Origin of the sequence: Streptomyces yangpuensis, assembly GCF_001005295.1 — a bacterium.
GTDB classification, from domain to species: domain Bacteria; phylum Actinomycetota; class Actinomycetes; order Streptomycetales; family Streptomycetaceae; genus Streptomyces; species Streptomyces yangpuensis.
Window position 1 is genome coordinate 1,333,442 of the sequence record NZ_LBMK01000002.1, and the last position, 57,671, is coordinate 1,391,112.

Consider the following 57,671-nt stretch of genomic DNA (forward strand, 5'->3'; position numbering starts at 1 on the left):
CAACGTGGTGGAGCGCCGGTCGGGCGTCCCCTTCCCGTTGTTCTCCCCGGCCCTGCTGCCCGCCGCCCTGCGCTGGGCCCGGCACGCCGACGTCGTCCACGTCCACGACTGCCTCTACGCCTCCTCCTGGGCGGCCGGACTCGCCGCGGCCGTCACCCGCACCCCCACCGTGGTGACCCAGCACGTCGGCATGGTGGCGCACCCCTCGGCCCTCGTCCGCGCCGTCCAGCGGGCCGTCTACGCCGTCGCGGGCCGGCCCCAGCTCCGCCGCGCCCGCCGGGTGCTCACCGTCAACGCCGACGTCGCCGCGTTCGTCCAACGGCTCGGCGCCCGCGCCGAGGCCTGCCACCACCTCGCCAACGGCGTGGACACCGGCCTGTTCCGGCCGGCCGCCGACGCCGCGGAGCGCGCCGCGGCCCGGGCGCGGCTCGGCCTGCCGGCCGGACGCACCCTCGTGCTCTTCGCGGGCCGGCTCGTCCCCAAGAAGGGGTACGACCTCCTCCTCGACGCCCACGCCGGCGACGCCGCATACGACCTCGTCCTCGCCGGTGACGGGGACGCCGCGGCCCTCGCCGGACGCTCCGGTGTCCACCACCTCGGCTCCCTGTCCGCCGAGGACCTCGCCGACGCCTACCGCGCGTGCGACGTGTTCGCCCTGCCCTCCACCGCCGAGGGCTTCCCGCTGACCGTCCAGGAGGCCATGGCCTCGGGCCTGCCGGTCGTCACGACCGACGACCCCGGATACGCCCCGTACGGCCTGGACCGCGAGGTCGCCCTGCTCGTGCCCCGCAGCGTCCCCGCGCTGCGCGCCGCGCTCGACGGCCTGGTCGCGGACCCCGCCGGGCGGGCGGCGACGGGATCCGCCGCCCGCGCGTTCGCCGAGGCGTCCTTCGGCTGGGACCGGCACGTGACCGAGCTGCTCGGGCACTACGGGGACGCCGGCCGTGGGTAAGCACGCCCGGCCCGCGGACCAGATGTTCCGGAGTTCGTTCTTCCTGCTGGCGTCCACGGTCACGACCGCCGGGCTGAGCTTCCTCTTCTGGGTGGTCGTGGCCCGCTTCTACCCGCCCGAGCAGGTCGGGCTGGCCACCTCGCTGATCTCCGCGACCTCGCTGCTCTCCTACCTCAGCATGCTCGGCCTCAACAGCACCCTGATCCGCTTCCCCGCCGAGGGCAGGGCCCGCAACGGCCAGATCACCCAGTCCACCGCCCTGGTGCTGCTGGTCTCCTGCGCCGCCGCCGGGATCTACCTGCTGGGGCTGCCCTGGTACGGGCACAAGCTGCTGTTCGTCCGCGACCACGCGCACCTCGCCGCCCTCTTCGTCCTGTCCTGCGCCTGCGCCTCGCTGAACCTCCTGGCCAAGTCGGTCTTCATCAGCGCCCGCATGGCGCAGTACAACGTGCTGTCCGACGGGATCCTCCAAGGCCTCGCCAAACTCGCCGCGCCCGTCGCCCTGGTCGGGTTCGGCGCGGCCGGAATCCTCGGCTCGGCGGGCATCGGCTACGCGGTGGCCGGCGCCGCGGCCCTGCTGCTGCTCCGGCGCCGCCTCGGCTTCCGCTTCGACTTCCGCTCCCGGGGCACCCGGCTGCGCGAGCAACTGCGCTTCTCCGTCGCCAGCTACGTCTCCAGCCTGATCAACCTGGCGCCCGTCCTGGTCACTCCGCTCATCGTGCTCCAGAAGCTGGGCGCCGCCGAAGCCGGCTACTACTTCGTCGCCTTCCAGATCGCCGCCCTCCTGAACTCCGTCTCCACCGCCGTCGGCGAGGCCGTCTTCGCCGAGGTCTCCTCCGACCCGTCCCGGTTCGGTGAACTCCTGCGCCGCTCCGCGAAGATCATCGCCACGGTGCAGGTCCCCGCCGTCACCGTCGTCGCGGCCGGCAGCGGGCTGCTCCTGCTGCTGTTCGGCGGCGGCTACACCGCCGCCGCGAGCGGACTGCTCAGGGTGCTCGCCCTCGCCGCCCTCGCCGTGGCCCTCAACACCTGGGCGTGCTTCGGGCTGAAGCTGGCCCGGCGGATGAAGCAGCTCATCGCCGCCAACACCGTCCTCGCGTGCACCACCATCGGCCTGGCCGTGTGGTGGGCGCCGCACGGGCTGGTCTGGGTCGGCTGCGCCTGGGGCATCGGCAACCTGGCCGCCGGCCTGTTCGCCACCGTCGCCCTGCTGCGCGGCCGGCCCTCCGCCCCCCGCCCGCCGGAGCCGGACCTCGACCCCGGACCGGGCTGGTCCCCCGTCGACACCCTCCAACTGCGCGCCGTGCGCCTGCCCGGGCCGACGGCCCCGGATCCGCCGTCCTCCGCCGCGCCGTCCGCCGCCACACCTGCCGAGAGGTACCGCCCGTGAAGATCGTGGTGATCAACGCCTACGTCCGGGAGAACGCCGGCGACGCCGCGCTGCTCTCCGTCTGCCTGCGACAGGTCCGCGAGGCGTTCCCCGGCGCCGACGTCCGCGTCGCCGGCATGGAGGACCCCGCCGTCCACCCCGCATTCGAGGACGCCCCGAACCTCGGCTCGATCCGCCGCCACGTCGCCGACGGCACCGCTTCGCGTTCCCGCCGGATCCTGCGGAAGGTGTACGTCGGCGCGGTCTCCGCCGGCCTCCTGCTGCTGCCCCGGTCCGCGGCCGCGCTCCTGCGCGGGGTCCTGCCCGCCGAGGCCCGGCGCGAGGCGGACGCCCTGGCCGGCGCCGACCTGGTGGTATCCACCGGAGGCGGATACGTCCTGGCCCGCCCCGGGCTCGACGGCCACCAGAACGTCTTCTTCGTCCTGTTGCCGGTGCTGCTCGCCCAGCGTGCCGGCGTGCCCGTCGTCTTCGCCCCGCAGTCCTACGGGCCGTTCCCCTCCTCCCTCCAGCGGCGCCTGGTCGCCCGCGCCCTGGGCCGGTCCCCGCTCGTCCTGGCCCGCGAGGACGTCAGCGTGGCCCAGCTGCGCGGCTGCGGCCTGCCCGAGGAGGCCGTCACCCGGGGCGTCGACTCGGGCTTCGCGTTCGACCCGCCGCCGTCCTCCGACTGGCGGGCCCGGCTCGGCATCACCCCGCAGCAGCGGCTGGTCGGGGTCACGGCCAGGCGCTGGCTGGCCCCGGCCGCCCAGGACGCGTACGAACGGGCCCTGGCCGCCACGATCGACGCCGTCCAGGCCACCGGAGCGCGTGTCGTGCTGATCCCGCAGGTCAGCACCGACTACCTGAGCGACGACGACCGCATCGTGGAACGCCGGATCGCCGCCCACTGCACCGCGGCGCCCCTGCTGATCGAGGACCGGGTGGACTACCGCGATCTCAAGGGCGTCTACCGCGAGTGCGCCCTGCTGATCGGCACCCGCTTCCATTCGGTGATCTTCTCCCTGACCAGCGGAGTGCCCTGCGTGGCCATCGAGTACGAGCACAAGACCCGCGGCATCATGGCCGACCTCGGCCTCGGGGCCCACGTGCTGGCCATCGAGGACGTCACCCACCCCCGGCTCTGGGCACTGGTCGCACCGCTGCTCCAGGACGACTCCGGCTACCGCGAGCAGCTGCGACGCCGCCTGGCCGGCTACATCGCCGAGGCCGAAGGCTTCCCCGGCCTGCTGCGGGCCGCGCTGTGAACCCCCGCACGGTGGCCGTCGTCACCCCCTACTACCCGCCACACCTCGGGGGCGTCGAGCAGTACGCGGCCCGGGTCGCCCGGGCCGTGCACGAAGCGCCCGGTCTCGACGCCGTCGTCATCACCAGCGGACCCGGGCTGCGCACCCGTACGAGCCTGGAGGACGGCGTGCGGGTGGTCCGGCTCGGCTCCTGGTTCCGGCTCTCCAACACCCCCTTGAGCCCCCTGTGGCCGCTCCAGCTGCGGTACTGGCTGCGCCGTACGGGCGCCGACGTGGTCCACGCCCACGCCCCCGTGCCGGGGCTCGGCGACATCGCCGTGGCCGTGGCGGGCCGCCGCCCGGCCGTGCTCACCTACCACGCCGGCTCGATGCTCAAGGGCGGCCCCGGCACCGGCGCCGCGGACCGCCTCATCGGCCTCTACGAACGCCGGGTCCTGCCCCGGGTGTTCGGCCGGGCCCGCGCCCTCGTCGCCGTGTCCCCCGTCTCCCTGGCCGCCGGGCGGCCCGGAGCCCTGGAGATCAGCCCCGGCGTCGACACCGGCCGTTTCACGCCGGGCCCGCCGCCCTCCACCCGCCCGCCGACGCTCCTCTACGTCGGCCGCATCGACCGGTCCTCCGCCTGGAAGGGGGTCGACGTCCTCGTCCGCTCCCTGGACGAGGTACCCGGTGCCCGGCTGCGCCTGGTCGGCGGCGGCGACGCGGTCGCGGACCAGCTCGCCCTGGCCGCGTCCCTCGGCCTCGCGGACCGGGTCACCGCCTCCGGTGAACTGACCGGGCCCGACCTGGTCCGGGCGGTCCGCGAGGCGGCGGTGCTGGTCCTGCCCTCCGTCACCGAGGCGGAGTCGTTCGGCATGGTGCTCGTCGAGGCGATGGCCTGCGGCACCCCGGTGGTGGGCTCGCGGGTCGGCGGCATCCCGTACGTCGTCGAGGACGGGCGGACCGGTCTGCTGGTGCCGCCCGGCGACCCCGGCGCCCTGGCGGGCGCCTGCCGGCGGATCCTTCAGGACGGTGCGCTGGCGGACCGGCTGGGCGAGGCGGGGCTGCGTGCCGCACGCGAGCGGTTCGCCTGGGACGGCCTCCTGGCCCGGTACACGGACCTGTTCCGCTCGCTGTGACCGGCGTGCCGCACCCGGCGCGGCACGCCGCTACCGGGGCTGCTTCTTCGCGTACTCCTCGATGGCGGCCCGGAGCGCGGCGAAGGCGGGCTTCGCGGAACCGTCGTAGCGGCGCAGCCCGTAGTACTTGGAATGGCTCTTGTCGTTGCCGGTGGCCGTGTCCTGATGGGCGAACCAGAAGGCGGCGGCCACGTACTTGTCCTTGGCGGCGGTCGGCACGGTGTCGGTGGCGATCCGCGCCTGGAACTCCTCGCTGACGTGCGTGATGTTCTCCGCCCGGGACTTCTCGTCGGCGGCCGGGTTGCCGGGACCGTTGGTCGGCGCGCCCGTCTCCGTCAGCCACACCGGCATGCCGGGCGTCCCGTGCCGCTCGGCGACACCGACCAGGTTCTCCCCGGCGCTGCTGATCTCCGTGAAGACCTTGCCGTCGTGCGGCAGCTGGGGCCAGGCGTAGGGGTGGTAGCTGAGCGCGTCCACCACCTTGTTCCCGCCGAGCCGGCAGACCTGTTCCAGGAAGTCCAGATGGGAGACGTACTTGATGGACTCCCAGGTGCCGACGGCGGCCAGGCCGCCCATGAGCACGTACGCCGTCGGGTCGGCTTCGCGCAGCGCGGCGGCGGTGGAGCCGAGCAGGGTGGTGTACGCCTTCGCGTCGGGCTTGGGGTACCAGAACTGGGGGAGGTTGGGCTCGTTCCAGATCTCCCACGTGTGCACGCCCTGGGGCGCGTAGCGCAGGGCGGCGAGCTTCGCGAACGCGGCGAACTTCCTGGGGTCGGCCGGCGGGCACGTGGGACGGTGCCCCGTGCAGGACTCGGCCCGCGCCCATGCCGGGGTGTAGGCGACCGTGGCGAGGATGTCGAGGTTGCGTTCGCGGGCCGCCTTCACGATCCGGTCGAAGCGCTGCCACTGGTAGGTGCGCGGGCTGTCCGGCTGGATGTTGTTCCAGGACAGGTCCACCCGGATCCAGGTGGTGCCCAGCCCGACCGCGTCGTTGAGGGCGGCGGCCAGGCCGTCGTCCGACTTCCACGTGAGGGTGTCGCCGTAGGAGACGCCGAGTCGCAGATCGTGCTTCTTGGGCGGCTCGGGCGGCCGCTGGAACCCGCCGGCGGGCCGCGCGCCGGCATCCGACGCAGGACCTGTCGACGACGCCGCCGCCACGACCGTCGCGGCGGTCGCCAGGACGAAGGAGACGAAGGCGACGACGAGCCGCTGCCGTGTACTCGAATGCCCCACCATGAGGCCACCCTAAGGCAAGGCTGCGGCGGCTCCTCATCCCGCCCCGAGTCCTCCGCGCGCGTTCCGCAACGGCCCGCCGCCGCACACCGAGCAGTCCCGTCGGCGGCCACGGGGACCACGGCTGCGGTCCGCAACGGCCGCTCGGCCGTTTCCGGGCGGGCGCGCGGGTGGGTGGTGATCCGCCGTTGATCGGCCGTAGAGCCCGGGCGGGGACCATCGGCGGCAAGGGGAGCACGGCTCGACGGTCACCACCGCTCGCAGCCGTCCCCGGCGGGCCGCAGGGTCTCCGGGCCCCTCGGTCCCCGGTACTTGGCCAACCCACGGAAGGTGGACTAGTCATGCACGGTGTTACCTCGCCGCAGTCGACGACGGGCTTCGGAGAGCTGCTCAGGGTCCGGCGCGAACGCGTCGGCCTGACCCAGCAGGTGCTCGCCGATCACGCGACCCTGAGCGTCCGCGCGATCCGGGACATGGAGAGCGGGCGGGTGCAGCGCCCCCGGCAGGAGACGGTCCGTCTGCTGGCCGACGCCCTGCGCCTGGAGGGGCGGCACCGGTCGAGCTTCGAGGCGGCGGCCCGCCGGCAGGCGCTCGGCGACGAGCCGCGCGACGAACCGACCGCCCCGCCCGTCGCCCGCGGTGCCATCGTCGGCCGGGAGCTGGAGGTCGAGGTGCTGACCGACGCGCTCGCCGTGCACGGCGACCGGCTGGTCACCGTCGCCGGCCTCGGCGGGGTCGGCAAGACCCGGCTGGTCCTGGAGGTCGCGAGACGGCTGCACCTCGCCTCGCGGTGGTCGGTGCACTGGATCGACTGCGGCCGGCAGTCGGTCGCCGGACTGGCCCGGACGATCGGGGACCGGCCCACCCTGCTGGTACTGGACGGGGCCGACGCCGGTGTGGACACCGCCCTGCTGGACGAGCTGTTCCACCGCTGCCCCGGCCTGCGGGTGCTGATCACCGCCCGGATGCCGCAGCCGCTGTCCGGCGGGCAGGTGATCCCGCTCGCCCCGCTGCCCACCCCCGGGCCTGAACTCGACCACGACCCGGTGGCCTTGGCCGAGGTGGGCGCGGTACGGCTGCTGCTCTCGCACCTGCGCCGGCTCCGGCCCGGGTTCCGGCTGGAGCCCGAGGAGGCGCCGGCCGTGGCCTCGATCTGCCGCCAGCTCGACGGGCTGCCCGGGGCGTTGGAGCTCGTGGCGGGCTGGTCGACGGTGCTCTCCCCGCGCCAGCTGGTGGCGCGGCTGACGGACGGCCCGTTCCATCTGGCGCCGCCCCCGGCCGGGTTCGGCGGGCGGGCGGACGTCGGGGCGGCCCTCGGGGCCGCGCTGGACCGGCTGACGCTCGGCCGGCGGGACCTGCTGGAGCGGCTCGCGGCCGTACCGGGGGACTGGTCGGGGGAGGACGCCGTCGCGCTGAGCGGCCGGCCGCCGCAGGAATGCCTCGCGGCGGTGCACGAACTGCTGGCCAGCGGACTGATCCGCAGCGTCCCGGCCCGCGACGGCGTCCGGTTCACCGTGCTGAACCTCTGCCGGCGGCTGTGCGGGACCGGCGCGTACGCGGAGCTGGCGGCGGCCGGCTGAGGACCGTCCGGAGGCCGCGCCCCACGGAGCCGTCTCCACGACCCGCTCCACCGCTCCACCACTGCACCGTTCCGCCGCTCCGGCCTGCGCCGATACTGCCCGCATCCTGCCGGGTGAGCTGCCGGTCCGGTGCCCGGAACCTCCCTAGCGTTCTGTCCACGGCCGGGCGAGCCCGCCCCCGGACACCGGAGTCCCCGCCCCTGGCCGGGGCTCCCCACCACCTACCGACACAGAGGGTTTGCGCCGTGGAGCAGCATGCCGTGGAGCAGCACGGAAAGGCCGAGCCGACCGGTCTGGACGTCATCGTGACGACCATGGCCTCGGACTCGCACACCTGGAACCTGGTCTTCCTCCAGCTGCTGCTGGAAGAACTCGGGCACCGGGTCACCAACCTGGGCGCGTGCGTGCCCGACGAGCTGCTGGTCGCCGAGTGCTGCCGGATCGAGCCCGACCTCATCGTCCTGAGCAGTGTCAACGGGCACGGCTTCCACGACGGGCTGCGGGTGGTCGAGGCGCTGCGCGCCTGCCCCGAACTGGCCGGCACCCCCACCGTGATCGGCGGGAAGCTCGGGATCTCCGGCTCCGGCACTCCGGCCCGGCAGCGGGCGCTGCTGACGGCGGGCTTCGACGGGGTCTTCGAGGAGGGCGGCTCGGTGCTGGACTTCCAGTCCTTCGTCGGTTCGCTGCCCGCCGGATCCGGGTCGCGCGCCCTGACCGCCGGTTCGGGGGTGCTGCTGTGACCGGTGGCCCCGCGGGCGCCGCGCCGCCCGCTCCCACGATCCTCCCAGGCGGGCTTCCGGCCGGGCTCCCGGGTGCCGGCGCCGTGCCTGCTTCCGGTTTCGGCGCCTTCGTCGCCCGGGCCCGCGCGGCCGGCGTCCTGGTGGTCCAGCCCCGGATGGGCATGGCCGATCCGCTGCGGATGCGCGACGGCCTGCGGGCCACCCGGGACGCGGACGCCGTCACCGTCGGCACCGTCACGCTCGACAGCTACACCCGCACCGGCGACCTCGACGCCGCCCGGCGCGCGCTCGCCGAGGGCGTCGGCCTCAACGGGTACCCGATCGCCACCCATTGCGCCGACACCACCCGTACGGTCCTGCAGGGCGTGATGGACGCCCGCTTCCCGGTGCAGGTCCGGCACGGTTCGGCGATGCCCGAGCACATCGTCCGCGCACTGCTGGCGGTCGGCCTGGACGCCACCGAGGGCGGCCCGGTCTCGTACTGCCTGCCGTACAGCCGTACCCCGCTGCGCGAGGCGGTCACCGCCTGGCGGCGGAGCTGCGAACTGCTCGCCTCGATGCGGGAGTACGGATCCGAGCCGCATCTGGAGACCTTCGGCGGCTGCCTGATGGGGCAGCTGTGTCCGCCGAGCCTGCTGATCGCGGTGAGCGTGCTGGAGGCGCTGTTCTTCCGGCAGCACGGGCTGACCTCCGTCTCGCTCAGCTACGCCCAGCAGGCCGATCCGCGCCAGGACGAGGAGGCACTCACCGTCCTCGCCCGGCTGGCCGGTGAACTGCTGCCCGACGTCGACCACCACGTCGTGCTCTACGCCTACATGGGTGTCTTCCCGCGCTCGCCCGGCGGGGCCCGGCTGCTGCTGGAGGACGCGGCCCGGCTGGCGGTACGGGCCGGCGCCGCACGGCTGATCGTCAAGACCACCGCCGAGGCGCACCGGATACCGACCGTGGGGGAGAACGTCCGGGCGCTGGAGACGGCCGCCGCGGCCGCGGCCGACGAGCGGGCCCGTCCGGCGCTGAGCGCCGTGCCGAGGGCCTGCGGGCCCGGCACCGCTGCCACGGCCGCTGCCACGGCCGCTGCCACGGCCGCTGCCACGGCCGCCACCACGGCCGCCGCCACGGCCGTGGCCGTCGTGCCCGACACCGGTATCGAGGCGGAGGCGCGGGCGCTGATCGGCGCCGTGCTGGAGCTGGACACGGACGTCGGCCGGGCGCTGGTCAGGGCCTTCGCCGCCGGCTATCTGGACGTTCCCTACTGCCTGCACCCCGACAACGCCGGCCGTGCCCGGACCTCGCTGGCGCCCGACGGCCGCCTGCTCTGGTCGAGCGTCGGCTCGATGCCGATCGCCGGCCTCGCGGCCGACGGCCCGCGTCCGCCGATCCTCGGCTCGGCCGGGCTGATCTCGGCGCTGTCCCACGTGCAGCGGACCTACGACGACCGCGCCGCCGACCCGTCCGCGCCCACCGCGACCGCCGAGGTCACCGCGGCCGCCTGCCCGCCACGCCCGCACCTACCTCAATGCCGGACGGACCCGCCACGCCCGCCCGAACCGCCACGCACACCCGTTCCGCCCCGCACGACGTCCACGCCACGACGAGAGTTGGGACCGACCACACCATGACCACCGACGGGCACACGGCCCCCGCCGCACCGATCCCGGACCCTGGACGCCATCTGACCACCCCGACCACCCGCAGCGCGCTCCGGATCCAGCATCAGCTCCTCTTCGCCGCCCGTGAGTTCCTGCGCGGACGGGGCTTCACCGAGCTGCTCCCGCCCGTCATCGGGCCGGTCACCGACCCCGGCTCGCGCGGCTCCAAGCAGGTCGACGTCGACTTCTACGGTCACCGCTACAAGCTGATGACGAGCGCCATCCTCTACAAGCAGGCTTCGCTGCTGGCCTTCGACAAGATCTTCTGCATCGCGCCCAACGTCCGGCTGGAGCCGCTGGAGACCGCCGGCACCAGCCGCCACCTGGCCGAGTTCCACCAGCTCGACGTGGAGGTCGCGGGAGCGAGCAGGGACGACGTCGTGCAGCTCGTCGAGGAGCTCGTGGTGCACATGGTCGACAGTGCGGTCCGGGAACTGCCCAAGGAGTTCGCCGAACTCGGCCGGGACACCGGCGCGTTCACCGAGCTGCTGAAGGGATCCTTCGGCCGGATGCGGCACGCCGAGGCCGTCACCGAGCTCCGGCGGCTCGGCCACCCGCAGAGCCCCGACGCCGAACTCGACTGGGACGGCGAGGCGCTGCTCTCCGCCCAGCGGGACCGGCCGTTCTTCGTCACCGACTACCCCAAGGGTTCGCGCGGCTTCTACGACCGGGAGTGCCCCGAACAGCCGGGCCTGTTGCGCAACTTCGACCTGATCGCCGCCGAGGGCTACGGCGAACTGTGCAGCGGCAGCCAGCGCACCAACGACTACGCGGAGATCGTCACCCGGATGCGGGAGACCGGCGAGAACCCGCAGAAGTACCGCTGGTACCTCGACCTGGTCCGCGAGGGCGTGCCCGGCAGCGCGGGCTTCGGCATCGGCGTCGAGCGGCTGACCCGCTACGTCGCCGGGCTGGACGGGGTCTGGCAGGCCAGCGCGTTCCCGAAGCTGGCCGGGGTGGTGTCGCCGTGAGCGACCTCACCGCCCCCGGCTTCCCCGAGGAGGAGGTCCGGCGGCGCGCCCGGGCCGGCGCGGCGGCGGCCTTCCCGCCGCCCGGCGAGTACGGCCGGGTCCTGTTCGGCGCGGGGGACGGCGCGGAGCAGGGCGGCGGCCCGCGGCCGTACGGTGGACGCGACCCGCTCGACGCGCTGCGGATCACCCCGCCGGTCCTGATGCCGCAGCGGCTCGCCCGGCTCATCGACCTCGGCCGCGAGCCCGGCCACCGGGACGTGGACCTGACGACCGCCCTGGGCGGCTTCACCTCCGCCCTGCCGGTGTACGTGTCGGCGCTCGGCTCCACCCGGGCGGCCGGCGGCGACCTCGGCCTTGCGCTCAGCAGGCAGGCGGGCGCGCTCGGCCTGCCCATGGTGATCGGCGAGAACGTCGTCCCCGTCAACGGCTACGGCAGACAGGGCGAGGCGGCGGACCGGGCCCTCCTCGGCCGCCTCCGCGCCTATGCGGAGGAGCTGCCGGACGGGCGGGGCGGGGTCGCGGTCCAGCAGTCCACCGAGGATGCCGACGCCGAGGTGTGGAACCTCGTGTACAGCGACCCGGCGGCCCTGCCGCTCCTCGCCTCCGGGCGGCTGGCCTTCGAGCTGAAGCTCGGACAGGGGGCCAAACCCGGCCTCGGCGGCATGACCGTCCTGGACGCCGAGGCGGCCGCCCGGGTCGGTGACCGCTACGGGCTCGACGACGTGTTCGGCGACGGCCGGGTGCTGCGCTCCAGCACCCCCGGCACCTTCACGGCGGAGATCCTGCGCCAGCAGATCCGGCTGATGCGCAACAACTTCCCCCGGGCCCGGGTCTGGGTGAAGCTCCACCCGGGCCGGGACGTCGCCGAGGCCGCCCGGGTGGCGGCCGAGGCGGGCGCGGACGCCGTCACCGTGGACGGCGCCGAGGGCGGCACCGGATGGGCGCCGGAGGCGTTCCCGGCCCAGGTCGGCCTGCCGCTCGCGGAGTGCCTGCGCCGGATCGCCGCCGCCGGGCCACCGCCGTGCCTGCTGGTCTCCGGACGGATGTGGGAGGGCGGCCGGGCGGTGAAGAGTCTGGCGCTCGGCGCCCGCGCGGTGGGCCTGGGCCGGGCGGCGCTGCTCGCGACGGCCGAGGACCCGCAGGCCGGACTGATCCGCTTCGCGGAATGCCTCGCGCTCGAACTGCGCATGCTGATCAGCGCACTCGGGAAATACACGCCGGAGGCGCTGGACCGAGACGACGTATGGTCCCCGGATTTTCCCGGTATTCCCGCCGCCGGATAATCGAGAAGGATTTTCCCGTAGCCCGCCGAGGCGCCCCCGAGCGCCTCGGCGGGCCGTCCTGTCTGCGCATTCGATGCCTGACGACCCTGTTGGTGAGCGGCAGTTGAAACTGCCGATGGCCTTCCGGGCAATCTGCCGATCGGCCCGGAAACGCGGCCCTATCGTCGAGATCACTGCCCGCAGCGTCGTTAATTCATCGGGGTTGGATGATGGAATCTCGCGGTTTTCCCTTCATATCCGTCGCACGCCGGTTCCCGGACCGTCCGGCCCTGAGGCTCGGCGCCCGGACCGTCACCTACCGGGAACTGGACGAACTGAGCGGCGCCCTCGCCACCCGCATCGCCGCCCGGATCGCCCCCGGCGCGACGGTGGCCGTCACCGGCCGGGACCGGCTCGACCATGTGGTCGGCCTGCTCGCCGCACTCCGGGCCGGCGCGACGTACCTCCCCCTGGACCGGGAGGCGCCCGAGGAGCGCAACCGCTGGATCCGCAACGACGCGGGTGCCGCCCTCGCCTGCAGCGACGGTGAACTGACCGGGCCCGAAGGCCCGGCCGGAGCCGCGGGCGATCCCGGCACCGGGCGGGACGGCGGACCGGGCTCCGCCGCGGGCTACCTCATCTACACCTCCGGCACCACCGGCCACCCCAAGGGGGTGCACGTCCCGCTCGCCGCGCTGACCGCCCACGTGGCAGCCGCCGTCGAATGCTTCGGCCTCACCGAGGACGACGTGGTGCTGCACTTCGCCCGCCCCACCGTGGACGTTGCCGTCGAACAGGTGCTCACCGCCCTCTCGGCCGGCGCCTGCCTCGTCGTACCGGAGCAGCAGCTCCTGGCCCCCGCCGCCCTGCTGGAGCTGCTGGACACCGAAGCCGTCACCGTGGCCAATCTCGCGGCCGGCTACTTCCAGGAGGTGGTGGCCGCCCTGCGCGAGGACGTCCGGCCTCCGCGCGCCCTGCGCCTGATGATCTCCGGTAGCGACCGCCTCCACCCGGACGCCGCGGCCCGCTGGCGGACCGCCACCGGGGTACCGCTGCTCAACGCCTACGGGCCGACCGAGACCGTCGTCACCGCCACCGTCCACGAGCCGGCCGGTCCGGACGCCGACGAGGCCCACACCGTTCCCATCGGCCGGCCGCTCCCCGGACGCCGTGCGTACGTGCTGGACGACCGGCTGCGGCCGGTGGCACCCGGCACGTCCGGCGAGCTGTACCTCGGCGGGCCCGTGCTGGCCTCCGGCTACCACGGCCGCCCGGGCCCGACCGCGGGCCGGTTCGTCGCGGACCCCTTCGCGCCCGAGCCGGGCGCCCGGATGTACCGCACCGGTGACCTCGTCCGGCGCTCCGGCGCCTACGCCCCGCTGGAGTTCGTCGGCCGTACGGACCACCAGGTGAAGATCCGCGGCTACCGCGTCGAGCCCGGCGAGATCGAGCAGGCCCTGGCCGGCCACCCGGACGTCGCCGCGGCCGTCGTGGTGGCGCACGAGGGCCGGCTCGCCGCGTACGTGACCGGCTCAGGCGCCGCCGTGGACGCCCCCGACCCCGCCGGGCTCCGCGCCCACCTGGCCGAGCGGCTCCCCGAGCACATGGTCCCCGCGACCGTCACCCCGCTCGATGCCTTCCCGCTGACCGCCGGCGGCAAGGTGGACCGGGCGGCGCTGCCCGAGCCCCAGGCAGAGCCCGCCGCGCCGGCTGCCGGCCGCCGCCCGCCCCGTACCCCCGCCGAACAGCTCATCGCCGCCGTCTGGTCCGACGTGCTCGGGGTGCCCGAGGTCGGCGCCGACGACAACTTCTTCCACCTGGGCGGGGACTCCCTCACCGCCGTACGCGTGGTCGGCCGCGTCTTCGACGTGTTCGGCATGATCTCCCCGTACACCATCTTCGACGCGCCGACCCTCGGCGAGTTCGCCGCCGCGGTCACCGCCGCCTCCGACGACGGCGAGCGCCCGGCCCTGGAGCGGACCGGCGCCGACGAGGCGCCGCTCGCGAACTTCCAGCGCGGCCTGTGGTTCCTGGACCAGTGGAACCCGGGCTCGCCCACCTACATCGTGCCCTGGGTGTTCCGCTTCGCCGGGCCGGTCGACGCCGAGCTGCTCCGGCAGGCCCTGACCGGCGTGACCGACCGGCACGAGGCCCTGCGCACCACCTTCGAGCTGGGCGAGGACGGGCCCCGGCAGGTGGTCCACCCCTCGGTCGAGCTGCCGTTCACCGTCGTGGAGACCACCACCGCCGCGGTCGACGGCCTGCTCGCCGAGGCCGCACTGGTGCCCTTCGACCTGGAGACCGGCCCGCTCGTCCGCGCCCACCTCTACCGCACGGGTGAGACGTCCACCCTGCTGCTGCTCTGCCACCACATCGTCTGGGACGAGGGCTCGCTCCCCGTCCTGGAGGCCGAACTGGCCGCCCTGTACGACTCCCTGGCCACCGGCCGGCCCCCCGGCCTCCCCGAACTCGCCGTCCAGTACACCGACTACAGCACCTGGCAGAGCCGGGACGACACCGCCGCGCGGCAACTCGGCCACTGGCGCGAGCACCTGCGCGATGCCCCCACCGAGCCTCTCCTCCCCACCGACCGGCCCCGCCCCGAACTCCAGTCGTTCCGCGGCGCGTTCCACCGCTTCGCGATGCCCCGGCCGGTCGCCGAGGCGGTCCGGGCACTGGCCCGCAGCGAGGACGCGACCCCGTTCATGGTGCTGCTCGCCGGTCTCGCCCTCACCCTCCACCGGCGCACCGGCCGGCGCGATCTGGTGCTCGGCTCTCCGGTGAGCGTCCGCGGCCGGGCCGAACTCGACGCGCTGATCGGCTACTTCGTCAACCTGCTGCCCCTGCGCGTCCGGCTCGACGAGGGCATGGACTTCCGCGACCTCGTCCGGCACGTCCGCGAGGTGGCGATCGACGGCTACCGCCACCAGGAGGCACCGTTCGACGCCATCGCCGGGGCCGTCATGGAGGAGCGTCCCGACGACCGGACCGAGGACCGCAACCCGCTCTGCCAGGTCCTCCTGGAACTGCACCCGCTGGACGACCGCCCGCTGACCATCGGCGGCACCCGGGTCACCCGCGAGCTGCACTCCAACCCGGTCTCCCGCTTCGACCTGTCGATCTCCGTCGACGACCGGGGTACCGACTTCACCGGCCGCTTCGAGTACGACTCCGACCTGTTCGACGCCGCCACCATGGCCGAACTGTGCGAGGCCTGGCTCGGCACCCTCGCCACCGCCGTCGAGGCCCCCGTGCACACGCTCTTCGAGGACCGCGCCGCCCGCGACCCGCATGCCCCCGCCCTGCTCTGCGGCGAGGCACGCCTCGACTACGGCACCCTGAACGAGCGCGCCAACCGCCTCGCCCACCACCTCGGGGCCTCGGGCATCGGCCGCGGCGACACCGTCGCCGTCCTGGTCGAACGCGGACCGGACCTGGTGGTCGCGCTGCTCGCCGCACTGAAGGCCGGGGCCGCCTACACCCTGCTCGACCCGGACTTCCCGGCCGAGCGGCTGGCCGGCGCGGTCGCCGACTGCGGCGCCGCCCTGCTGGTCACCCACCGCCGCGCGAGCCCGCCGTTCCCCGTCGCCGGCCACCTCGACCTGGACGCCGCGGCCGCCGCCGTCGCGTCCCGCCCCGGCCACGACCCGGGCCTGCCCGTCACCGGCACGGACCTCGCCTGCGTGATGTTCACCTCCGGCTCCACCGGCCGTCCCAAGGGCGTCGCCGTCCCGCACCGCGCCCTCACCACCACCTACCTCGGCCAGGAATACGCCCGCTTCGGCCCCGACGAGGTGTGGCTGCAGTGCTCCCCGGTCTCCTGGGACGCCTTCGCCCTGGAGCTGTACGGCGCGCTCGCCTTCGGCGGGGTGTGCGTGCTCCAGCCCGGACAGCGGCCCGACCCGCAGGCCGTCGCCGAACTCACCCGTCGTCACGGCGTCACCCAGCTTCAGCTCTCCGCCAGCCTGTTCAACTTCCTGCTGGAGGAGTTCCCGGAGACGTACGACGGCCTCAAGGTGGCCTTCACCGCCGGGGAGCGGGCATCCGTCACCCACGTCGGGAAGGCCCTCGACCAGTACCCGGACCTGGTCGTCGCCAACGGCTACGGCCCGGTCGAGTCCCTCGGGCTCACCACCTGCCACCGCGCGACGCCGCAGGACGCCGCAGGAGCCTCCATCCCGATCGGCCACCCGCTGCACGGCAAGGCCGTCCACGTCCTCGACGAGCGGCTGCGGCCCGTCCCCGACGGCACCACCGGCGAGCTGTACGCGGCCGGTGGCGGGCTCGCCCTCGGCTACGTCGGCCGGCCCGGGCTGACCGCCGAGCGGTTCGTCGCGTCCCCGTTCGGGGCGCCCGGCGAACGCCTCTACCGCACCGGCGACCTCGGCCACCGGACGGAAGAGGGGGTGCTGGAGATCACCGGCCGGATCGACGACCAGGTGAAGATCCGCGGCTTCCGTATCGAGCCCGGCGAGATCGAGGACGCGCTCACCCGCCACCCGTCGGTGGGGGAGGCGGCCGTCACCGTGCACGAGCCGGCCCCCGGCGACCGTCGAATCGCCGCGTACGTCACCGCCGTCGCCGCTGCGGGCGCTGCGGGCGGTGCGCAGGCGCCCGACCCGGACGCGCTGCTCGACCACCTGGCGGGGCTGCTGCCCGACCACATGGTGCCGGCCACGCTCGACGTGCTGGACGCGCTGCCGCTCAACCAGAACGGCAAGGTCGACCGCCGGGCCCTGCCCGCCCCGGCCGAACGCCGAGACGCCGCCCCGGCCGCCCATGCCGACCCGCTGAGCCGGGACCAGCGGCTGGTTGCCGACGCCGTGCGCGAGGTACTGAAACTGGCCGACGACCTCGGCCCGGACGCCGACTTCTTCCGGATCGGCGGCAACTCGCTGGCCGCCGTACGGGTCGCCATGCGGCTCTCCCAGCAGACCGGCACCCGGGTCCCGCCGCAGGCGGTCTTCCGCGGCCGGACCGTCGCCGCCATCGCCGAACGGCTGTCCGCGCGATGACACCGCACCCGGCCCGCCGGCCCGTCCGCCGCCTCGTCAGCCGGCCTGGGATCCGGCCCGTCCGCCGCGCCGTCAGCCGACCCGTCGACCCGCCCGCCAGCCCGCCTTTCCGACCGCCCGTCCGACCGAAGGGAACGAGGCCGTGAGCCCGTCCGCCGACCAGCCCGCCGCGCCGCCGCCCCACCCGCCCAACACCCCCGATTCCCTGCCCCTTCCGGCACCCGCCGAAGAGGCCGCCCCCGCACCCGTGGGCGAGGCCGGCCCCGTACCCGCCGGGGAGGCCCCGGCCGGGGCCGTCGGTGCGTTGCGTACCGCCCCGGTCACCGGGCTCCAGCGCGGACTCTGGTTCCTCGACCGGTGGAACCCGCAGGCCGCCACCTACACCACGCCCTGGACGTACGACGTCACCGGCACGCTCGACCTCGCACTGCTCCAGCGGGCCCTGGACGGCGTCACCGCCCGGCACGAGGCGCTGCGCACCACCTTCGCCCTGCACCCCGACGGCCCCCGCCAGCACGTCCACCCCGCGCTCGCCGTGCCCCTCGCCGTCACCGACCTTCGCGCGCTGCCCGAGGAACAACGGGCCGACCGGGCCGGGGAACTGATCGCCGAGCGGGCCGTCGAGCCGTTCGACCTGGCCACCGGGCCCCTGCTGCGCGCAGAGGCGTTCCGGCTCGCCGACGACCGCACCACGCTCCTGTTCGTGGTCCACCACATCGTCTGGGACGGCTGGTCGGCCGAGCTCTTCGACCACGAACTCGCCGAACTGTACTCCGCGTTCACAGAGCACCGGCCGCCCGTGCTGCCGGCGCTCACCACCCAGTACGCCGACTGGGCCGAGGAGGAACAGCACACCTCCTACGAGGAGCACCTCGCCCACTGGAAGCAGACCCTCGACGGCGCCCCCACCCTCCTGGAGCTGCCCGGCGACCGGCCCCGGCCCGCCGAGTGCAGCCGGTGCGGCGCCACCGAGCCGTTCGACCTCGCCCCCGGCGCCGCCGCCCGGGTCCGGGCGCTCGCCGAGCAGGAGGGCGTCACTCCGTACACCGTCCAACTCGCAGCCTTCGCGATCCTGATGGGCCGCTGGACCGGGCGTGACGACCTGCTCGTCGGCACCCCCGTCACCACCCGCAACCGACCCGAACTCGCCGATCTCCTCGGGTACTTCGTCAACCTGCTGCCGCTGCGCGTCCGGCTCGCCCTCGACGCCACCTTCCGCGGACTGCTCGCCGACCTCCAGGACGGCGCCTTCGACGCCTTCGGCTACCTCGACGTCCCCTTCGACCAGCTGGTCGACCTGGCCGGCGCCACCCGTACCCCGCAGCACCCGCCCCTGGTCCAGGTGGTGTTCGGTGCCCACACCGAGGACCCCGTGCCCCTGGCGCTCGGCTCCGGGGTCACCGCTCGCCGCACCGTCCGCTCCAACGGCACAGCCAAGTTCGACCTCACCTGGTCCGTCTTCGAGGACACCGCCGACGGGAACCTGCGCGGCGAAGCCGAGTACAGCACCGACCTGTTCGACGCCGGCACCGTACGCCGCCTCGCCGCCGACTACGCGGGCCTTCTGGACGCCGCCCTCGCCGACCCGGATGCCACCGTGCTCCGGCTCACCTCCGCCGGGCAGCCGCACCGCCCCGCGCGGCTCGAACCGGGCCACTGCCTGCACCACCTCTTCGAGCGCGCCGCCGACGCCTACGGGGACCGGCCCGCCGTGAGTGACCCGTACGGCACCCTCGACTACGCCGAACTCGACCGCCGCGCCAACCGGCTGGCCCACACCCTGCTGGCCCGCGGGGTCCGCCCCGGCGACCGCGTCGGACTGCTGCTGGAGCGCACCGCCGCCGTCCCCGCCGCGATCCTGGCCGTCCTCAAGACGGGCGCCGCCTACGTACCGGTCGACCTGGCGGCCCCGGCCGACCGGGCGGCCCTGGTCTTCGGCGACACCGCCGTCACCCTCGTCCTCACCGACCGGCCCGACCGCGCCCCCGACGGCCCGTGGCAGACCCTCGACCTCGCCGCGGACGCCGAGGAGATCGCCGCCGCCCCTGCCGTCCGGCCCCCCGCCGCCGGCCGCCCCGGCGACATCGCCTACCTCATCTTCACCTCCGGCTCCACCGGCCGCCCCAAGGGCGTCGCCGTCGCCCACGAGCACGTCAGCCGGCTCCTCGACTCCGGCCGCGGCCCCTTCGGCTTCGGCCCGGACACCGTCTGGACGCTCTTCCACAGCTACGCCTTCGACTGGACGGTGTGGGAGCTGTGGGGCGCCCTGCTGCACGGCGGCCGCCTGGTCGTCGTACCGCACCTCACCAGCCGTTCGCCCGACGAGTTCGCCGCCCTCCTCGACGAGGAACGCGTCACCCATCTCTGCCTCACGCCCTCCGCGCTGCGCCAGCTCGAACCGGCGCTGCGCCGCCGCCCGCGAGCCCTGCCCGCCCTGCGGTGGATCATGCTCGGCGGCGAGGCGCTCGACCCCGGAGTGGTCCAGCGCTGGCACGACCTCGACCCGCTGCCGCCCGCCCGGCTCTGCAACCTCTACGGCATCACCGAGACCACCGTGCATGTCACGACGCACGACATAGCCGCGGGCGGCGCGGGCGGCGGGGGCTTCGAACGCAGCTTCGTCGGCGAACCGATGCCGCACCTCACCGCGCTCGTCCTGGACGACTGGCTGCGCCCCAGCCTCCCCGGGGTACCCGGCGAGCTGTACATCGGCGGCGGCAGCCTCGCGCACGGCTACTGGGGCCGCCCCGGCCTGACCGCCGGCCGCTTCGTGGCGGACCCGTACGGCCCGCCCGGCGCCCGGCTCTACCGGACCGGGGACGTCGCCAGGCGACTGCCGGACGGCGGGCTGGAGTACGTCGGCCGGGCGGACTTCCAGGTGAAGCTGCGCGGCTTCCGGATCGAACTCGGCGAGATCGAGAACGCCGTCGCCGCGCACCCCGAGGTGGACGCCTGCGTCGTCACCGTGCACGACGACCGGCTCGCCGCGTACGTCACCGGCCGCTCCCCGGCCGAGCCCGCGGACCTGCGGGCCTTCCTGGGCCGCTCGCTGCCCGAGTACATGATCCCGGCGAGCGTCACCGTCCTGGACGCGCTGCCGCTCACCGTCAACGGCAAGGTCGACCGGGCGGCGCTGCCCGACCCCGACCGGACCGTGCCCGGGGCGGCGGCCGGGGCGCACGTCGAGCCGCGCACACCGGAGGAGGAACTGTTCGCCGGTGTCTGGACGCAGGTGCTCGGGGTCGGCGGGATCGGCGTCCACGACGACTTCTTCCACCTCGGCGGGGACTCCATCCGTGCCGTCCAGCTGGCCGGCGCCCTGCACGACCGCGGCTGGCAGGTCACCCTGCGGGACGTCTTCGACGCGCCGACCGTCGCGGCACTGCTGCCGCTGGCCCGCCCGGTGGCCGCGGACCCCGCCGCGGACCGGCCCTTCGCGCTGATCGCCGAGGAGGACCGGGCCGAGCTGCCGCCCGGGATCGTCGACGCCTACCCGATGGTCTCGATGCAGCTGTCCATGGTCTTCCACATGGAGGTCGCCGGCGGCACCGACAGCTACCACAACGTCAACTCCTACCGGATCGCCGGCGACCTCGACGAGGGCGCGCTGCGCCGCTCGGTCGCAGAGGCCATGGCGCGGCACGCCGTCCTGCGCACCGGCCTCGACCTCTCCGGCTACGGCGAACCGCTCCAGCTGGTCCACGGCGCCCTGCCCGTCCCGGTCGAATGCACGGACCTGCGGGGAGCGACGGGCGAGGAACAGGACGACGCGGTCCGTGCGGTCTTCGAGCACCACCGCGACCGGCCCTTCGACCTCGCCGAACCGCCGCTGTTCCGGGTAACCGTCCAGCGGCTGGCCGAGGACGCCTTCCAGCTCACCGTCTCCGAGCACCACGCCATCCTCGACGGCTGGAGCTTCACCTCACTGCTCACCGAGATCCTCGAACGGCACACCGCGCTCGGCGCGGATCCGGCCTCCGCGCCGGCCCCGCCGCCGCGGACCTCCTTCCGGGACTTCGTCGCCGTGGAACGCGAGGCCGCCGCGGATCCGCACTCCCTGGCGTACTGGCGGAGCCGGCTCGACGGCGCCACCGGCCAGCTCTGGCCCGGCAGTGAGGACGTCCACGAACTGCCGCGGACGGTGGAGCGGGTGCTGCCCGACGCCCCCGGGCAACTGCGGGCGGTCGCCGACGCGCTCGCCGTACCGGTCAAGTCGGTCGCGCTCGCCGCCCACCTGTACGCGCTGGCCCGGATCACGGGGCGGCGCCGGGTCACGACCGGGCTGGCGATGAACGGCCGGCTGGAACGGCTGGGCGGGACGGAGGTGTACGGGCTGTTCCTCAACACGGTCCCGCTGGTCGCGGAGCCGGACGAGGACGACCTGGCCGCGCTGGTACGGCACGTGCACCGGGAGGAGATGGACATGATGCCGCACCGGCGGGTGCCGTTCGCCCGGCTGGCGCGGATGATGGCCGACACCGCGCTCGACAGCCAGTTCGGCTACCTGCGGTTCCACGCCCTGGGGCGGCTGAGCGCGGCCCGGATCGAGGACGGCCGGATCGGCTGCGAGCCGACGCTGAGGCACGAGCCCAACAGCTTCGCCTTCGGCGCCTCGCTGATCCAGGACCCGGTGTCGCAGCGCGTCCTGCTCGCCGTGGACCACCAGCGGGCGGTGGTGGACGACGCCACGGCGGACCACTTCATCGACGCCTACACGGAAGCCCTGGCCCGCCTGTCGGCCGAAGCCTGACCCCCGGCTCCGCCGGGCCGGTGTGGCCGGCGGTGGCCGGCCACGGCCCGACCACCGCCGACCGTACGGCGGGCCCTGCGGGGGCGCACCGCCCCGCCGAGGCCGAACGCCCGGTCGGGCCGGCCCCCGCGGGCCGCCGGGCCGGGCGACGCCGACCGGCCCGGCCGGTGTACGCAGCCGCTGCCGGCCGAGCGGCCGGGCCCGCACCTGCCGTCCGCCGGGCTGCCCCGCCTGCGGCGGGCGGCGCCGGATCAGGCCGGGCCCGGCCTCGCAGGGGCGGTCCGGCTCCGCCTCCGACGGGCCCCGGCCGTCGGCCGAACGGCGGGGTGCGATGCCCGTCCCGGGGCGACGCCCCTGACGGTAGGCCGCCACCCGTGGGGGCGGTCCACCGAAGTGCCACAGCCCGCCGCTTCGGCCCGGCGCCCGCAGGGGCGGTCCGGCTCGGCCAGGACGACGGTCCGTCCGGCCAGCGGCCGGTGGCCGCCCGGGCCGGTACGGCAAGCCGCCAGCGGCTGGGGCCGGACGGCCGGTATCCGCACGGGCACCGGCCCATCGGCTCCGCCCGGGCCGGTACGGCGGGGCCGCCGGGCCGCCGGGGCCGTACCGGCGACGCCCGCTGCGGCGGGGGCGCAGGCCCGTCGGCTTCGGCAGGGCCGCCAGGGCCGTGCCGCGTGATCCATCCATTCCGAACCGACGAACCAGGAGTTCCACATGACCACCATCACCGTCGCAGCCGACCTGTTGTCCCGACTGGCGGCCGTCGTCGCCGCGCAGCCCGGGCGGGTCGCCGTGCACGCCGTGGACGGGAGTCTCGACTTTGCCGCGCTGGACCGCCGTACCGCCGGACTGGCCCGGGCCCTGCGCGCGGCCGGGGTGCGGCGTGGGGACCGGGTCGGGGTGCACCTCGCGCGTACCGCCGATCTGCCGGTCGCGTTGCTCGCCGCCTGGCGGGCCGGCGCCGCGTACGTCCCGCTCGACCCCGCCTACCCGGCCGAGCGCATCGCCTTCATGGCTGCCGACGCCCGCCTCGCCGCCGTCGTGAGCGCCGACGCCGAGCCGCCCGTACCGGCCGGCGTGCCGGTGCTCCGCCCCGACGCCCAGGGCACCGAAGGCCCGGCGGAGCCGTTCACCCCGCACCCGCTCGACTCCGCCTACGTCATCTACACCTCCGGCTCCACCGGCCGCCCCAAGGGCGTGGAGGTCCCGCACGGCGCCGTGGCCGGCCTCGCCGCCGCCCTGGAACTCAGCGGCGCCTACCGCCCGGAGCCCGGCGTCGTCGCCTGGAACGCGAGCGTGTCCTTCGACGCCTCCGTCCAGCAGTGGATCCGGATCTGCCGCGGCGACACCCTGGTGGTGATCGACGACACGCAGCGGGCCGAGCCGACCCGCCTCGTACGGCTGCTCGCCGAACACGCCGTCACCGACCTCGACCTGACCCCGTCCCACTGGCAGCTGCTCCGCGAGCCGCTGGCCGGCGCCGGTGCCGGCACCCGCGTCCCGCGGCTGTTCATGGGCGGCGAGCCCGTACCCGCCCGCACCTGGCGCGAACTGGCCGACGCCCGTATCGACGCCCTCAACCTGTACGGGCCCACCGAGTGCACCGTCGACGCGATCACCACCCCGGTCACCGGCCCCGGCCCGCACCTGGGCGAACCGCTGCCCGGCGTACGCGCCTACCTGCTCGACGGCCGCCTCATGCCCGTGACGACGGCCGGCGCGGTCGGCGAGCTGTACCTGGCCGGGCCCGGCCTCGCCCACGGCTACCCGGGCCACCCGGGCCTGACGGCGGGCCGGTTCACGGCGGACCCGTTCGCAACCGAGCCCGGCGCCCGGATGTACCGCACCGGCGACCAGGCGCGCCGCTCCGCCGAGGGTCTCCTGGAGTACGTCGGCCGGGTGGACCGCCAGGTCAAGCTGCGCGGCTTCCGGGTCGAGATCGGCGAGGTCGAGCACGCGCTGGGCGCCCTCGCCGGGGTGACCGCGGCCGCCGTCACGCTGCACGAGGCCGCCCCCGGGGACCACCGGCTCGCCGGTTACGTCACCGGCGCGGCCGTCCGCCCCGCCGACCTGCCGGCCGAGCTGCGCCGTACCCTGCCCGCCCACATGGTCCCGTCCACCGTGACCGTGCTGGACGCCCTGCCTCTCACCCCCAACGGCAAGGTCGACCACAGCGCCCTGCCCGCCCCGGCGGCGGCCGCCACCGACACCGCCGAGCGAACCGCGCCGGGCGGGGTCGACGAGCAGGTCGCCGAGGTCTGGCGCACCGTGCTCGGGGTGCCCGACGTCGAGCAGAGCGACGACTTCCTCTCCCTCGGCGGCCACTCCCTCGCCGCCCTGCGCGTCGTCCACCTGCTGCGACGCAAGCTCGACGTCGAACTCCAGCTCCGCGACCTGCTGGACGCGGCCGACCTGGCCGGTTTCACCGCCGCGGTCCGGCGCGCCGCCGCGGCCGGCCCGGCCGCCGCCCGTCCCACCCTCACCGCCCGCCGCGAGGCCGTCCGATGACCACCGCCACTCCCGCCGCGCGCCCTGCCCGTCCTGGCCGCCCCCGGGTCGAGGGGGACTGGCTGTTCGTCCCCGCTCCCCAGGCCCACCGCCCCATACGGCTGTTCTGCTTCCCGCACGCCGGCGGCGACGCCACCGCCTACACGCCGCTCGCCCGCGCCCTGGCCCCCGCGGCCGAGGTCTGGGCGCTGCGCCCGCCGGCCCGGGGCGGCCGCAGCCGGCACCCGATGCCGCCCGACTTCGACACGCTGGTCACCGCCGTCACCGAGGCACTCACCCCGCATCTGACCGGCGGTGACGGCGGCCGGTTCGCCTTCTACGGCCAGAGCTTCGGCGCGCTGCTGGCCTACGAGGTCGCCCGCGCGCTCCCCGCCGACCACCGTCCCGAGCTGGTGGTCGCCGTGGGGGCGCCCAGCCCCGCCGAGTGGGCCGGGCGCGAGTCCAGGGACCTGGACGCGTCCGAACTCCTACGGCTCACCGGCCTGGAGGAGTCGGTCCAGGGCCATCCGGACCTCGTCGAGCTCGCCCTGCGCGCCATCCGCACCGACCTCGCCGTCAGCGCCACCTACCACCACCGTCCGCACGCGCCGATCGGCTCCGCGATCCACGCCCTGGCCGGCGCGGAGGACCCGATGCTCGCCACCACCGGGCTCACCGGCTGGGCCGCCCACACCCGCGGTGGCTTCGGCCACCGCGTCGTCCCCGGCGGGCACCTGCTCGCCACCGTCGACCGGCCCGGCCCGGCCGACCTCCTGACCTCTCTTCTGACCCCTCGCCCGGCGGACCGCCAGGTGCCCGTCGCGCCCGACCACGTTTCCAGGGAGCAGCCATGCTGACCACCGCCACCGCCACCGCCACCGCCACCGCCACCGCCACCACCCGCACAGCCACCGCCGGTACCGTCGACCTCACCGACCCCGGCCTGTGGGCCCGCCCCGACACCCCGGCCCTGATCGCCGAGCTGCGCCGCGAGGCGCCCGTGCACCGCACCGAGACCGTCGACGACGGACCGGTCTGGTCGGTGCTCACCTACCGGGAGTCGGCGGAGGTACTGCGCAACGCGGCCGTGTTCAGCTCGGAGTCCGGATCGCTGCTCGGCGCGGGCGAGGGCAACGTACCGGTCGGCTCGGGCCGGATGATGGCGCTCACCGACCCGCCCCGCCACCGCGAACTCCGGGCCCCCGCCAACCCGTTCTTCTCCAAGGGCGGGGTGCGCGGCGCCGCCCGGTCGATCACCGAACGGGCCGGCGAGCTCTTCGACCGGGCCGTCGAGCAGGGCGAGGTGGACCTCGTCGACGTGGTCTCCGCCCTCCCCCTCGCCGTCATGTGCGATCTGCTGGACGTCCCGGAGAAGGACCGCGACATGGTGGTCCGGGTCTGCGACGTGGCCTTCCTCGGCCGCACCCCGGAGGAACGCCGGGCCGGGCACCAGAAGCTGATCCCGTACCTGATGCACCAGGTGATGCTGCGCCGCTCCGACCCGCGCGACGACCTGATCTCCATGATGGCCACGTACAAGGTCGGCGGGCGGCTGCTGCCGATCGAGGACGTGGTCCTCAACCTGGACAACATCGTGGTCGGCGGCGTCCAGACCGTCCGCCACACCGCCGCCATGGGCCTGCACACCCTCGTCCGGCGCCCCGACCTGTGGCACAGGCTGCAACGGGGCGAGGTCTCCATGGACTCCGCCGTGGACGAGCTCCTGCGCTGGACCTCCGTGGGCCTCCACACGCTGCGCACCGCCACCCGGGACATCGAGCTGGGCGGCCGCCGGATCCGGCGCGGCGACCGGGTCGCGGTCTGGGTGTGGTCCGCCGACCGGGACCCGGAGGCTTTCGACCGGCCCGAGGAGATCTGGCTCGACCGTTCGCCCAACAAGCACCTCGCGCTGGGCCTGGGCGCCCACTACTGCATCGGCGCGCCGCTGGCCAAGGCCGAGCTGAGCGCGCTGTACACGGCCGCGCTGGAGAAGGCCGCCGTGATCGAGCCGACCGGGCCCGTCACCTACAACCGTTCGATCATCAACTTCGGCCTGGACCACTTCCCCGTCCGGCTCACCCCCCGTTGAGCGGGGATCCGGACCCGGACCCGGACCCGGATCCGGCAGTGCCGCAACTGCCGCTCACCTGCCGGAACTTGTGCCGCTGCGGCCCGGCCGGCGCCCATACCTTCGAACCGCACCCCAGAGCACCTCCTGCACCTCTCACTCTACGGAGACCACCATGAGCAACCCGTTCGAGGACGACAACTCCGGCTACCTGGTCCTGGTCAACGACGAGAACCAGCACTCGCTCTGGCCGGTCTGGATCGACGTGCCGGCCGGCTGGACCACCGTCCACGGCGAGGCCCCCCGCCAGGAGTGCCTCGACTGGATCGAGGCCAACTGGACCGACATCCGCCCGGCGAGCCTGCTCGCCACCCTCGACCAGCGGTGAGCGCCGCCATGCCGACCTGGGAGCTGAACCCCGGCCGCCCGGCCCTCACCCGTGTGCCCGCCACCACCGGTCTCGCCGAGGCCTGCGCATGGCTGCGCGAGAACGAGACCGCACTGACCGCCGCTCTGCACGAGCACGGCACGATCTTCCTGCGCGGACTGCCGGTGACGCAGGCCGCCGACGTCGCCGCCGTCCGCGACGTGCTCATCCCCGAGCCCACCCCGTACCGGGAGAAGGCCACCCCGCGCAGCGACTTCGGCGACGGCGTCTTCTCGTCCACCGACCTGCCGCCCGCCCAGTCGATCCGGATGCACAACGAGAACAGCTACACCCTGACCTTCCCCGGCCGGCTGCTGTTCGCCTGCCTGACCGCCCCCGCGACGGGCGGCGCCACCCCGACCGCCGACGTCCGCAAGGTCCTCGCCGCCCTCCCCGACCACCTGGCCGCGCGGGGCCGCTCCTCCGGCTGGACGCTGGAGCGCAGCTACTCGGACTACGTCTCGCTCGGCTGGCGCACCGCCTTCGGCACCGAGGACCGCGCCGACGTCGAGCGGTACTGCCAGGAGAACGGCATCACCTGGGAGTGGCAGCCGGACGGCAACCTGCGGACCAGCCAGCTGCGTTCGGCCACGATCCACCACCCGCAGACCGGCGAGGAGGTCTGGTTCAACCACCTGGCCTTCTGGAACGAGTGGTCCCTCGACCCGGACATCCGGGAGGCCATGGTCGAGGAGTTCGGACCCGGCGGCCTGCCGTTCAACACCGGCTTCGGAGACGGCGAACCCCTCTCCCGGGACGATGCGGACGCCCTCAACGCGGCCTACGACGCCGCCACCGTCCGCGAGACCTGGCAGGCCGGCGACGTGATGCTGGTCGACAACGTGCTCTGCGCGCACGGCCGCGACCCGTTCACCGGCGACCGGAAGATCGCCGTCGCGATGGGCCGCCCCGTGGACCTCCTCGACTGCCGGCCCACGGTGCGCCCGACGACCGCAGTCCCCGCCTGACCATCCATGCCGTGACGTGAGCAGAGGAAGCACCGTGATCCCGGTTTCGTACGCACAACAGCGTCTCTGGCTGATCGACCAGATCGAAGGGCCGACCGCGCTCTACAACCTGCCGTTCGCGGTCCGCCTGCGCGGCACGCTCGACACCGACGCGCTGCGCGCCGCGACGGCGGACGTGGTCGCCCGGCACGAGGCCCTGCGCACGGTGTTCCCGGTGTCCGGGGGAGTCCCGGTGCAGCGGATCCTGCCGTCCGCGGAGGCGGAGATCGCCTTCGAGACGGTGGACTGCGCACCGGGCGACTACCCCGCCCTGCGGGACCGGGCCGCCGCCCGCACCTTCGACCTGAGCGACGAACTGCCCATCCGGGTCACGGTCTTCTCCCTCACATCCGCCCCACCCACCCCACCCGCCACCGGGTCCGCCCCCGAGCACGTGCTGCTCGTCGTGCTCCACCACATCGCCGGCGACGGCTGGTCGCTCGGCCCCCTGCTGCGCGACCTCGCCACCGCCTACGCCGCCCGCCTCGCCGGCCACGCCCCCGACTGGGAGCCGCTGCCGGTCCAGTACGCCGACTACACACTCTGGCAGCGCGAACTGCTCGGCGACGAGAGCGACCCCGGCAGCGTGCTCAGCCGCCAACTCGACCACTGGCGCGACGCCCTGGCCGGGCTGCCCGAGGAGCTGGAGCTGCCCACGGACCGGCCCCGCCCGCCCGTCCCGACCGGCGCGGCCGACGCCGTCCCGTTCGGCTACGGCCCCGAACTGCACACCGCCCTGACGGGTCTGGCCCGCCGGCACCGCACCACCCTGTTCTGCGTCCTCCAGGCCGGACTCGCCGCGTTGTTCACCCGGCTCGGCGCCGGCACCGACATCCCCCTCGGCACCGGCGTCGCCGGCCGCTCCGACGAGGCGCTGAACGACCTCGTCGGCTTCTTCGTCAACACCCTCGTCCTGCGCACCGACACCGCCGGAGACCCGTCCTTCGCCGAACTCCTCGGCCGCGCCCGGGAATCCCAGCTCGACGCGTTCTCCCACCAGGACGTGCCGTTCGAGCGGCTCGTCGAGGAGGTCAACCCGGCCCGCTCCCTCGGCCGCCACCCGCTCTTCCAGACCCTCCTCGTCCTCCAGAACCACGAGGAGGGCGCACTCGGCCTGCCCGGCCTGGTGACCGAACCCGAGGAACTCGGCCTGCGCGTCGCCAAGTTCGACCTCAACATCGGCATCACCGAGCGGCACACCACCGACGGCGCCCCCGCCGGCCTCACCGGATCGGTCGAATACGCCGCCGACCTCTACGACCGCACCACCGTCACCACCCTGTTCGAGCGCCTCGGGCGGCTCCTCGCCGCCGCGGCCGCCGACCCCGACGCGCCCATCGGCACCCTCGACATCCTCGCCCCCGAGGAGCACGACCGCCTGCGCGAGGAATGGAACGCCACCGCCGCACCCGTCCCGACCGGCTCGCTGCCCGAGCTGTTCGAGGCGCAGGCCGCCCGCACCCCCGACGCCGTCGCCCTCGCCCACGACGACGGCACCCTCACCTACGCCGAACTCGACACCCGCGCCAACCGGCTCGCCCACCACCTGGCCGCCTGCGGTGTCGGCCCCGAGTCGCCGGTCGCCCTGCTGCTGGAACGCTCCGTCGACCTGGTCGTCGCCACCCTGGCCGTACTCAAGGCCGGCGGGTGCTACGTCCCCCTGCACGCGAGCCTGCCCCCGGAGCGGATGGCCGCACTCCTCGCCGACACCGCCGCCCCCGTCCTGCTCACCGACCGCACCGACCCGGGCTTCCCGCACGACGCCGTCGTGGTCCGCCCCGGCGACGAGAAGGACGCCCCGGCGCACGCCCCCGGCCTCCCCGTCCACCCCGACCGGCTCGCCTACGTGATGTTCACCTCGGGCTCCACCGGCACCCCCAAGGGCGTCGCCGTCCGCCACCGCGACGTCGTCGACCTCGCCGCCGACCGCCGCTGGCAGGACGGCCGGCACCGGCGGATCCTGCTGCACTCCCCGCACGCCTTCGACGCCGCGACCTACGAGCTGTGGACACCGCTGCTGTCCGGCGGCACCGTCGTCATCGCCCCGCCCGGCAGCCTCGACGCCGCCGCCCTGCACGCCGTCGCCACCCGCCACCGGGTCACCGCCGTCTTCCTCACCAAGGCCCTCTTCGACCTCGTCGCCGAGCAGGCCCCCGAGACCTTCCGCGCCCTGGAGACCGTCTGCACCGGCGGCGAGGCCGCCTCCGCCACCCTCATGCGGCGCGTCCTCGACCACTGCCCCGGCCTGCTGCTCGCCCACGTCTACGGGCCGACCGAAGCCACCACCTTCGCCACCCACCACCCCCTCGCCCCCGGCGACCTGACCGGCCCCCGGCCGCCGATCGGCGCCCCGCTCGACAACATGCGCGCCCACGTCCTCGACGCCCGGCTCCGGCCCGTCCCGCCCGGCGTCCCCGGCGAGCTGTACGTCGCGGGCGCGGGCCTCGCCCGCGGCTATCTGGGACGCCCCGCACTGACCGCCGAACGGTTCGTCGCCGACCCGTACGCGCCGGGGGAGCGGATGTACCGCACCGGCGACCTCGTACGCCGCCGGGCCGACGGGGCGGTCGAGTTCCTCGGCCGTGTCGACGACCAGGTCAAACTGCGCGGCTTCCGCATCGAGCCCGGCGAGATCGAGACCGTGCTCTCCCGCCACCCCGCCGTCCGCCAGGTCATCGTGGTCCCCCGCGAGGACCGCCCCGGCGACACCCGTCTCGTCGGCTATTGCGCGGTCCTCGGCGCCGCCCTCGACGAGAATCCCGGACTCGACGCCGAACTGCGGCAGTTCGCCGCCGCCACCCTCCCCGGCTATATGGTCCCCTCGGCCGTCGTCGTGCTGGACGCCCTGCCGCTCAACGCCAACGGCAAGGTCGACCGGCGCGCCCTGCCCGCCCCCGAGGCGGCCGCCGACACCGCCGGCCGCGCCCCGCGCGACGCACGCGAGCGCGCCCTGTGCGGCCTCTTCGGCGAGATCCTCGGCATCGACGACATCACCATCGACGACGACTTCTTCGAACTCGGCGGCCACTCCCTGCTCGCGACCCGCCTCGTCGGCCGGGCACGCACCGAACTGGGCGCCGAACTCGCCATCGGCGACCTCTTTCAGGCCCCCACCGTCGCCGCCCTCGCCGGCCGGCTCGCCACCGACCCGGCCCGGCCGGCGCTGCGCCCCGAAACCCGGCCCGAGCACCTGCCCGTCTCCTTCGCCCAGCGCAGGCTGTGGTTCCTCGGCCAGGCCGAGGGCCCCGCCGCCACCTACAACGTCACCCTCGCCCTCCGCCTCACCGGACCCCTCGACGCGCACGCCCTCGAAGACGCCCTCGGCGACGTCGTCGCCCGCCATGAGAGCCTCCGTACGGTATTCGGCGAGTCCGACGGCGTCCCGTACCAGCGGATCCTGCCCGCGCCCCCGGCGCCGCTGCTCACCGTCACCGACCGCCCGGTGCAGGAGCTGACCGGCCACACCTTCGACCTGGCCGCCGACGTCCCGCTGCACGCCTACCTGCGCCCCGAGGCCCCCGACGAGCACGTGCTGCTCCTGGTGATGCACCACATCGCCAGCGACGGATGGTCCCTGCGGCCGCTCTTCCGCGACCTCGCCGACGCCTACACCGCCCGGCTCGGCGGCGGGACGTGGGAACGGGAGCCGCTGCCGGTCCAGTACGCCGACTACACCCTGTGGCAGTACCGGCTCCTCGGCACCGACACCGACCCGCAGTCCGCGCTCTCCCGCCAGCTCGACCACTGGCGGCAGGCGCTGGCCGGCCTGCCGGACGAGCTGCCGCTCCCGCTGGACCGCCCCCGCCCGGCGGTCGCGAGCCACCGCGGCGACGTCGTCCCGCTGGAGCTCGACGCGGACCTGCACGCCCGCCTCGCGGACCTCGCCGCCGGCCACGGCGCCACCCTCTTCATGGTCCTCCAGGCCGCCTACGCCACCCTGCTGCACCGTTTCGGCGCCGGCGAGGACCTGCCGATCGGCACCCCGCTGGCCGGCCGCCTCGACCCGGCCCTCGACGACCTGGTCGGCTTCTTCGCCAACACCCTCGTCCTGCGCACCGACCTCACCGGCCGGCCCTCCTTCGCCGGCCTGCTCGCCCGGGTGCGCGAAGCCGACCTGGCCGCCTACGCCCACCAGGACGTGCCCTTCGAGAGGCTGGTCGAGGAGCTCAACCCGGCCCGCACCCTGGCCCGCCACCCGCTCTTCCAGGTGATGATCGCCTTCGACAACACGGCGGGCGCAGGACCCGCGTTCCCCGGCACCCGCACCGCCTACGAGCCGCTCGGCCTGCCCACCACCGCCTTCGACCTCACCCTCAACCTCTCCGAGCGCCACCACCCCGACGGCACCCCGGCCGGCATCGAGGGGGGCCTGGAGTTCGCCACCGACCTGTTCGACCGGGCCACCGCCGAGCGCCTCGCCGAAGCCCTGCCGCGGCTGCTCGCCCAGGCCGCCGAGGACCCGCACCGCCCGGTCGCCGAACTGGACGTACTGGGCGAGGCCGGCCAGGCCGCGCTGGCCCGCTGGCATGACACCGCCCGGCCGGGCGCGGCGGACGTCCTCGTACCGGACGCCTTCGCCGCCCAGGCCGCCACGACCCCGGACGCCACCGCCCTCGTCGCCGGTGAGACCCGGCTGACCTACGCGGAGCTGGACGCCCGCGCGAACCGCCTCGCCCACCGCCTGGCCGCCTCCGGCGCCGGCCCCGAGGACGTGGTCGCGCTCGCCCTGCCCCGCTCCGCCGAGTCCCTGGTCGCCGTACTCGCCGTGCTCAAGGCCGGTGCGGCCTTCCTCCCGCTGGACGCCGACTACCCCCGCGAGCGGATCGCCCACATGCTGGCCGACGCCCGCCCCGCCGCCGTCCTCACCAACTCCGGATGGCCGCTGCCCGAGGTCCTGGACGGCCTCGCCGGCGCCACCGTCCTGGACACCGGCGAGCAGGACCGGGCCGAGCGGCCCGCCGGGCCCCCGCCCGTCCGGCTCAGTGCCGCCCACGCCGCGTACGTGATCTACACCTCCGGCTCCACCGGCCGCCCCAAGGGCGTCGTCGTCCGCCACGGCGGCCTCGCCAACCTGTTCGCCTTCCACCGCGACGAGACCATCGCCGCCGCCCGGCAGGCCCACCCGGGGCGCAGGTTCCGCTTCGCCCACGCGGCCTCGCTCTCCTTCGACTCCGCCCTTGAGGCGCTGCTGTGGATGGTCGCCGGCCACGAACTCCACCTGCTCGACGACGACCTGCGCCGGGACGCCGCCGCCATCGTCCGGCACGCCGAGCGCACCGGCACCGACGTCCTCGACGTCACCCCCGGCCAGGCCGAACGGCTCGTCGAGGAGGGCCTGTTCGACCGCTGCCCGCCGGCCCTCCTCATGGTCGGCGGCGAGGCCCTCGGCCAGACCCTCTCGGCCACTCTCACCGCCGCCGCCGACACCGTCGTGCTCAACATGTACGGCCCCACCGAGTGCACCGTGGACGCGCTGTACCACCGGCTGGCCGGCGACCCGCGCCCGCTCATCGGCCGCCCGCTGCCGGGCCTGCGCGCGCACGTCCTGGACGCCGGCCTGCGGCCCGTACCGCCCGGCGTCCCCGGCGAGCTGTACCTGAGCGGCGCGGGCCTCGCCCGCGGCTATCTGGGCCGGGCCGCGCTGACCGCGGAACGGTTCGTCGCCGACCCGTTCGCCGCGGGGGAGCGGATGTACCGCACCGGCGACCTCGCCCGCCGCCGCCCCGACGGCCGGGTCGAGTACCTGGGCCGCACCGACCACCAGGTCAAGATCCGCGGCTTCCGTATCGAACCCGGTGAGATCGAGACCGTACTGGCCGCCCACCCCGACGTCCTCCAAGCGGCGGTCCTGCCCTACCAGGACGGCACGGACGGCACAGCAGGCACCCGCCTGGTCGCCTACGTCGTGGCGCGCACCCCGCTGGACCCGGCCGCGCTGCGCGCCCACGCGGCCGCCGCCCTGCCCGACCACATGGTCCCGGCGGCCATCACCACGCTCGACGCGCTGCCCCTCAACGTCAACGGCAAACTCGACCGGTCCGCGCTGCCCGCGCCCGACTTCGCGGCGGCCACCGGTGGCCGCGCCGCCCGCACGGCGCGCGAGGAGATCCTCTGCGGCCTGTTCGGCGAAGTCCTCGGCCTCACCGGCCCGGTCTCCGCCGACGACGACTTCTTCGCCCTCGGCGGACACTCCCTCCTCGCCACCCGGCTGCTCAGCCGGGTCCGCGCGGTGCTCGGCGCCGAACTCGGCATCCGCGACGTCTTCGAGGCGCCGACCGTGGCGGGCCTGGCCCGCCGGCTGGACGGCGCCACGGCCCGGCTCGCGCCGACCGCCGCCCCCCGCCCCGAACGCCTGCCGCTCTCCTCCGCCCAGCAGCGGCTCTGGCTGATCGACCGGATGGAAGGGCCGAGCGCGCTGTACAACATGCCCCTCGCCCTGCGCCTCACCGGCCGGCTCGACCCGGCCGCGCTCGAACTCGCCCTCGGCGACCTCGTCACCCGGCACGAGATCCTGCGCACCGTGATCGCCGAACACGACGGCGAACCCCACCAGATCGTCCTCCCCCCGGCCGGCGCCACCCTCCCGGTCGAGCGGCTCGACTGCGCCCCGGAGTCGGTGGAGTCCGAGGTGGACCGGGCCGCCCGCCGCCCCTTCGACCTGGCCGCCGAGGCGCCCGTACGCGCCACGCTCCTGCGGGTCGGACCCGAGGAGCACGTCCTGGTCGTCGCCCTCCACCACATCGTCGGCGACGGCTGGTCGATGGGCCCGCTGCTGCGCGACCTGGCGGACGCCTACGCCGCCCGCCGTGACGGCTGCGTCCCCGAGCTGCGGCCGCTGCCCGTGCAGTACGCGGACTACGCGCTGTGGCAGCGCGAACTGCTCGGCGACGAGAGCGACCCCGACAGCCTGGTCTCCCGCCAGCTCGCCTACTGGCGCGACACCCTCGACGGGCTCCCCGAGGAGCTCACCCTCCCCGTCGACCGGCCGCGCGGAGCCCGCTCCGACCACCGGGGCGACCGGGTCGCCCTGCCCATCGACGCCGCACTGCACCGGGCGCTGGCCGACCTGGCCCGCGAGCACCGCGTCACCATGTTCATGACCTTCCAGGCCGCTCTGGCGGCGCTGCTGACGCGGCTGGGGGCCGGCAGCGACGTGCCGATCGGCTCGGTCGTCGCGGGCCGCTCGGACGAGGCGCTCGACGATCTGGTCGGCTTCTTCGTCAACACCCTCGTGCTGCGCACCGACACCTCCGGCGACCCCACCTTCGCCGAACTCCTGGGCCGCGTCCGGGAGACCGGACTCGGCGCGTACGCCCACCAGGACGTGCCCTTCGAGCGGCTCGTGGAGGAACTGAACCCGGTCCGGTCCCTCGCCCGCCACCCGCTGTTCCAGGTGGCGATGGTCCTGCAGTCCAACGCCGGAGGCGAGCCGGAGCTGTCCGGTCTGCGCGCCGAGGCGCTGCCGGCGGACACCGGGGTCGCCAAGTTCGACCTCAACGTGACGCTGGAGGAGTTCTTCGGACCGGACGGCGAGCCGGCCGGGCTGGACTGTGCGATCGACTACGCCACCGACCTGTTCGACCGGGAGACCGTCGAAGCCCTCGCCGCCCGCTTCGGCCTGCTGCTGACCGAGATGACCACCCGGCCCGGCCAGCGGATCGGCCGCGCCGACCTGCTGGCCGAGGGCGAACGCGCCGCACTCCTGGGCGGCCACCGGCCCCTGCCGGCCGAACTGCCGCTCGTACCGGATGCCTTCGCCGCCCGGGCGGCGGCCACCCCCGGCCTGACGGCGCTCGTCTTCGAGGAGACCCGGCTGACGTACGCCGAGCTGGACGCCCGCGCGAACCGCCTCGCCCACGGCCTGATCGCCTGCGGCATCGGCCCCGAGGACGTGGTCGCGCTCGCCCTGCCGCGCTCGGCTCGGACCGTGGTCTGCCAGCTCGCCGTGCTCAAGGCCGGTGCGGCCTTCCTCCCGCTGGACGCCGGGTACCCGCTGGAGCGCACCGCCCACATGCTGGCCGACGCCCGCCCCGCGGCCGTCCTCACCCACGCCGGGTGGCCGCTGCCCGAGGTCCTGGAGGGCCTCGCCGGCGCCACCGTCCTGGACGCCGACGAACACCACTGGGCCGGCCGGCCCGCCGCTGCCCCGCCCGTCCGGGTCAGCCCGTCCCACGCCGCGTACGTGATCTACACCTCCGGGTCCACCGGCCGCCCCAAGGGCGTCGTGGTGAGCCACGGTGCGATCGCCGGCCTGCTGGCCGCCCACCGGGCGGAGACCTTCGCCGAACCCGAGCGCACGCACGGCCGACTGCGTGCCGCGCTGACCGCCTCGCTCTGCTTCGACGCCTCCTGGAACGGCCTACTGTGGATGGTCGCCGGCCACGAACTCCACCTGATCGGCGAGGACCTGCGCCGCGACCCCGCCGCACTGGTCCGGCACCTGCGCGCCGCCGGCGTCGACGCCGTCCAGTTCACCCCCACCTACGCCGAGCAGCTCGTCGCCGAAGGCCTGCTGGACGCACCCGCCCCGCGCGTGGTGCTGCTCGGCGGCGAACCGATCGGGCAGGCCCTGTGGACCCGCCTGCGCGAGGCCCCGGACACCACCGGCCACAACCTCTACGGGCCGACCGAGTGCACCGTCGACACCCTGCTCCAGTCGTACGCCGACGCGGAGCGCCCCACCATGGGACACACCGTCCTCGGCACCCGCGCCCACGTCCTCGACGAGTACCTGAACCCCGTCCCCGCCGGTGTCCCCGGCGAGCTGTACCTGGCCGGGGACAGCCTGGCCCGCGGCTATCTGGGCCGGGCCGCGCTGACCGCGGAACGGTTCGTCGCCGACCCGTTCGCGGCGGGGGAGCGGATGTACCGCACCGGCGACCTGGTCCGCCGCACCCGCGACGGACGGATCGACTACCTGGGCCGCACCGACCACCAGGTCAAGATCCGCGGCTTCCGCATCGAACCCGGCGAGATCGAGCAGGAGCTGACCCGGCACCCCGCCGTCCGCCAGGCCGTGGTCACCCCGCACGAGAGCACCGACGGCGACCGCCGTCTCGTCGCCCACTGCGCGGTCACCGCCCCCGGCCCCGAACTCTCCCTCGAACTGAAGAGGTTCGTGGCGCAGGCACTGCCGGCCCACATGGTGCCGGCGGCGGTCGTCACCCTCGACGCGCTGCCGCTGACCGGCAGCGGCAAGGTCGACCGGCGCGCCCTCCCGGCACCCGACTTCCAGCTGTTCACCGGCGGCCGGGCCGCCCGCACGGCACGCGAGGAACTGCTCTGCGGCCTGTTCGGCGACGTCCTCGGCGTGACCGGGCCGGTCTCGGCCGACGACGACTTCTTCGCCCTCGGCGGGCACTCCCTCCTCGCCATGCAGCTGGTCAGCCGGGTCCGCACGGTGTTCGCGGCCGAGATCGGCGTCCGGGACGTCTTCGAGGCGCCGACCGTCGCCGGCCTCGCGCAGCGGCTCGACGGCCCCACCGCCCGGCTCGCGCTGACAGCGGGCGAGCGCCCGGCGGACCCGCCGCTCTCCTTCGCCCAGCAGCGCCTCTGGCTGATTGACCGGATGGAGGGCCCCAGCGCCCTCTACAACCTCCCGCTCGCCCTGCGCCTCACCGGACGGCTCGACCCGAACGCGCTCGAACTCGCCCTCGGTGACCTCGTCGCCCGGCACGAGATCCTGCGTACCCTGATCACCGAGCGGGACGGCGAGCCCCACCAGCGGATCGTCCCGCCCGACACGGCCCGGATCCCCTTCGACCGCCAGCCCGCCCCGCCCGCCGACCCGGCGGCCGCCCTCGCCGCATGCGCCGCGACCCCCTTCGACCTCGCCACCGAACTCCCCGTCCGCGCATACCTGTTCCCGCTCGCCGCCGACGAGCACCTCCTCGTCCTCGTCCTGCACCACATCGCGGGCGACGGCTGGTCCATGGATCCGCTGCTGCGCGACCTCGCCGCCGCCTACGCCGCCCGCCGTGACGGCTCCGTCCCCGAGCTGCGGCCGCTGCCCGTGCAGTACGCGGACTACGCGCTGTGGCAGCGCGAACTGCTCGGCGACGAGAGCGACCCGGGCAGCCCCGCCTCCCGCCAGCTCGCCTACTGGCGCGAAACCCTGGCGGGCCTTCCCGGGGAGCTGTCGCTCCCCGTCGACCGTCCCCGGCGGCCGGACAGCGGCCACGACGGCGACCGTGTCGTCCTCCCGCTCGGGCACGAACTGCACCGGGCGCTGGCCGACCTGGCCCGCGAGCACCGCGTCACCATGTTCATGACCCTTCAGGCCGCTCTGGCGGCGCTGCTGACCCGCCTCGGGGCCGGCACCGACGTGCCGATCGGCTCGGTCGTCGCCGGCCGCTCGGACGAGGCGCTCGACGACCTGGTCGGCTTCTTCGTCAACACCCTCGTGCTGCGCACCGACACCTCCGGCGACCCCACCTTCGCCGAACTCCTCAGCCGTGTAAGGGAGATCCAGCTCGACGCCCACACCCACCAGGACGTGCCCTTCGAGCGCCTCGTCGAGGAACTCAACCCGGCCCGCTCCCTCGCCCGCCACCCGCTCTTCCAGGTCATGCTGCTGCTCCAGGGCGGCGGACGGGCCGGCGGCACCGGCGACGCGCCGCTCGACCTGGGCGGCCTGACGGCCACCGTCGAACCGGTCGGCGGCTGCGTGGCCAAGTTCGACCTCTCCATCGCCATGGGCGAGTCCTTCGACGCCGACGGCGCGCCCGCCGGGCTGGAATGCGCGATCGACTTCGCCACCGACCTGTTCGACCGGGAGACCGTCGAATCCATCGCCGTCCGCTTCGGCCGGCTGCTCACGGCCGTCGCCGCCCACCCCGACCGGCCCATCGGCCGGGCCGACCTGCTCTCCGCCGACGAACACGCGGAACTCCCCGGCACAGGCGGGGAACTGCCGACCGCCGTACCCCTGCTGTCCGCCGCCTTCGAGGCCCGCGCGGCCCACACCCCCGACGTGACGGCGCTGGTCGCCGGGGACACCCGGCTGAGCTGGGCCGAGCTGAACGGCCGTGCCAATGAACTCGCCCACCGCCTGACGGCCGCCGGCGCCGGACCGGAGACGGTGGTCGCCCTGGCGCTGCCGCGCTCCGCGGAGAGCGTGATCGCCCTGCTCGCCGTCCTCAAGGCCGGCGCGGCATCGCTTCCGCTGGACGCCGCACACCCGGCCGACCGGACCGCCGCCATGCTCGCCGACGCCGCCCCCGCACTGGCCGTGACCGGCGACGGCTGGCCGCTGCCCGAACTCCTGGCCGGACTGCCCGTCCTGACGGCGGCTCCGGCGGGCGGCGGCAGCCCCGCCGCGGACAACCCGCCGCCCCGGGCCACCGCCTCCGACGCCGCGTACGTGATCTACACCTCCGGCTCCACCGGCCGCCCCAAGGGTGTCGTGGTCAGCCACGGATCGATCGCCGCGCTGCTCGCCTCGCACCGCTCCGCGACCGGTCCGATCGGCGCCACCGAACACGAACACGGCCGCAGCCGCGTCGCCCTCACCGCCTCCCTCTGCTTCGACGCCTCCTGGGACGGCCTGCTCTGGCTCATCGCGGGCCACGAACTGCACCTGATCGGCGACGAGGTCCGCCGCGACGCCGCCGCCCTCGTCCGGCACATCCGGGCCCAGTCCCTCGACGTCATCGAGGTCACCCCCTCCTACGCCGAACAGCTCCTCGACGAAGGCCTGCTGGACGCGCCTGCCCCACGCGTGGTGCTGCTCGGCGGCGAGGCCGTCGGCCCGTCCCTGTGGACCCGGCTGCGCGAGGCCCCGCACACCACCGCCCACAACCTCTACGGCCCCACCGAGTCCACCGTCGACGCGCTCACCCAGCCGTTCGCCGCCACCGGCCGCCCGACCCTCGGCCGCGGCGTCCTCGGCACCCGCGCCCACGTCCTCGACGAGCACCTGAACCCGGTCCCGCCCGGAGTGCCCGGCGAGCTGTACCTGGCCGGCGCCGGCCTCGCCCGCGGCTACCTGGGCCGCCCGTCGCTCACCGCGGAACGCTTCGTCGCCGACCCGTTCGTACCCGGCGGGCGGATGTACCGCACCGGCGACCTCGTACGCCGCACCCGCGCCGGAGACCTCGTATACCTCGGCCGCACCGACCACCAGGTCAAGATCCGCGGCTTCCGCATCGAACCCGGCGAGATCGAGCACGTGCTCACCCGGCACCCCCGAATCCTCGCCGCCACCGTCACCGTCCACGACGACGGCACCACCGGCCCCCGGCTCGTCGCCCACGTCGTGCCGGCCGGCCCGTTCGACCCGGCCGAACTGCGGTCCTTCGCCGCCGAGTCGCTGCCCGGCCACATGCTCCCGGCGGCCTTCGTGCCGCTCGAAGCGCTCCCGCTGACCACGAGCGGCAAGGTCGACCGGCGCGCCCTGCCCGCCCCCGAGCTCCCCGCCCGGTCCACGGGACGGGGGCCCACGACACCGCACGAGGAACTGCTCTGCGGCCTCTTCACCGAGGTCCTGGGCCTGCCAGGACCGGTCTCCGTCGACGACGGCTTCTTCGACCTGGGCGGCCACTCCCTCCTCGCGATGAAACTGCTCGGCCGGATACGCGCCGCGCTCGGCGCCGACCTCGGTATGCGGGCGCTCTTCGAGGCCCCCACCGCGGCCGCCCTGGCCCGGCGCCTCACCCGCCACCCGGACCCGGCGATCCCGGCCGTTGCGGCGGAACCGGCCGCCCCGGCCGCCCCGGCCGCCCCGGCCGTCCCGGACGCCGACGGCGCCCTCGACGTGCTGCTCCCGCTGCGTGCGGCCGGCACCGCCGCCCCGCTGTTCTGCGTCCACCCCGCCGCGGGCATCAGCTGGGTCTACTCCGGCCTGCTGCGCCACCTCGACCCGGACCGCCCGGTCCACGGCCTCCAGGCACGGGCTCTGCGCGGCGGCTCCCCGTCCTCCGTCACCGAGATCGCCGAGGACTACGTACGGCAGATCCGCGCCGTCCGCCCCGAGGGGCCGTACCACCTGCTCGGCTGGTCCTTCGGCGCGGTCGTCGCCCAGGCCATGGCCGTCGCTCTCCAGGCCGCGGGCCAGGAGGTCGGCCTGCTCGCCCTGCTCGACGGCCTCCCCGCCGACCCCGCCCGGTACGCCGCCGCACCCGGCGACGGCCCGGCCGACACCCTCGCCGCACTCCTGGCCTCCCTCGGCCACGACCCCGCCGACGGCCACGGTCCGGCCGACCTCACCGCACTCCTCGGCGAGGCCGCCGCCGTCCTGCCCGACGTCTTCGAGCAGAACACCAAGCTGATGGCCGAGCACGTACCGGGCCGTTACCGGGGCGACGCCGTCTTCTTCGGCGCGACCCTCGACAAGCCGGCCGACTGGCCCTACGGGGAGGCCTGGGGGCCGTACGTCGACGGCCGGGTCGAGCAGCACCGCATCACCTGCACGCACGGCGCCATGACGCAGCCGGAGCCCGTCGCACGGATCGCCGCCGTGCTCGCCGAGAAGCTTGGAGCGTGACCCGCCATGACCACCGCCTCCGTGAAACCGCCGTCTCCCCCGGAGGGGGCCGCGCCGCGGAAGAGCCGCTGGGGCCTCTGGGCGCAGGGCAACTTCCGCAAGCTCTGGATCGGTGAGACGACCAGCGGCCTGGGCACCGCCGTCGGCAACGTCGCGCTCGCCCTGGTGGCCGTGGTCACCCTGGAGGCCTCGCCGTTCATGGTCGGCCTGCTGACCGCCTCCGCCTGGGTGCCGTGGCTCTTCCTCGGCCTGCTGGCCGGCGCCTGGGTGGACCGCTGGCCCCGGCTGAAGGTGATGCTGGTCTGCGACCTCCTGCTGCTCCTGCTGTTCGGCAGCGTGCCTGTGGCGGGCTGGCTGGGCCTGCTGAGCATGGCCCAGCTGGTGGTGGTCGCCGCCCTGGCCGGGGCGGTCAAGGTGTTCCTGTCCACCGCGAACAGCGCCGTGCTGCCCGTACTGGTCGCCAGGCCCGACCTGCTGGAGGCCAACGTCAAACTGCGCTCCGGGGACGCCGCCGCGGAGATCGCGGGCCCGGGCCTCGCCGGCCTGATCTCCCAAGCCTTCGGCGCCGTCAGCGGACTGCTCGCCGACGCGCTCACCTACCTGGTGGCGGCGGTCTGCGTCGGGTCCATCAAGGCCGAGGAGAAGCCCCCGCCGGTCTCCGAACGGCGCGGGATCCTCCGCGAGATCAAGGAGGGCGTCCGCTTCCTGGTGCACGACCCCTACCTGCGCACGCTGGCGAGCTTCGCGGCCGTCGGCAACCTCGGCCTCAACGGCATCCAGGCCGTACAGACGATCTTCCTGGTCCGCAGCGTGGGCGTGACGCCCGGCGGCGTCGGTGCCGTCTTCGCGGTGGTCTCGGTCGGCGGCCTGGCCGGGGCCGCGCTCGCCGGGCGGATCGCCCGCCGGTTCGGAACGGCCCGCGGACTGCTGCTCTGCGAGCTGGTGGGGGCGCCGTTCATCCTCCTGCTGCCGATGGCCGGACAGCGGATGCCGCTGGCCGTCAGCGCGGTGGCCTGGTCGGTCGCGGTCTGCGGCGTGGTCGCCGGGAACGTCATCGCCGGCAGCTTCTACCAGGCCTACTGCCCGCCCGAGATGATCGGCCGGATCCGGGCCAGCGCCTCCACGGTCAACTTCAGCGCCATCCCGGTGGGCGCCCTGCTCGGCGGCTGGCTGGGCGAGGTGCTCGGCGCCCGCACCACCCTCTGGATCATGGCGAGCGTGCTGCTCTCGGCCGGCCTGGTCCTGCTGGTCTCCCCGCTCCGCGGCCTGCGCAGCTTCCCCGAACGTCCCGCGCGGCCCTGACAGCCCGCCCGCGCCCGCTCTCTCCCGCCCCGCCTCCCTCCCGCCTCCCGTCCTGCCCGCGCCCGCGTCCCGCGCCCGCGCCCCGCGCCCCTCCCGGAGCACACCATGACCCGCACCGCCCGCCCGCACCGCCTCCTGATGTGCCGTCCGACCCACTTCGAGGTCAGCTACGCGATCAACCCGTGGATGGATCCCGCCAAGCCGGTCGACACGGACCTCGCCGTCGCCCAGTGGGAGCGGCTGTACGACCTGTACGTCGAACTCGGCCACCGCGTCGACCTCATCGACCCGCTGCCCGGCCTGCCCGACATGGTCTACGCGGCGAACGGCGCCACCGTCGTCGACGGCAAGGTGCTCGGCGCCCGGTTCCGCAACGCCGAGCGCGCCGCCGAGGGCCCCGCCTACCTGGAGTGGTTCCGGGCGGGCGGGTTCACCACCCATGAGCCGGTCCACGTCAACGAGGGCGAGGGCGACCTGCTGCTGACGGGCCGCCACCTGCTGGCCGGGCGCGGCTTCCGCAGCGTCTCGGCCGGCCACGCCGAGGCACAGGAGTTCCTCGGCCGCCCGGTGATCGGCCTGGACCTCGTCGACCCGCGCTTCTACCACCTCGACACCGCGCTCGGCGTGCTCGACGAGGACCAGGTCGTCTACTACCCCGGCGCGTTCTCGGCGGGCAGCAGGGAGGTGCTGCGCCGGCTGTTCCCGGACGCGGTGCTGGTGGAGGAGGCGGACGCGGCGGTGTTCGGACTGAACCTGATGAGCGACGGCCTGAACGTGGTGCTGCCGGAGGCGGCGACCGGGGTCGCCTCCCGACTGCGCGAGCGGGGCTTCCGGCCGATCGGGGTGGACCTCTCCGAACTGTTCAAGGGCGGCGGCAGCGTGAAGTGCTGCACCCTGCAGATCCGCGAGGCCGCCTGACCGGCATCCGGCCGTCGCCCCGATCAACGAGGCCGATCGACGCACGGTGCTCGTGCGTCGATCGCCCGTTGAACGTGCCTTGCCATGCTCCTCCCATCGGCCCGGAGCACTCCGGGAGGAACCGGAACCCCCCTTCCCAGCAGGGAAGACGTCCTTGAGGAGCAGTCATGGCGCACCGCGCGAACAACACCGTTGCCACCCGGGTCTGCCTGGCCGTCGCGGGCCTCGGCCTCGGCACGCTGATCGCCCTGGGCGCGGCCGGCGCGGCCATGGCCGACGACGCCACCGGCACCGGGCAGGGCGGCGGCACCGTCAGCACCCACCAGGCCCCGGCGCCGACCCCCACCCCGTCCGACGACAAGGACTGGAACAGCACCGGTTCCTGACCCCGCCGGATCATACGTTCAGGCCTCCAGCCCGCAGGGTTCCGCCAGGGCCAGAGCCGGCTCCTCCAGCAGACAGCCCACCTCGGCGGCCTCCGGAAGACCCAGCCGGCAGAAGATCTCGTACGCCTGCCGCAACCGCGCCCCCGCCTCGGCCCCGCGCCCGAGGTCCGCCAGCGAGCGGCCCAGCACCACCAGCGCCTGAGCCTGGTCCCGTTCCGCGCCCAGTTCCTCGCAGAGCACCAGTGCCCGTCCGGCGTGGTCGAGCGCCTCGTCGGCCCGGCCGAGCGAGCGCAGACTGTCCGCCAGCCGGTAGCGAGCGTTCGCGGCCCGGTCCCGCAGACCCGCCCCCGTCGCCACCGCCAGACACTCCCGGAACCAGGTCACCGCCTCCTCGTGCCGCCCGAGCCCGTGCAGCGCCAGACCCAGTACGTACAGGGTGTACGCGCGCCCGGAGTCGTCCTGCCGGGTCCGCAGCTCGGCGAGGACCTCGTGACAGATCTCCACCGCCTCCTCCGCGCGCCCGCTGCGCACCCGTGCCAGCGCGGCGTTCATGGTCGTCACCAGGGCGCCGGAGCGGTGCCCCAGCGCGTTGGCCAGCACCAGCGCCTCGTCGTAGTGGTCCACCGCCTCGTCGTAGCGGCTGAGGAACTGGCAGATCAGGCCGAGGTCGTTGAGGGCCTGGCGGAGGATCACCGTGTCACCGGCGGTCCGTGCCGCGTCCACCGCCCGGCGGGCGGCCGCCTCGGCCGCCTCCAGCCGGGTCGCGGCCAGGGCGACGTTCCCGCGCAGGAAGTGTGCGCGTCCGGCGGCCCGGACGTCGCCGTGCCGCACCGCCGCCTCGGCCAGCGCGTCGGCGGTGGCGGCGAGCTGCCGGCTCGGCGGGGTGAGCACGAACGGCGTGAGCGCGATCAGCAGGTCGATCGCGGCCCGCAGCGCCGTCCCCGGCACACCGTCCGACGGCGCCGCGGCGACCGCCGGGCCGCCCGCGACCGCGTCCGCGGCGACCTGGGCCGCCAGCGCCACGGCACCGGCGCGCTCGGCCGTCGTCCACTCCCGGGCCGCGTCCCACCCGGTCAGCGCCACACCGGGGGAGCGGGCCGGACCCAGCGCGCCCGCCGCCGGATCGCCCGGTACCGCGTGCTGGAACGCGGCGCAGGCCGTGGCCAGCAGATGGTCCAGCAGCCGGTCGCGGGCCGCGACCGCCTCCCCGTCCTGCATCGCACCGGCGCCCGCGGCGGCCGGGCCCGCCTCCTGCGCGGGACGGCGACGTGCGAAGGAACGCAGCAGGTCGTGATAGCGGTAGCGCCCGGGGAAGGGCGACTCCACCATCGCCACGTCCACCAGGGCCTCCAGCAGGTCCTCGGCGTCGTACTCGTCGAGGTCGAGCAGCGCCGCGGCCGCCGGCAGCCCGATGTCCGGCCCGTCCACCGACGCGACCAGCCGGAACGCCCGGGCCTGGTCGGCGGTCAGCTGCCGGTAGCTCAGTTCGAAGGCCGCTGCCACCGCCAGATCGCCGATCCGCAGTTCGTCGATCCGGCGTCGTTCCACCTGGAGCCGGCGGCTGAGCGTCTCCACCGTCCAGCCCGGCCGGGCGGCGAGCCGGGCGGCCACGATCCGGACTGCCAGCGGCAGGTGTCCGCAGGCCACGACCAGTTCCAGGGCCGCGTCGCGTTCGGCGGCCAGCCGGTCCGCGCCGATGGTGCGGCCGAGCAGGTCCAGCGCCTCCGACGGGTGGAACACGTCCAGGTCGACCTGGACGGTGGCCGGCAGCCCGGCCGGCCGGGTGCGTCCGGTGGTCAGGACCGCGCAGCCGACCGCCCCCGGCAGCAGCGGCCGGATCTGCGCCGCGTCCTTGGCGTTGTCGAGCACCAGCAGCAGCCGTCGGCCGTCGACGATGGACCGGAAGAGCGCCGAGCGGGCGTCCAGTCCGTCGGGCACCGCGTCCCCGGGGGTACCGAGGGCCACGAGGAAGCTGCTGAGCACCGCTTCGGGGTCGGCGGGCACCGGGTCGGAGCCGCGCAGGTCCACGTACAGCTGGCCGTCCGGGTAGGACTCGCGGACGCGGTGCGCCACGTGCACGGCCAGCGCCGTCTTGCCCACGCCGCCCATGCCGACGACGGTGGCGATCACCAGGGCCTGCGCGCAGGAGGTGCCGAGTGCCTCGTCCAGCACCCGGACCGGCGCCGTGCGGCCGGTGAAGTCGGCGGCGTCCGGCGGGAGCTGGGCCGGTCTCGGGGGTGCGGGCGCCGGTCTGAGCGCGGTCTCCCGTCCGTGCTGCTCCTCGGTCCGGTCCCGCTCGGCGGCCGGGGCGCCGGGCCCGTGGCCGGAGCCGTCGGCGCCGGTGGTCCGCCGGGCCGGCTCCTTCGGTCCCTCGGGCTCCTCGGCGGGAGTCGCCGGCGGGCTCGGTTCGGGGGCGGCCAGCGCCGGGTCGCCCTCCAGGATCCGGCGGTGCAGCTGCTCCAGGTCCGGCCCCGGCGCGACGCCCAGTTCCGCGAGGAAGAGCTGACGCACCCCGCGGTACACCGCCAGTGCGTCCGCCTGCCGTCCGGCCTGGTACAGCGCCCGCATCAGCAGCCCGTACGCCCGCTCGTGCAGCGGGTGCTCGGTGGTGAGGGCGGTCAGCTCGGGTATGCAGCGCGAGTAGCGGCCGAGCGTCAGGTCCAGCCCGATCCGCTCCTCCAGCAGCGTCAGCCGCAGTTCCCCCAGCCGCTGCCGGTGCCGTTCCGCGAACGGGCCCGGCACACCGGCCAGCGGTTCGCCCTGCCACAGCTCCAGCGCCTGGTTGAGCAGGTCGCGGGCGCGCAGCGGATCGGTCCGCGCGGTGCGCTCCGCCTCGGCGGCCAGTGCCTCGGCCTCGGCGACGTCGACGGCGAGCTTCGGCAGCACCAGCCGGTAGCCGTCGCCCATCGACACGAGCACGCTGGGCGCAGGCCGGCCGTCGCCGGCCGCGTCACCGTCCCCTGCCTCGCCCCTGCCCGCGGCGTCCAGTACCTTGCGCCACCGCCACGCGTACGTGCGCACGGTGGTCATCGCCGCGCTCGGTGGCTCCTCGCCCCACAGCGCCGTGATGAGGTCGGTGGCGCTCGCCGAGTGCCCCGGCCGCAGCAGGAGGACGGCCAGCATCGCCTGCTGCTGCGGGCTCCCGATCTTGAGCGCGGTAGCGCCCCGGTGAGCCCGCATCAGACCGAGTAATGAGAAACGGAGATCGCCCAAGTCCTGCCCCCAGCCCCCAGAACACGGTGCCTGCCCCCGCAAGGCGCCCATGTCTCGATTTGTGTCACCTTTTTAACCACAGCGTCGCCCTCGGTGTCGAGAGCCCGTTGAGCCTGTGGTGATCAGGTGTTGAACCTTGCGGTACAGAATCGCCCCGTGCCGCGGGCACGCCGGACACCGCCCGGAACCCGCGCCCGCCCCCTCGGCCGCCGGTGGCGCCGGGCCCGACCATACATTCGGAGGAGGACGTCCGTGAACACCCCGATGCTGTACCGGCTGCTCGACGCCGATCCCGCCGCCGGGCCTGCGGAACTGCTGCACCGTGCCCGGGCAGGCCGTCATCTGCCCCACCTGGTGCTCTCCGCGCTCGTCCGCGACGGAGTCCGGATGGGCGGGCCGGCCCGTGCCGAGCTCGCCCGTGCCCGTGACCGTGCCGCCCACTACGTCCGCCTGGCCGCGGGCCTCGCCCGTTCCACAGGCGTCCGCGCCATCCGGGGCCTCCCGCTCGCCGGGTACTACCCGGACGGTCTGCTCCGTCCGCTGGAGTCCCTGGATCTGGTCGCCCCCGACGAGGCGGCCCTGTGGCAGGCCGTCATCCGCCTGGTCACCGACCACCCGGTGGAGCAGATCGACGTCTCCCTGCTCGGTGAACGTCCCCATCACACCGCCGTCACGGTCCAGTGGCCCGCCGAGGACCCTCTGGTCGACCCCTGGTACCGCGTCCACCTCTCCACCGCTGCTCTGCCCGGGGACGGGCGCGGCGTGCCCGTCCGGCCGTACCTGGTCGCCGACGACCACGTGGAGTGCCTCATCGCCCTGGCCGAGTCCCGCCTCGGCGGGCCGGACCTGCCGCCCGGTCCGCTCACCCTCCTCGACATCGCCTGCCTCGCCCGCCGGCCCTTCGAGCCCGCCGAGACCGCCGCCGTGCTCGCCGCCTACCGCCTGGCCCCGGAGGCAGCCGCCCTCCTCGACCACGCCGCCGAGCACGTCCCGCTGGGTCCGCTCGCGGCCGTACGCGCCGTGCTCGCCCCCGAACTGGCCGCCGAGCACCGCCGTCGCGGGGAGGCCGCGGCCGCCACCGCCCGGTGCGTCCCGACCCGGCACGGGGCCCTGCTCCGCCGCACCGTCATCCGCCACACCTGGGGCGAGGCGCGCCTGCTGGCCCCCGCCCCCGACACCTCCCTCCTCCTCACACCCGTCGCCGACTACCTGCTCACCCCGGCCCCCGACGCCGTCGCCGCGCCCGCCACGCGCACCGCCGCCCTCGACGCCCTCCACCGCTGGGACGCCCTCTGCTGATGCCGGGGGAATTCCGTATTCCGCCCGGCACGCCTGCAGTCCCGCTCGGTTTCCCGGATGTGGCCTTCCTTACTTTCCCGAACCGGCTCACCAGCTCCGCTAACATGTTCGAGCGAACAATGATCAGGTTGAAATATGAACATCGGCTGAAAAATTGATATCTGCGGTAAAGCGAGTGTTTTCGCCAAAGGGCGGCGGAGCCGAGTCCGCCGTATGGCGCCGGCCACGCGTCATTCTGTGGGTCGCGGCGAGCGTCGTGACCCTCGGATTCCTCGTCGCCCTGGAGATCGCCGCGCGCGGCTACGGCGTACCGGGGCCGATCACCGACCAGGCGCGGGAAGTGGTGTTCGCACCCAAGTCGGGCACGGTGCTCTACGCCAGCATGGCCCTGATGCTGGTGGTGCTCACCTGGCGGCAGCGGTTCATCGCGCTCGGCGCCGCGGTCGGCATCGACCTCGTCTTCTGGCTCGTGCGCTGGGCGGCCGGTGCCGAGATGATGTACGGCAACGGCGCGCTCCTGGTCACCCTGGGCTGCGCGGTCATCGCGCTCACCCGCCGCACCGGCCGTGAGCGGACCCTGCTGCTCCAGGGCGTCGGACTGGCCCTGCTGCTGGTGACCGGCCGCAAGACCGGCTACACCTGGCTGCTGATCACGTCGAAGACCCGCCCGACGGTGCTCGACCAGTACGTGGCCACCGCAGACCAGGCGCTGGGCAACCCGTCGTGGGTGGCGGGCCGGATCGTCGAGGCCACCGGCGTCGTCGGCTTCCGCGTCCTCGAATTCGTCTACATCCAGCTCGCCGTGATGGCGGTCATCGTGGCGCTGTACCAGCTGCGCCACGTGGCGGCCGAGCGCCGCTTCCCGCGCCACCACCTGGTACGCACCTTCCTGGCCATCGGGCTGCTCGGCCCGGGCATCTACATGGTCTTCCCGGTGGTCGGGCCGATCTTCGCATACGGCGCCGACGGCGGGCAGTGGGCGCTGGCCGAGCTCTGGCCGAACACGCCGCCGCCGGTCACCACCCCGCAGCCGATGCTCTTCGACGAGTTCACCCCCCGCAATTGCATGCCCAGCCTGCACACGGCGTGGGCCACCGCGATCTTCATCCATTCCCGCAAGGCCCCCCGGGCCCTCCGCTGGGCGGGAACGTTCTGGCTGGTCGCGACGCTCGGCGCGACCCTCGGATTCGGCTACCACTACGGCGCGGACATCGTCGCCGGTGTGGTGTTCACCCTCACCATCGATGCCGCACTGCGCACCCTCGACCACGGATGGGACCGCAGGGGCATCCGGTTCGTCGCCTACGGCACCGCGGTCTTCCTCGCGCTCCTGCTGTCGTACCGCTTCCTGCCGATGGAGATGGCGGCGCTCCCGTGGGTGTACGGCCCGCTCGTCGTCCTGTCGATGGTCTCGGTGATCTACGGCCACGTCCGGCTCACCCGGCGCTGGGACCGCCGGGCCGAGTCGGTGACGCTGCCACAGCAGCAGCAGCGCGAGCCGCAGCCCGAACTGGTCTGAACGCACCGCGCGCGCCCCGGTGCGGCGGGGCGCGCGCCGACCGACGGCCGCTCGGGCCGACGGAAAGACAGACAGACAGACGGCCGGTCGGCCGTCTCAGACGATGCCCTCGGCGATCTCGGCCTGCTCCCGGGCGTTGCCGTAGGCCGACGGCGTCCCGTACGAGCGCCGGGCGGCGTACCACCAGGCGCTGGCCAGGACGAGGACCACGGCCAGCGCGATCACCGCGTAGTTCATCGAGTCGATGGTCACCGGCGACTTCTGCGGCAGGCAGAACAGCACGGTGACGACGGCCACCCACACCACGGCGGTCCAGCCGATCGGCTTGCTCCACCGGCCCAGGTTCCACGGCCCGGGCTGGAACCGGTTCCCGGCGCGCAGCCGCAGGTAGATCGGGATCGCGTAGGCCGGCGTGATGCCGATGACGTTGATGGCGGTCACGGCCCCGTAGGCGGTGGCGGAGTAGAGCGACGGGAGCGCCAGCACGGCCGCGACGGCGACGGAGAGCCACACGGCCGGGACCGGGGTCTGCGTACGGCTGCTCACCTTGCGCCACAGCGCGGAGCCGGGCAGCGCGTTGTCGCGGCTGAAGGCGAAGACCATCCGGCTCGCGGCGGCGACCTCGGCGTTGCCGCAGAAGAGCTGCGCGACGATCACGACGAGGAGCAGGGCGGTGGCGCCGCCGGAGCCCAGCGCGTCGAGGAAGATCTGGGCCGGCGGGACCCCGGTGGCGGTGCCCTGCACGGCCGCGTAGTCCTGGATGGCGAAGGTGAGGCCCGCGAGCAGCGCGAAGCCGGCGATCCAGGAGACCCAGATGGCCCGGACGATGCCCCGGGCGGCGGAGACCGAGGCGTTGGAGGTCTCCTCCGACAGGTGCGCGGAGGCGTCGTAGCCGGAGAAGGTGTACTGGGCGAGCAGCAGGCCGACCGCGGCCACGTAGAACGGGTTGGCCCAGCCGGTGTCGTTGACGAACTCGGTGAAGACGAACGACGGCGACTGGTGCTGGTCGGGTATGAAGGCCAGGGCGCCCACGATCACGGCGACGCCGCCCAGGTGCCACCAGACGCTGACGGAGTTGAGCACGCTGACGAGGCGGACGCCGAAGAGGTTGAGCGCGGCGTGCAGCAGCAGGATGCACAGGAAGATCACGAACGTCAGGCCGGGGGTGGGCTCGACGCCGTACTGGAGGTTGAGGAAGGCGCCGGTGAACAGGGCGGCGCCGTAGTCGATGCCGGCGATGGCGCCGAGCAGACCGAGCAGGTTCAGCCAGCCGGTGTACCAGCCCCAGCGGCGCCCGCCGAGCCGGTCGGCCATGTAGTAGAGCGCTCCCGAGGTGGGGTACGCGCTCGTGACCTCGGCCAGGGCGAGGCCCACGCAGAGCACGAACAGGCCGACGCCGGCCCAGCCCCACAGCATCACGGCCGGACCGCCCGTGCCCAGCCCGAAGCCGTAGAGGGTCATGCAGCCGGACAGGACGGAGATGACCGAGAAGCTGATGGCGAAGTTGCCGAAGCCGCCCATCCGGCGGGCGAGAACCGGCTGATAGCCGAGCTCTCTGAGCCGTTCCTCCTCGTCCCGCCGGGGCGGGGCCTTGCTGTCCTGGCGGACGGTCGGCGCGGTGCGGGACATGGGGGAGTACCTCCGGGGGTCGTGAGGATCGGGGACGGGGGTGGGGCGGTGGAGAACAGGGGCGGAGCGGTGGAAACGGGGGTGGAGCGGTGGAGACAGGGGGGAGTACGGGGGCACCGCGGGCGGGGGCCGCGGAGTCAGCCCCGGGCCGCCAGGCTGCGGGTCCTGGCCCGCAGGAAGACCTCCATGGCCAGTTCCTGGTCGGCGGGGTCCCGGGTCCGGTGGGCCCAGGGCAGCGTGGTCCAGTACCGGTCGATCGTGTCGAAGACCTGGGCCGCCTCGTCGAACCGGTGGGCCCCCCACAGCGCGTGGGCGAGGTGGTTCAGGTCGAGCGGGGAGGCGCGGCGCAGGTCGCTGTGGCGGAACCAGGTGTCGAGTGCGTGTCCGGCGTCGCGGACGGCGTCCTCGGCGACCCAGTGGAGGTCGAGCGCCTTCTCCTGGCCGCGTTCGCGGCGGTACCGCTCGATGCTCAGATAGAGCGGCAGGAGATGCACGGCGGACGCGGCCGGGGCCGAACCGGACGCCCAGTGCACGAAGTTGGCGGCCTCGGTCAGCGGACCGGGCGTACCGGCGCACACGAACTGCAGCATCCGGTGGTACGCCTCGCGGTTGTGCGGGTCGCGCTTGTCGGCCTGGGCGAGGATGCCCCAGGGACCGCGGGGCAGCATGAGGGCGGGCGGTTGCTGCCGGTGCTCGTCCATCGAGCGGTGCTCGTCGAGCAGGGCCAGTGCGAGCAGGCAGACCCAGGGGACGGGGTCGGCGGGGCTGGCCTCCGAGGCGTCGCGGCAGGCGGCCCACGCCTCCTGCCACAGCTCGCGCGTGCGGGGGTGGCGCGCCCGGTGGGCGCGGACGGCGCGTTCCACGGCGACACGTGTGTGCATGACGGACGCGGCGACGCTGCGCGGTTCCTCGGACCGCCACGCCTGGACCACGTCGGATCCGGCGGCGACCGCGGCGAGCACCTGGGTGCGCTGGGTCCACAGCCCCCAGCCGTCCGTCCGGTCCAGTAACTGCGCCATCGCCACCCAGCGGCCGGTACGCAGGTCCTGTACGGCCACCCGCAGGTCGTTGTCGTGGCCGGCGGGGTGGTAGACGGGCCGGAAGTCGCTGCCCGCCATCACCTCGCCCCGGTCGACGGGTAGCCGGGACGGGCGCGTCTAGCGGTGGTCGTCGTCATCGGTCCTCGCCTCGCATGGCCTTCGCGCCGGGTGATCGGCGATCACTATAGAGTGACTGTGACCGTTCGAGTCGTGAAACTTTTTCGAATGCAAGTATCAAGCCACATACAAGATGTGAATTCGCGTCAGACGGCCCGTGACCCGCGTGGACGGATCTTGACGGGGCGGCGTCCGCTGGTGAAGTCTTCCGGCAGACGATCGCGCATGCCGACACCAGGGACGGAGTGGTGATGACGGGCCCGGTGCTCGCTGTGGACCAGGGCACCTCGGGTACCAAGGCCCTCGTCGTCTGCCCCGTACGAGGGGTCATCGGCTCCGCCTCCGCCCCCGTACGGCCCCGGTACCTGCCGGGCGGCCGCGTGGAGGTGGACCCCGGCGAGCTGCTGCGTTCGGTCGTCGACGCGGGACGCGCCGCCCTCGCGGCGGCCGGCGAACCGGTCGCCGCGGTGGGCCTGGCCAACCAGGGCGAGACCGTCCTCGCCTGGGATCCGGCGAGCGGTGAGCCGCTGACCGACGCGATCGTCTGGCAGGACCGCCGCGCCGAACCGATCTGCACCGAACTGGCCCCGCACGCGGCGTCGTTGCAGGACCGGACGGGACTGCCCCTCGACCCGTATTTCGCCGCGCCGAAGATGGCCTGGATACGCCGTCACCTCACCCGCCGCGGCGTCGTGACGACCAGCGACGCATGGCTGGTGCACCGGCTCACCGGCGCCTTCGTCACCGACGCGGCGACCGCCGGCCGCACCCAGCTGCTCGACCTCGACACCGTCGCCTGGTCACCGGAAGCCCTGGACGCCTTCGGCCTCACCGGCGAAGCCCTGCCCGACATCGTCGACGCGGACACCCGCGTCGGCACCACCACCGCCTTCGGACCCCCGCTGCCGCTGACCGGGCTGCTCGTCGACCAGCAGGCCGCCCTGCTCGCCCAGCGCGTCACCGAACCCGGCACCGCCAAGTGCACCTATGGCACCGGGGCGTTCCTTCTCGCGCAGAGCGGACCGCGCCCCCGCCGCAGCACCTCCGGACTCGTCGGCTGCGTCGCCTGGCGGCTCGCCGGCCGGACCAGCTACTGCCTCGACGGCCAGGTCTACACCGCCGCGTCCGCCGTCCGCTGGCTCACCGACCTCGGTGTGATCTCCGGCGCCCACGACCTCGACACCGTGGGCGGGACCGCCCCCGACGCCGGCGGCGTCACCTTCGTCCCCGCGCTCGCCGGCCTCGCCGCCCCATGGTGGCGCGGCGACCTGCGCGGCTCGGTCACCGGCCTCGGCCTCGACACCAGCGCCGGGCACCTCGTACGGGCGCTGTGCGACGGCATAGCCGCCCAGGTCGCCGAGCTCGCCGACGCCGTCGCCACCGACCTCGGCACACCCTTGGCCGCCCTGCGCGTCGACGGCGGCCTCACCCGCTCCGCCCTGCTCATGCAGGCCCAGGCCGACCTGCTGCAGATCCCCGTCGAGGTGTCCGCCCTCCCGGACGCCACCGCCCTCGGCGTCGCCACCGTCGCCCGGCTCGGCCTCGACCCCTCCCTCACCGTGCACGAGGCCGTCCCCGAGTGGAAGCCGTCCGCCGTCTACGAGCCCAAGGCCCGGGCCGGACACGCCGCCGAGCGCCGCGCACGGTTCCGGACGGCGGTGTCCGCCCTGCTCGACGGACCGGCATGACACTGACCCGGCGGGGCCCGCTGCCCGGCGGCGCCCCGTACGACGTGACGGTCGTCGGCGCCGGTGTGGTGGGCTCGGCCATCGCCCGGGAACTGTCCCGCCTTCCCCTGCGGATCGCCCTGATCGACGCCTGCGACGACGTCGGCAACGGCACCTCGAAGGCCAACACCGCCATCCTGCACACCGGTTTCGACGCCGTGCCGGGCTCCCTGGAGTCCCGGCTCGTCCGCGACGGGCAACGGCTGCTCGCCGCGTACGCGGCCGACACCGGCATCCCGGTGGAACCGGTCGGAGCCCTGCTCGTCGCCTGGAACGAGGAACAGCTCGCGGCCCTGCCCGGACTCGCCGACAAGGCCGTGCGCAACGGCTACCGCTCCGCCCGGATCCTTCCCGCCCACGAGGTACGGGCCCGCGAACCGGAACTGGGGCCCGGAGTACTGGGCGCGCTCGACGTACCGGACGAGTCCCTCATCTGCCCCTGGACGACCACCCTCGCCTACGCGACCCAGGCCGTGCGGGCCGGCGTCGACCTGCACCTCAACTGCCCCGTACGGTCGGTCGCCCCGGGCGAACCGCACACCCTCGCCACCGGCCGGGGCCCGCTGCGCACCCGGCACCTGGTCAACGCGGCCGGCCTGTACGCCGACGAGATCGACCGGTTCCTCGGCCACACGGACTTCACCGTCACCCCCCGGCGCGGCCAGCTGATCGTCTTCGACGAACTCGCCCGCGGCCTCGTCCGCCACATCCTGCTGCCCGTGCCCGACGCCCGCGGCAAGGGCGTGCTGGTCACGCCGACCGTGTACGGGAACGTCATGCTCGGGCCGACCGCCGAGGACCTGGACGACAGGACGGCCACCGGCTCGACCGCCGACGGGCTCGCCCTGCTGCGGGAGAAGGGCCGGCGGATCCTCCCCGCCCTCCTCGACGAGGAGGTCACCGCCGTGTACGCCGGGCTGCGGGCCGCCACCGGGCAGGACGACTACGCCGTCCGTGCGCATCCCGCCCAGCGCTACGTGACCGTGGGCGGGATCCGTTCCACCGGCCTGACCGCCTCGATGGCGATCGCCGCACACGTGGTCGGGCTGCTCGCCGAAGCCGGTCTGCCCCTGACCGGCGCCCGCGACCCGGAACCGGTGCGGATGCCGAACCTCGGCGAGGCCTTCCCCCGCCCGTACCGCGACGCGGCGATGATCGCGGCGGACCCGGAGTACGGCCGGATCGTCTGCCACTGCGAGCGCGTCACCCGCGGCGAGATCCGCGACGCGCTCGCCGCGACCGTACCGCCCGCCTCGCCGGACGGCCTGCGGCGGCGCACCCGCGCCCGCGGCGGCCGCTGCCAGGGCTTCCACTGCGGTGCCGCCGTCCGCGCCCTGTTCGAGGAGGCCCGCCCATGACGCCCGTGAACCGCACCGACGCGCACGCAGACGTCCTCGTCGTCGGCGCCGGCCCCGCCGGACTGGCCCTGGCCGCCCGGCTCGCCCGGGCCGGCGCCGGCCGGGTCGAGGTCCTCGAACGCGAACCGGAACCGGGCGGGATGCCGCGCCACCTCCACCACGGAGGCTTCGGCCGGGCCCCGCTGCCCTGGCTGCGGGGCCCCGCGTACGCACGACGGTGGGCGCGGGCGGCGGCCGCCGCCGGAGCCGCCGTCCGCACCGGTGTCACCGCCACCGGCTGGGCCGGACCGCTCCGCCTGGAGACCACGAGCCCGGCGGGCCTGGAACGGATCACGGCCCGGGCCGTCGTCCTCGCCACCGGCGCCCGCGAACGCCCGCGCAGCGCCCGGCTCGTCCCCGGTTCACGTCCGCCCGGAGTGCTGACCACCGGGGAGCTGTTCCGCTCGGTCCACGAATACGGCCTGCCCATCGGCCGACGGGCCGTGGTGGTCGGCGCCGAGCCCGTCGCCCGCCACGCCGCGGCCACACTCCGGCAGGCGGGCACGGACGTGGTGGCGATGGTCACCGAGCAGCCGCGCGCCGCCGCCGTGCCGGGGATCCCGGTGCTCACGGCGACCACGGTCGGCGAACTGCACGGCCGCGGCCGGCTGACGGGCGTGGCCGTCCGCCACCGGGACGGCCGTACGGGCCTCCTCGCCTGCGACACGGTGGTCTTCACCGGCGACTGGATCCCCGACCACGAACTGGCCCGCCGCGGCGGCATCCCCCTGGACCCCGGCACCCGGGGCCCCTGCGTGGATGCCGCCTTCCGCACGGCGGCCCCGGGCGTCTTCGCCGTGGGCAACGCCCTCCACGGCATCGAGAGCGCGGCCACCGCCGTCGGGGAGGGAGAGGCCGCGGCGGCCTCCGTACTCGCCCACCTCGCCGGCGCGCCCTGGCCCGAGGCCGGCCCTCCCCTGCACGTCCGGGCCCCACTCCTGTGGGTGACGCCCCACCGGATCACCGGCATCGCCCGGCGGCCGCTGCTGCTGCGCTCCGCGGAAGCGGTCACCGCCCCCGTGGTGACAGCCGCCCAGGACGGCCGGACCCTGTGGCGGCGCCGGTTCCCGGTCCCGGCGTCCCCGTCGCGCTCCCTGAGGCTCCCGCCCCACTGGACCGCCCGCGTCGACCACGCGGGCGGCCCGGTCGTGCTGGCCCTCGGCTGAGATCGAGCCCGGCCCACGGCCGACACGGACAGGTTTGACGGGAAGCCGCCTGATTCCTGTCGTTTCCTCCGAAAATCACCTCGACTCCGGATGGGGTGCCGCGCGGCGGGCAGGCGCCCACTGCCGTCACCCGCCGCGCATCGGCCCCGCGGACCCCACCCGAATACGGAGGCACATGGTGTCCCCTACGGCACTGCTCCCGGGCCCACCGGCTCCGGGCCTGATCGCCCTCCCGGGTGTGTACCGGCCACAGTCGGACACCCGCTTCCTCGCCGAGGCCCTCGACCACGAGGACCTGGGACCCGGCAGGGACGTGCTGGAGATCGGCACGGGCACCGGTGCGCTCGCCCTGCACGCCGCGGAGCGCGGCGCCCGGGTCACGGCGGTCGACGTCTCCTGGACCGCCGTGCTCACGGCCCGGCTGAACGCCCTGCGCCGGCGCCTGCCCCTGCGCCTCCTGCACGGCGACTTCGCCATGCGCACCGCCGGACGACGCTTCGACCTCGTCTTCGCGAACCCGCCGTACGTCCCCGCCCCCGGGGACGGCCCGCCGGCGCACGGGCCGGAGCGGGCCTGGGACGCCGGCCCCGA

General features: G+C 74.9%; 30 protein-coding genes (2 of these 30 running past the window's edge). 26 read left to right on the plus strand and 4 right to left on the minus strand.

Going from position 1 to position 57,671, the window contains the following annotated elements; all coding sequences use genetic code 11:
* The 4 genes in view from AAT21_RS11350 to AAT21_RS11365 are tightly spaced (each overlapping or abutting the next) and all read left to right on the plus strand, a layout consistent with a single transcriptional unit that may run on beyond the window.
* Nucleotides 1-952 carry the 3' portion of a glycosyltransferase family 4 protein gene (locus tag AAT21_RS11350; protein ID WP_046776516.1) on the plus strand. It extends 200 nt beyond the left edge of the window, so 952 of the gene's 1,152 nt are visible here — the last part of the coding sequence; its start codon lies beyond the left edge, outside the window; it ends in the stop codon at nt 950-952.
* The gene (locus AAT21_RS34395; protein WP_052757708.1) at nt 945-2,342 is read left to right on the plus strand and encodes a lipopolysaccharide biosynthesis protein; all 1,398 of its coding nucleotides are present in this window, start codon (nt 945-947) and stop codon (nt 2,340-2,342) included. The genes AAT21_RS11350 and AAT21_RS34395 overlap by 8 nt, the downstream gene beginning before the upstream one ends.
* Nucleotides 2,339-3,583: a polysaccharide pyruvyl transferase family protein gene (locus AAT21_RS11360; protein ID WP_046776517.1), complete on the plus strand. Its 1,245-nt coding sequence runs from the start codon at nt 2,339-2,341 to the stop codon at nt 3,581-3,583. Before AAT21_RS34395 ends, AAT21_RS11360 begins: the two co-directional genes overlap by 4 nt.
* Nucleotides 3,580-4,698: a glycosyltransferase family 4 protein gene (locus AAT21_RS11365; protein ID WP_046776518.1), complete on the plus strand. Its 1,119-nt coding sequence runs from the start codon at nt 3,580-3,582 to the stop codon at nt 4,696-4,698. The genes AAT21_RS11360 and AAT21_RS11365 overlap by 4 nt, the downstream gene beginning before the upstream one ends.
* Before the next feature lie 30 nt (nt 4,699-4,728).
* Here AAT21_RS11365 and AAT21_RS11370 read toward each other — a convergent pair whose 3' ends face one another.
* A complete protein-coding gene (locus AAT21_RS11370) occupies nt 4,729-5,934 on the minus strand; it encodes a cellulase family glycosylhydrolase (protein WP_046776519.1) in 1,206 nt (401 codons plus the stop codon).
* Nucleotides 5,935-6,272: 338 nt separating this feature from the next.
* Here AAT21_RS11370 and AAT21_RS11375 point away from each other — a divergent pair, with 338 nt between their 5' ends.
* The 16 genes from AAT21_RS11375 to AAT21_RS11450 all read left to right on the plus strand — a co-directional run bounded on the left by AAT21_RS11375 (nt 6,273) and on the right by AAT21_RS11450 (nt 43,973).
* Nucleotides 6,273-7,511, plus strand: coding sequence for a helix-turn-helix domain-containing protein (locus AAT21_RS11375; RefSeq protein WP_046776520.1), 1,239 nt, complete (start codon nt 6,273-6,275; stop codon nt 7,509-7,511).
* A 245-nt stretch (nt 7,512-7,756) separates the two neighbouring features.
* Nucleotides 7,757-8,251, plus strand: coding sequence for a cobalamin B12-binding domain-containing protein (locus AAT21_RS11380; RefSeq protein WP_046776521.1), 495 nt, complete (start codon nt 7,757-7,759; stop codon nt 8,249-8,251).
* A gap of 83 nt (nt 8,252-8,334) precedes the next feature.
* Nucleotides 8,335-9,870 carry a methylaspartate mutase gene (locus AAT21_RS11385; protein WP_063838084.1) on the plus strand — a complete coding sequence of 512 codons (1,536 nt, stop codon included), beginning with the start codon at nt 8,335-8,337 and terminating at the stop codon, nt 9,868-9,870.
* Nucleotides 9,867-10,871, plus strand: coding sequence for an asparagine synthetase A (locus AAT21_RS11390; protein WP_046776522.1), 1,005 nt, complete (start codon nt 9,867-9,869; stop codon nt 10,869-10,871). The genes AAT21_RS11385 and AAT21_RS11390 overlap by 4 nt, the downstream gene beginning before the upstream one ends.
* Entirely contained in the window at nt 10,868-12,154 is a 1,287-nt protein-coding gene (locus tag AAT21_RS11395) for a glutamate synthase-related protein (protein WP_046776523.1), read from the plus strand. The genes AAT21_RS11390 and AAT21_RS11395 overlap by 4 nt, the downstream gene beginning before the upstream one ends.
* A 209-nt stretch (nt 12,155-12,363) precedes the next feature.
* The gene (locus tag AAT21_RS11400; protein WP_046776524.1) at nt 12,364-17,148 is read left to right on the plus strand and encodes a non-ribosomal peptide synthetase; all 4,785 of its coding nucleotides are present in this window, start codon (nt 12,364-12,366) and stop codon (nt 17,146-17,148) included.
* 142 nt (nt 17,149-17,290) lie between these two features.
* On the plus strand, nt 17,291-21,898 hold the full coding sequence (locus AAT21_RS11405; RefSeq protein WP_052757709.1) for a non-ribosomal peptide synthetase: 4,608 nt from the start codon (nt 17,291-17,293) through the stop codon (nt 21,896-21,898).
* 711 nt (nt 21,899-22,609) lie between these two features.
* A complete protein-coding gene (locus AAT21_RS11410; protein WP_046776525.1) occupies nt 22,610-24,403 on the plus strand; it encodes a non-ribosomal peptide synthetase in 1,794 nt (597 codons plus the stop codon).
* A complete protein-coding gene (locus tag AAT21_RS11415) occupies nt 24,400-25,239 on the plus strand; it encodes a thioesterase II family protein (RefSeq protein ID WP_235438740.1) in 840 nt (279 codons plus the stop codon). The genes AAT21_RS11410 and AAT21_RS11415 overlap by 4 nt, the downstream gene beginning before the upstream one ends.
* Nucleotides 25,233-26,471, plus strand: coding sequence for a cytochrome P450 (locus AAT21_RS11420; protein ID WP_235438741.1), 1,239 nt, complete (start codon nt 25,233-25,235; stop codon nt 26,469-26,471). Before AAT21_RS11415 ends, AAT21_RS11420 begins: the two co-directional genes overlap by 7 nt.
* Nucleotides 26,472-26,625: 154 nt before the next feature.
* Nucleotides 26,626-26,838, plus strand: coding sequence for an MbtH family protein (locus AAT21_RS11425; RefSeq protein WP_046776526.1), 213 nt, complete (start codon nt 26,626-26,628; stop codon nt 26,836-26,838).
* Nucleotides 26,839-26,846: 8 nt separating this feature from the next.
* Complete coding sequence (locus tag AAT21_RS11430) at nt 26,847-27,845, plus strand: TauD/TfdA family dioxygenase (RefSeq protein WP_046776527.1); 999 nt, start codon at nt 26,847-26,849, stop codon at nt 27,843-27,845.
* 34 nt (nt 27,846-27,879) lie between these two features.
* The gene (locus AAT21_RS11435; RefSeq protein WP_052757711.1) at nt 27,880-41,367 is read left to right on the plus strand and encodes a non-ribosomal peptide synthetase; all 13,488 of its coding nucleotides are present in this window, start codon (nt 27,880-27,882) and stop codon (nt 41,365-41,367) included.
* 6 nt (nt 41,368-41,373) lie between these two features.
* Entirely contained in the window at nt 41,374-42,669 is a 1,296-nt protein-coding gene (locus tag AAT21_RS11440; protein ID WP_079025563.1) for an MFS transporter, read from the plus strand.
* Between the two features lie 105 nt (nt 42,670-42,774).
* On the plus strand, nt 42,775-43,587 hold the full coding sequence (gene ddaH, locus AAT21_RS11445; protein ID WP_046776529.1) for a dimethylargininase: 813 nt from the start codon (nt 42,775-42,777) through the stop codon (nt 43,585-43,587).
* Nucleotides 43,588-43,754: 167 nt separating this feature from the next.
* A complete protein-coding gene (locus AAT21_RS11450) occupies nt 43,755-43,973 on the plus strand; it encodes a hypothetical protein (RefSeq protein WP_046776530.1) in 219 nt (72 codons plus the stop codon).
* 18 nt (nt 43,974-43,991) lie between these two features.
* Here AAT21_RS11450 and AAT21_RS11455 read toward each other — a convergent pair whose 3' ends face one another.
* Nucleotides 43,992-47,153: an AfsR/SARP family transcriptional regulator gene (locus AAT21_RS11455; RefSeq protein WP_046776531.1), complete on the minus strand. Its 3,162-nt coding sequence runs from the start codon at nt 47,151-47,153 to the stop codon at nt 43,992-43,994.
* Nucleotides 47,154-47,438: 285 nt separating this feature from the next.
* On the opposite strand from AAT21_RS11455, the gene AAT21_RS11460 reads away from it, so the two are divergent.
* On the plus strand, nt 47,439-48,485 hold the full coding sequence (locus AAT21_RS11460) for a hypothetical protein (protein ID WP_046776532.1): 1,047 nt from the start codon (nt 47,439-47,441) through the stop codon (nt 48,483-48,485).
* A gap of 232 nt (nt 48,486-48,717) precedes the next feature.
* Nucleotides 48,718-50,004, plus strand: coding sequence for a phosphatase PAP2 family protein (locus AAT21_RS11465; RefSeq protein ID WP_046777259.1), 1,287 nt, complete (start codon nt 48,718-48,720; stop codon nt 50,002-50,004).
* A gap of 96 nt (nt 50,005-50,100) precedes the next feature.
* Here the strand turns inward: AAT21_RS11465 and AAT21_RS11470 are convergent, their stop codons facing one another.
* Nucleotides 50,101-51,633 (minus strand): amino acid permease, encoded by a 1,533-nt coding sequence (locus tag AAT21_RS11470; protein WP_046776533.1) that lies wholly within the window; start codon nt 51,631-51,633, stop codon nt 50,101-50,103.
* A gap of 137 nt (nt 51,634-51,770) precedes the next feature.
* Nucleotides 51,771-52,751, minus strand: coding sequence for a hypothetical protein (locus AAT21_RS11475; RefSeq protein ID WP_046776534.1), 981 nt, complete (start codon nt 52,749-52,751; stop codon nt 51,771-51,773).
* 290 nt (nt 52,752-53,041) lie between these two features.
* On the opposite strand from AAT21_RS11475, the gene AAT21_RS11480 reads away from it, so the two are divergent.
* The 4 genes from AAT21_RS11480 to AAT21_RS11495 all read left to right on the plus strand — a co-directional run.
* Complete coding sequence (locus tag AAT21_RS11480; protein WP_046776535.1) at nt 53,042-54,478, plus strand: FGGY family carbohydrate kinase; 1,437 nt, start codon at nt 53,042-53,044, stop codon at nt 54,476-54,478.
* Nucleotides 54,475-55,875 carry an FAD-dependent oxidoreductase gene (locus tag AAT21_RS11485; RefSeq protein WP_046776536.1) on the plus strand — a complete coding sequence of 467 codons (1,401 nt, stop codon included), beginning with the start codon at nt 54,475-54,477 and terminating at the stop codon, nt 55,873-55,875. Before AAT21_RS11480 ends, AAT21_RS11485 begins: the two co-directional genes overlap by 4 nt.
* Nucleotides 55,872-57,080, plus strand: a complete 1,209-nt coding sequence (locus AAT21_RS11490; RefSeq protein WP_046776537.1) for an NAD(P)/FAD-dependent oxidoreductase — start codon at nt 55,872-55,874, stop codon at nt 57,078-57,080. The genes AAT21_RS11485 and AAT21_RS11490 overlap by 4 nt, the downstream gene beginning before the upstream one ends.
* A gap of 175 nt (nt 57,081-57,255) precedes the next feature.
* Nucleotides 57,256-57,671: the 5' portion of a HemK2/MTQ2 family protein methyltransferase gene (locus AAT21_RS11495; RefSeq protein ID WP_046776538.1), read on the plus strand. Its footprint extends 274 nt past the window's final position; 416 of the gene's 690 nt are visible here — the first part of the coding sequence; its start codon is at nt 57,256-57,258; its stop codon lies off the right edge, out of view.

What these genes read in the sequence shown, in the direction of transcription:
- AAT21_RS11480 (WP_046776535.1), top strand. Translation starts at nt 53,042, where the DNA reads ATGACGGGCCCGGTGCTCGCTGTGGACCAGGGCACCTCGGGTACCAAG.
- AAT21_RS11415 (WP_235438740.1), top strand. Translation starts at nt 24,400, where the DNA reads ATGACCACCGCCACTCCCGCCGCGCGCCCTGCCCGTCCTGGCCGCCCC.
- AAT21_RS11475 (WP_046776534.1), bottom strand. Translation starts at nt 52,751, where the DNA reads ATGGCGGGCAGCGACTTCCGGCCCGTCTACCACCCCGCCGGCCACGAC.
- AAT21_RS11425 (WP_046776526.1), top strand. Translation starts at nt 26,626, where the DNA reads ATGAGCAACCCGTTCGAGGACGACAACTCCGGCTACCTGGTCCTGGTC.
- AAT21_RS11430 (WP_046776527.1), top strand. Translation starts at nt 26,847, where the DNA reads ATGCCGACCTGGGAGCTGAACCCCGGCCGCCCGGCCCTCACCCGTGTG.
- AAT21_RS11390 (WP_046776522.1), top strand. Translation starts at nt 9,867, where the DNA reads ATGACCACCGACGGGCACACGGCCCCCGCCGCACCGATCCCGGACCCT.
- ddaH (WP_046776529.1), top strand. Translation starts at nt 42,775, where the DNA reads ATGACCCGCACCGCCCGCCCGCACCGCCTCCTGATGTGCCGTCCGACC.
- AAT21_RS11485 (WP_046776536.1), top strand. Translation starts at nt 54,475, where the DNA reads ATGACACTGACCCGGCGGGGCCCGCTGCCCGGCGGCGCCCCGTACGAC.
- AAT21_RS11370 (WP_046776519.1), bottom strand. Translation starts at nt 5,934, where the DNA reads ATGGTGGGGCATTCGAGTACACGGCAGCGGCTCGTCGTCGCCTTCGTC.
- AAT21_RS11400 (WP_046776524.1), top strand. Translation starts at nt 12,364, where the DNA reads ATGGAATCTCGCGGTTTTCCCTTCATATCCGTCGCACGCCGGTTCCCG.
- AAT21_RS11490 (WP_046776537.1), top strand. Translation starts at nt 55,872, where the DNA reads ATGACGCCCGTGAACCGCACCGACGCGCACGCAGACGTCCTCGTCGTC.
- AAT21_RS11440 (WP_079025563.1), top strand. Translation starts at nt 41,374, where the DNA reads ATGACCACCGCCTCCGTGAAACCGCCGTCTCCCCCGGAGGGGGCCGCG.
- AAT21_RS11470 (WP_046776533.1), bottom strand. Translation starts at nt 51,633, where the DNA reads ATGTCCCGCACCGCGCCGACCGTCCGCCAGGACAGCAAGGCCCCGCCC.
- AAT21_RS11410 (WP_046776525.1), top strand. Translation starts at nt 22,610, where the DNA reads ATGACCACCATCACCGTCGCAGCCGACCTGTTGTCCCGACTGGCGGCC.
- AAT21_RS11375 (WP_046776520.1), top strand. Translation starts at nt 6,273, where the DNA reads ATGCACGGTGTTACCTCGCCGCAGTCGACGACGGGCTTCGGAGAGCTG.
- AAT21_RS11455 (WP_046776531.1), bottom strand. Translation starts at nt 47,153, where the DNA reads ATGCGGGCTCACCGGGGCGCTACCGCGCTCAAGATCGGGAGCCCGCAG.
- AAT21_RS11450 (WP_046776530.1), top strand. Translation starts at nt 43,755, where the DNA reads ATGGCGCACCGCGCGAACAACACCGTTGCCACCCGGGTCTGCCTGGCC.
- AAT21_RS11420 (WP_235438741.1), top strand. Translation starts at nt 25,233, where the DNA reads ATGCTGACCACCGCCACCGCCACCGCCACCGCCACCGCCACCGCCACC.